The following is a 55,518-nucleotide window of genomic DNA, read 5'->3' as shown; positions in this document are numbered from 1 at the left end:
ACTGGAACAGATAGCATTGCAGATGCCCGCCATTGACGGATTCCTGAATCATTTCTCTCTGCTCATCGTCCCACATGGGATCGTCCAGCACATCCTCCAGCACACCCAGCGCCCGCAGTTCTCTGGCACCCACATGGCCCAGATAGGCGCAGTAGTCGCCGCAGTGGACGCGCCAATATTCCTGCTGCCAGCCGGAGTAGCCGGGGGTGCGGTGGATCAGCTCGTCCAGCTTCTCTGGATCGTCTACACCATCGTCCACAGAGAAATCATCTTGAAAACTACCGTCATATTTCCGGGCTGCTTCGCCGTTGGCGATGCACTCTGGGCACAGATATGCAATATCCTCCACAGCGTAAAAGGGGGCTGTATAGAAAATATGGGTCGTCTTGCCGCAGCAGTCGCAGACAACGCCGTCTGCGGATTCCTCAAAAGCCCCAGTTTCCAGAGGGTTTGGGTGATACCGGAAGGCGGGCAGGCCCAGCTGGGCCTGCCGCTCCTTCTCTTTCTGCTTCTCCTCCGGCGTTTTGGGCCTGGGGAGGGCATAATGATTGCCCCAGTTTTCCGCATAGTCCTTCAGCGTGCCCAGCCGCTTGAGTGTCTTTTTATCGGAACGATTTCCGATTTGGCAGAGCAGTTCGTAGGCATCCTTCTTGAAGTCCAGCAGATCATACACATCCACCAGTACCTCCTTGGCCTGTTTGTCTTCCGATAGCTCCAGTTTCTCCTTGAAGGTATAGAGAGCGCGGACACTGTCTGGATTTCCTTTTGTCTCTCGAAACTGCTTTTGGAGTTCAATATATTGCTTCAGGTATTCGTTCATAGTCAAAATCTCCCATCAATCCCACCAGAGATACCAGACAGTGGACTGCCGCAGCACATCAGCCAAAGCGCCCACGGTGGCGTCTTCCGGTCCCTGGTCGATGACATCGGGGCAGACGCCATACAGCTCCACCGCCACATCCATGGCCTTCTCCTTGGGGACGGGGGCCGGGAGCAGGAACTCCAGCTCATCGTGGCTCATGGCGGCTGGCACCGCGCCGTACTGCTCAAACCAGTATTTGGCCGCAGCCATCAGCTCCGGCGTGTCAGGGCACTCGTTCCAGTTTCCGAAGGGCAGGTATGCGAAGATCTCCCAGGGATTCTTCACCGGGATCTTGGCCAGGATGAGCGGATAGGTCATCTCCGTATCATCATCCCAGTAGCTGGAGAAGCGGTCGTTTGGTTCTCCGCCCTCCATCTCGCCCAGGATCTCCTCCTCCCAGTCCATATCATCGTCCTCGGCTTCTTCCTTGCGCTGGCCGGTCAATTCCTCCAAAACCGTCTTTCCGTCCTTGATGGGGGCGGAGAGCATCTTCTTCCGGTACTCCGTTACAGCTTTAAGGTCAAATTCGTAAATGTCCGCATCATTCTCCGGGTCGGCGTTCATCACCAGACACTCCAACAGCGTTTCATCATCCGCCTTGATGAGCAGCGGCACAAAGCCTTCCTGGGCGCTGTCCCGCTTGGCATAGTTGTAGGCTGCCATGATGGGGTCATCATCCTTCATGGAGGGGAAATAGGTACACTCGCAGTCCAGATACTCCATGATGGCCTGAGCCACCTCGGAAGGCTCCAGTGTGTCCTCGTCGAAGTCCTGTCCCTGCCAGTTGGTGAAGCGTTCTTCGATCACCTTTGCCATAGGTCAATGCTGTTTCAATTCACCCTCTAAGCGTTTCAGGTAGGTCGCAGGAACCACCTTTGTCAGCCAGACTCCATTGGCGGACAAATAAAAGCAATATCCGTCCCGGTGCATCTGGCCGGCATCCACCAGGTAGATCACAGGTTCTCCATGCCGGCGCCCAACTTTCTCCGCTGTTTCCTGATCCGGTGAAAGATGAACATACAGGCGGCTCTGGGGGAGCAGTCCCTGGGCCTCGACGGAGGCGGCAAACCGCTGGGCCGTTCCGTGGTACAGCGTCTCCGGCGGCTCGGTCAAGGTCAGTTCCACATCTACCTGGATGGAGTGCCCCTGATTGGCCCTAATTTTTGTTCCGTCCTCGCTGAAGGAATACCGCTGCTTTTCATCACTCCGCACGATTTCATCCAGAATGTCCCGGTTGATGGGGTATTTCCTGCTGATGCCCGCCAGCAGCGCATTGACATCCGCCCAGCCGTGGGCATCCAACTGGATTCCAATGACCTCCGGCTTGTGCCGAAGGATCAAACTGATATATTTGCTGATCCTTGTGAGATCGGGTGTTGTTTCTCTCATGTTGCCCTCCGTATTCTCAAATTGACTCCACTCGGATAATGGGCCGGTAGAAATCATAGTCGCCGTTCAGTTCCTTGTCCTCCTGCACTTCCGGCTTGCAGTGGGGCGAACAGGGCAGGAAACCGAGGAAAATTCCAAGTCCGCCGCAGATGCTGCGCCCGCCATCACCTCCGCAGGTGGTAAACTGCTCAGCCTTCACAACCTCCCGCATATAGGGGTCATAGGCGATGGACAGGCCGAAGAAGTTGGGTTCCTCCATATCGAAGGGCTTGTCCTCATCCTCCGGGCTTTCAAAGTGATGCAGGTGCATGGAGTAGTCCATTCCATCCCCCCAGGGAAACAGGGTGCGGCACCCGCCGCCGCATAGATAGGCCCACTCGTCTACCGTAGGCAGTGAGAGCCCCTGCTTTTCCAGCCCGGCAAGAAGTTCATCGTAATCAGTGCGGTTATAGATACAGATCTGAAAGCCCTTTTCCGTCCGCTCAATGCGGGCTGACTGGTGCATAGTAAGGCTGTCAAGGTCGCTCCAGGCAAAATCCCGGAACTTCTTCAGCCAGTCGGGGTGGGCAGTTAGTCTGGGATCATCCATCTTGACCGGCTCCCAACAGAGCTCCTCCAGCTCCCGGCCCACCAGCATGGGGCCAATGGCTGCCTGCCGAACAGGAGCCATGCTTTCCCGGATCATCTCCTCCGGGTCCTGTTCCATCTCCCATTCCTGGAACAGATCGTCCAGTTCCTCTCGGCTGTCCTGATCCAGCCCAACGGCGAACCGTTCCCAGCCCAGGGTGACGGTATCGCCGGGAACAAAGACAAACTCCCGGCCATCTTTCTTGAATATGCCGGTGGTGCTGCTCTGGCCCCAGCGGTCAAAGGTATGTAGACCAAGAAAAGTCATATTATAACGAGCCGCCAGGCGTTCCATCAGCACCTGCTTCTCGGTGGTTTCCATTTGATTGAATTGGGTGCGGAATAAATTTTCGTTCACAGTAGTCCTCCTTTGATCCTTTCTGCGTGTTCCAGCAGATAGCGCCGGCCATCCTGCTTGGCCTGCTCCAAGTATTGTGGAAGCAGGCTGGAATGGATGGCATCCAGCGAGACCAGAACAGCGATCCTCTGGTATTCCTGTAATTCGAGGGAATAACAGTTCCGCTCCCAGAACAGCGGAGCAAACTGTTCCACACAGTCAGGACGCAGAGCGGGCATCGCCAAAAGCGCCCGCCGGCTCACATATTCATTGGGGTCCTTTGCGAAGTCCAGGATCATGTCTTTGACTTCCTGGCTGCACGGACATTCTGACAGATATGCGGCAAACTGCCACTTGGCCTCACTCTCATTGGAGGCTGCGGCCCTGCGGCAGAGGCGCTCGAACCATTGGGGATGGGAAGTGGTCTCCTGTATAAACCCCTCCGCTTCGTTGTCCCTGGCGATCAGATAACAAGTTACAACTGCATGAGCCAAAACATACAGCACAAGGGCGCAAAGCAAAAGGCAATATTCCCCCTGCTTTTTGTATAAAAGAAAAACATTAAGTCTTTAAAATTCGATTGATTTCTTCTTCAGAATACCCAGTAATACCCGATACTTCCCGAATACTTGCATTGGCAAGCATTCTTTGTATCAATTGCCGAATCCCCTCCTCGCCCCTTCTTCACGGATATTGTAGCGTTCGATCTCCCATACTTTTTCCTGGTCAAACAGCGTTATCATGATGTCTACAACCTCCTGTGCATCAATGCTTATCAGTAATGAGACAAGCCAACTACTTATATCTAAAGAGGCGTGAATCGTCCGCAATTTCCAACTTATGTTCTTTTTAATCGCAGACTCAGTATAGCATTCTAAGGAAGCTTGCGTCAATGTGAGTACAACAATTGCAGCGATCCATATCACCAGTCGGTATCCAACCGTAGACCTTGGCCGCATCCACCTCGTGTCCAGTGCCCAACAAAAATCTGCAGCACATATAGCAGGAGTGTGACACACTAAAAGGTTACCTCTTTGATATAGTTATAAAAGCCCTGATGCAGGACACAGTGCCTGCCTCAGGGCTTCTCGGTTGCTTCAGAGATCTTAGGGATAGCCGTTTGGCACCAAAATAGTATCGCCGGATTGCTCGCTCTATCATCTGATTGCTTTTGCTGGCCTGCTGTGGCCGCTTTTGCGTGAGTCGTCCTGTGGCAAGATACCGGTAGTACAGCCGCAGGATGCGGCGTGTCGTAGTCTGGTGCTGCTGTGCCGCCTCTGCCGCCATCTTGTAGCGCAGGGTTTTGTCTGAGATGCAGTCGTCGCAGTCCATCATCGACTGGATCATCCTTAGGCGGACTTCTTGAGCCGGTGTTATAGTGTGCTCGTCCATCCAACTATTCGGTGCTGGTACTCGCTCATACCTGTCCAAGCTGACCTCAAAAAATGGTGGAGAGGGGCCGTTACAGTCAGTCAGCCAGCAACCGGCCGGAGTCTCAAGCAAAACTCGATAGATGGCGCCTAATCGTTTCACAAAGCGCAGTGCCTCAGACATCGACTAGCACCACCTTCCACTCGTCAATATCCCGTACTGCCCAATATCTTCTGGACAGCTCCAGACGCTCGACTATTGCGCGCTTTGTTAGATCCTCTTTGTGTACCAGTTCCCGGACCCCTTTTCTTCCGTCTACAAACCTAATAAGAAAATCGGTCGCCCACTCACTTTTAAAATAAAGTGAGCGGATATCAACGGGAGATACATGCTGCATGTAGTCGGGTTCCAATGATACTACAGCTTGATAGGACTGGACCCAGGGCTGCTGTTCCAGATATTTCGCGTAATCCCGTGCCCATTTTGAGTGGATACAAATGATCTGATCGTTCTTGTTGCTGAAAAATCGAATGTCCCTTGTTTTCATTCCCGCCTTATCCATTGCTGCCCCCAAAAGAATTATCTTGAGATTTTGATGATTCATATCGAATTAAGCTGAGATTTTGACTTTAGTTTTTGAATTAAACCGAGATTTTGCTGAAAAAGACCCGCAGAATCTCAATTTAATTCTTTTTTATCTGCAAAATCTCAGAATAATTTGCATTATCCTTAGATACCATGTGGTCGTCCCACTCTAACCTGGTCGTTTGTCCAACCATTTTGACCACAAGCTGCTCGACAATTCTTTTTCCGAAAAAGTTCGGTAAAAGTCAGAATCAAGATAAAACCGGGCTAAAAACAGAAAATAAATAAAAAAAGAGCCCGGGGAAACGAATTTCCTCGGACTCTTTTGTGAGTCATTATTTAGGGACAATGTGCTTGTTTGCGGGGGGACAAGTACACAATTACTTGCCCAGCTGCTTGGCGATCTCCTCAGCGAAGTTCTCCTGCTTCTTCTCGATGCCCTCGCCCTTCTCGAAACGCACAGCGTCCTTCAGGGTGATGGTGCCGCCCAGAGCCTTGGCGGAGGAAGCGATATACTGCTCCACGGTCATGGAGTTGTCCTTCACGAACTCCTGCTGCAGCAGGCAGTTCTCCTTGTAGAACTTGCCCAGCTTGCCGGCCACGATGCCCTCCTTCACCTTGTCGGGCTTGGAAGCCATCTTGGGATCGTTGGCCATCTGGACCAGGAGGATCTTCTTCTCCTCCTCCAGGGTAGCGTCGTCCACCTGGCTCTTGTCCCAGAAGCGGGGATTCAGAGCGGCGATCTGCATGGCCACGTCCTTACCAACGGTCTCCACCTGCTCGGCGGTCAGGTTGGTCTCCAGGTTGACCAGCACGCCGATCTTACCGCCAGCGTGGATATAGGGCACGGAGATACCCTCGGCAAAGAAGGCAAAGCGGCGGACCTTGATGTTCTCGCCGATGACCAGCACCATCTCCTGCTGCTCCTCCTGCACGGTGCGGCCGTTGCCGAAGGGCAGAGCCATCAGAGCGTCCAGGTCAGCGGGCTTGTTGGCGGCCACCACAGCGGCCACGCCCTTGACGAAGTCCACGAACTTCTCGTTCTTGCCCACGAAGTCGGTCTCGGCGTTGACCTCGACCACCACGCCCATGCCGTTGATGACGGCGGCGTAAGCCATGCCCTCGGCGGCGATGCGGCCGGCCTTCTTCTGGGAAGCAGCCAGACCCTTCTCACGCAGGATCTCAACAGCCTTGTCCATGTTGCCCTCGGCCTCGGTGAGAGCCTTCTTGCAGTCCATCATGCCCACGCCGGTCATCTCGCGCAGAGCCTGTACGTCTTTTGCAGTGATTGCCATGATCACATTACCTCCATCTCAATTATAAAAAGGAGCGTCCGCCCGCGCGGGCGGGCGCTCCTGTCCTTTGCTCCAGTAAATTACTCAGCAGCCTCGGTCTTCTCGGTCTCCTCAGCGGCGTCCTGGCCCTGCTTGCCCTCCTGGATGGCGTTGGCCATCACACCGGAGATCAGCTTGATGGCGCGGATGGCGTCATCGTTGCCGGGGATCACGTAGTCGATCTCGTCGGGGTCGCAGTTGGTGTCCACGATAGCCACGATGGGGATGTTCAGCTTGCGGGCCTCGTTGATAGCGTTGCGCTCCTTGCGGGGATCAACGACGAACAGAGCGCCGGGGAGCTTCTTCATCTCCACAACACCACCCAGGTACTTCTCCAGCTTGGCGATCTCGCCCAGGTGCTTCATGACTTCCTTCTTGGGCAGCATGTCGAAGGTGCCGTCCTCCTGCATCTTCTTCAGCTGGTTCAGGCGCTCCACGCGGCCGCGCATGGTCTTGAAGTTGGTGAGCATGCCGCCCAGCCAACGGGCGTTCACATAGTACATGCCAACACGCTCAGCCTCTTCCTTGATGGCCTCCTGAGCCTGCTTCTTGGTGCCCACGAACAGCAGGGTCTGGCCGGACTCGCCCAGAGAACGGACGAAGTTATAGGCCTCCTCCAGCTTCTTCACGGTCTTCTGCAGGTCGATGATATAGATGCCGTTGCGCTCAGTGTAGATATAGGTGGCCATCTTGGGGTTCCAGCGACGGGTCTGGTGACCGAAGTGGACGCCCGCCTCGAGAAGCTGCTTCATAGATACGACTGCCATGGTAAAAATTCCTCCTTTAATTGTTGATTCCTCCACCCGGTTCATTCGGAGCCGGCCAACCTCCAAGCGGAAGCACCTGGCCCCCCGTCCGCGGGTGTGCGTAATCATGCCCGGATATAATATCACAGTGTTTCCCAATTTGCAAGGTTTTTTTCAATTCTGCACAGAAAAAAGAGCCCGGATCCCTCCGGGCTCTTTTTTACAGAGTTACTGCTGCTTCCACTGACTGTTGACCGTATTCCAATAGGTCTCGTTGCGGAAGGCGTGGGGGCTGAACGCAAAGTAAATGACCGCGTCCTCCTTCCCCTCCTCATAGAGCTGGCTGTTGTCGCCCACAAAGACGATATCTTTGATCCGGGCCACGTCGATGGGAGATTCCAGCTCAAAGCGGACGTGATCGGCACGGAAGAAGGCGTTCCCCTCGGCGTCACAGAATGTATCCTGTACGCCGCTGCCCTTCTCAAACCGGGTCTGCACCTCAGTGCCGTCCTCCAGCAGTACATACATCCGCCAGGGCCCTTGCTGGGCAAAGGCCTCGTCATAGTCCTCCCCATCGGGGATCACCAGGTCCATGGCCACGCTCACCGGAGAGATCGTCAGGTTTTCCACCGTGGCCAAGGTCGTCCCGTTCAGAGCAACGCCGCAGCGCCCCTCAAAGGAATAGATCTCCGCCGTGGTCTCAATAGGGATGACCAGCTCAAAGTCCATCCCCTCCAGCACCCGGGTCTCCTCCCCGTTCTCCAGCACCCAGAGGTTGGCCAGATGGGTGACCCGAAGCCAGGCCGCCTCCTCCGGCAGAGTCTCATCTGAGGTGATCTGGAGCATCATGGGGATCACCCCATCGGTGGTGTCAGAGTCTTCCACCGCCCGGAAGCCCCAGCTCCAGCTGCGGGGGTCCACCCGCTGGGTGCAGTCCTCATCTCCATAAAAGGCGGCGGAGCAGTCTCCCTCTTCCTCCCCCAGCCAAAAGTTCCGGCCGTCCGCCGTCTCCTCCGGCACCGGGAGTACTGTCCCCTCCGGGGCGGTAAAGTCCATCAGAACATAGACCTTCTCCTGGTCCTTCACCACTTCCTTTACCGTGATGGAGGCACCCGAGCCTCTTTGATCGTCAAAGACCAGATCCAACTGCTGGGCACCCAGCTGCTCCGCCTGGACCTGGTCGGTAATGCCGAAGAAGGTCCGGAAGGCAGGAGACACTCCCGCCAGGGAGGCGGCTCCCGCCGCGCCCAGCAGCAGGGAGACCACCGCCACCCCGGCCACCAGGCCCCGGTAGGGCAGGCGCATCCGCCGCTCTCTTGTCTCTGCTCGCCCCGCTGCCATGCGGCGGGTCAGTTCCGTCTTTTCCTCTTGTGAAAATTTCAGTTCCTCCAGCTCATCCCGATAGCTTGCCATAGCCCTGTACCTCCAATCCCAATCTCAGCTTCTGTCTGGCCCGGCTCATCCGGGCCCGCACCGCGTCCGCCCGGATGCCCAGCATGTCCGCGATCTCGTTGCTGTCATAGCCCATATAGTAATAGAGCACCAGCACCTCCCGGCATTTGGCGGGCAGCTGTTGGATCTCCTCCAGCACGCCGCCCTCCCGGGGCTGGAAGGCCGGCTGCTCCGCCACCGTATCCAATCCCACCGTCCGGGTGCGCCAGGGACTGCGGCGCAGATTCTTGCACAGATTGACGGTCACCCGGATCAGCCAGGCCCGCTCGTGCTCCTGACTCTCAAATTGCCCGGAATGGTCCAGCGCTTTGAGCAATGCCTCCTGGCACACATCCTGGGCGTCAGGCACGGAATTCAGCAGCGAGTACGCCACCCGCAGCAGCTGGTCGGAGCAGGTCTCCACCAGCCGCCGGGCCAGCGCCTCCCTGTCTCCCCCCTCCATGGTCCTCCCTCCTTGCCTTGTGTTTTGGAACGCGTTCACCTGGAATACACCTGAGCCGGGCCAAACGTGACAAAAACCTCCGGCCGAAGCCGGAGGTTTTTCAGGTCAGTTTCCGTTCTGTTCCCGCCACCAGGCGGCGCTCTCCTCCCAGGCAGCGGCATTCTCCGCCGTTTGGGCCCGGGGGACCAGCCCCACCTCATCGGTCAGGAAGCGGCCCAGCCAGGCGGAAAAGACAGTCGCCCCTTCCCGATTCAGGTGGCCGCCGTCGTAGAGGTGCTCTGTGGGGATCAGGCCCATCTCTTCAAAGCTGTCCGTCCAGTTGTACACCAGTACTCCGCTGTCCAGCGCCAGAATGTCCGCTGCGTTGCGGCCATACTGCTCCTTGGTGCAGCGGGTATAGCTGGGATTGAAGGTGACGATGGGCTGAGCGCCGTGTTCCCGGCACAGGTCCAGGATCTTGTCCAGCCACTCCAGGCTGGCGGCATAGTCCTCCTCCGATACGACGCGGCCCTGCTCCGACGGAGTCTGGCCCACGCCCTCCAGCACCCCCTCCACCGGAGTATAGCCCTTGTAGTGGTCCTTCCGGATGGGTATGACCGCCTTTTTCAGATCGCTGCGCCCCACCTCCTGCCAACGGCCGTGGTACAGAGACAGGTCAAAGAGCAGGCCGGTGCGCAGTTCCGGCTCGGCGGCGGTAAAGATGGCCCCCAGCTTATTGGCCGAAAATGGCATCTGGCTCACATTCTGCTGGGTGTAATTCTGGTACCGCTTAAAATAGAGGGAGGTGCCCTCCAGCACAACGGCAGAGGGAGACTGGGTGCGGAAGATCTCCTTCAGATACCAGTAGGTGATGGACAGGGGCTGCTCACCCCCCGCCATGACGTAGCCGGTCAGGCCGGAGGCGTCATACACCAGCGAGGGATTGATATCACAGTAGGCAAAGGAGCTGCCCAGATAGATCACATCCAGGCTGTCCTTGGGCTCCGCCCGGAAGGCGCTCCAGGTGGAGCCGTAGGTGACCTGGGCGGGCCGCAGCACGTCGGAGACAAAGTTGACCAGCACCGCCGTCAACAGCAGGAAGAGAAGGACAAAGAAGCATTTCTTTCCCTTGCGCAGGCGTTTCATCTGTCCATCCCCCCCTTAAAAGCTGAATCCGTACATAAATGCCTGGGCGTCATAGCCCGCTCCGTAGCTGCCGAAGATAAGGCAGCCCAGCAGGAGGGCCCACAGGACGCACCACCGCACCAGCCGGGGCTGCTTCAGGTAGGCCTTGCGCAGGTTGTGCAGGCAGCTCAGCAGGTCCACCACCAGCAGAAGCAGCAGGCCGGCGGCGGCCGCCAGCAGCTCCCACCGGTCCAGCCCCATGCTCAGGCGGACCCACAGAGGCCCCCGGAACATCCCGCCCAGTACGTCAAAGGCATTGGACAGGGAGCTGGCCTTGAAAAACACCCAGGCCACCGTGGTCAGCAGGAAGGTGATCAGCACCTGTACCCCATGGCGGAAGGGCCCGTCCTCCCTGATGCGGAGCAGCCGGTATCCGCCCGCCCGCAGGGGCGCGGTGACTGCTCCCGCCACCTGATAGAGGCCGTTGAGCACGCCCCACACCACAAAGGTCATGGCCGCCCCGTGCCACAGGCCGCTGAGGGCAAAGACGATAAGCACGTTGAGGTACTTCCGGGCAGTCCCCCGACGGGAACCTCCCAATGGGATGTAGAGATAGTCCCGGAACCAGGTGGACAAAGACATATGCCACCGCCGCCAGAACTCCGCAATGGACCGGGAGAAATAGGGGGTGTCAAAGTTCTCCCGCAGGGTGAAGCCCATGCTGTCCGCCACCCCCAGGGCCATATCGGTGTAAGAGGAGAAGTCGCAGTAGATCTGGAAGGAGAAGGCCACCGCCGCCCCCATCACCTGCACCGCCCCGTAGGACTCCGGCGCCCCAAAGACGGTATTCACCAGTACCGCCAGCCGGTCAGCCAGCACCATTTTCTTGAACGCGCCCCACAGAAACCGCAGCAGCCCCTGCCGGAACCGGTCCCAGTTAAAGGGGTGGGGCTCCCGAAACTGAGGGGTCAGCTCCTCTGCCCGGCCGATGGGGCCGGATACCACCTGGGGAAAGAAGGAGAGGAAAAGGGCGTGGAGCAGAAAGCTCCGCTGGGCCTCCGTCCTGCCCCGCCACACATCAATGACATAACCCATGGCCTGGAACAGGTAGAAGGAGATCCCCACCGGCAGCACAATGTCCAGCACCGGCGCGTTCCAGGAGACCCCCACGCCCCGGAGTACCCCAGCCGCCAGGGAGAGAGCAAAGTTGACATATTTAAAGAGGAAGAGCAGCACCACATCGGTCAGCAGGCACAGAACCAGTACCGGGCGCTTTTTCTCTCTCCCCAGGGCGATACCCGCCCCATAGGAGGTCAGGATCACAAAGAGCAGCAGGGTGAGGTACACCGTCTTGGCACACAGGTAGAAAAACCAACTGGCCAGCAGCAGCCACACATTTCTCGCCTTCCGGGGCAGCAGAAAATAGCCCAGGGCCGTCACTGGGAAAAAGCAGAGAAAGGGCAGAGACAAAAAGGTCAAAAGGGTCACATCCTTTGCGCAAAAGCCCGCCGCAGGCCGGTCCGGAGGCTTCCCCCCCGGACCTCTGCGGCGGGCCCGATCTACCGTTTACTTGTTCATCTGGGCGCTCATGGCCTGGTCAAAGTGCTCGTTGATCTGCTTGGTGAACTCCAGAGCGGCATTATAGCCCATCTTCTTGTGGCGGTTGTTCATGGCCGCCACCTCGATGATGACCGCCAGATTCCGGCCCGGCTTCACCGGGATGGTCAGGGAGGGCACCTGCACGTCCAGAATGGTGGTGTACAGATTCTCCAGTCCCAGCCGGTCGTACATAGTCCCGTCCTTCCACTGCTCCAGGTTGATGACCATGTCGATCTCGCTCTCTTCCTTGACGGCGCTCATACCGAACAGGCGGCGCACATCGATGACGCCGATGCCACGCAGCTCGATATAGTGGCGGATAAGCTCAGGAGCGGTACCCACCAGACCGCCGGTGACGGTCTGCTTGATCTCCACCGCGTCGTCGGCGATGAGGCGGTGGCCGCGCTTCACCAGCTCAATGGCGGTCTCGCTCTTGCCCACACCGGACTCGCCCAGCAGCAGCACACCCTCGCCGTATACCTCCACCAGCACGCCGTGGCGGGTGATCCGGGGAGCCAGATAGGACTTCAGGGAGGCAATGATGGTACTCATGAGCACGCTGGTGGTGTCCTGGCTGCGGAGCACCGTCCGGTTGTACTTCTCGGCCATCTCCATGCATTCCGGGAAGGGCTCGATGCCCCGGGAGAGGATGAGAGCGGGAATGTCCTGACTCAGCAGCAGCTCAAAGCTCTCCCGCCGCTGATCCGGCGTCAGGCCGGAGAGGTAGGTGTCCTCTACCTTGCCGATGACCTGGAGCCGATGGGGATCAAAATAATCAAAAAAGCCGGTGAGCTGCAGACCGGGGCGGTTCACGTCCTCGGTGCGGATGGCCTGATCCTCATAGCCCGCCGCGCCCCGCAGCACCTCCAGTTTGAATTGCTTGATCAGCTCGCCCAGCTTGACGGTGTATAAGCTCTCCATGTCTCTACCTCCTGGCTGCTTTTCTCTGTTCCTGACCAATGTATTTTATGCTATTATACCATTTTCTCCAACTCATTTGCAACCGGCAGGAAAATTTCCCCGAAAAGGCTCCCGCCCCACTTGACAAAGTATTTCTATCTTTGTAGAATAATATTGTACTATAATTGTAGAGGAGTGAGCCTATGAAATCCATCCGACGTCTGCCCGACGCCGAGCTGGAGGTCATGCAGGCCCTGTGGTCCTGCACGCCGCCGGCCTCCCGCGCCGACATCGAGGCGGTACTCCAGAGCGTCCATCCCATGGCGGTCACCACCCTGCTGACGGTGCTCACCCGGCTGGGGGAGAAAGGCTTCCTTCAAATTGAAAAGCAGGGACGCAAAAGCTACTACACCCCCCTCATCGCTCAAAAGGACTATCTGGCCGCCCAGAGCCGCACCTTTGTCCAGAAGGTGTGCCGGGGCAGTCTGCCCGCCTTCGCCGCCGCCCTGTGCGACAGCGGCCTCACCCGGGAGGAGCTGGAAGAGCTCCGCAAGCTGCTGGAGGAGGACCGGCTATGAACGACTGGCTGGTCTGGCGGCTGAGCTTTGCCCTGATCTTCGGCGCTGCGGTCACCTGGGTACTCTACAGAACAGCAGATCCCCCCGACTTTCTCCGCCCCAAAAAGAATCAGACCAGATTCCGCCCGCTGTTTTTCTACGGCACTCTCCCCTTGTTCTTTCTGGTCCTTCTGCCCTTCCTCCCCTATACGCTGAGCCACGGCGGCTTCAACACCCTGCTGGGCACGCTGTCCCAGGTTTTTCTCCAGCTGGCGTTCTACGACGGCGCGATGCTCCTGCTGCTCCCCCTGCTCCGCCGGTATCTCCAGCCTCAGACCTGCGTGTTTCTGTGGATGCTGCCCAACTACCTCTATCTGGCCCTCAATGCATCCAGCCAGCCTCCCCGCCCCCTGGTGATCATCCCGGTCCCCCTGTCGGCCTGGGCCTTTCAGGCCGTCTGCTGGGTGTGGCTGGCGGGCTTTGTGGGCGTGCTGGGGTGGAAGATCTTCTCCCATCTGCGATTCCGGCGGCGCATCCTGAAGGACGCCCATACCATTACCGACTCCCAGACCGTCCTGCTGTGGCAGGAGCTGGCCCAGTGGGCGGGATATCCCGACCGCTGCCATGCACCGGTCCTCTCCCCTGCCGTCTCCGCGCCCCTGTCCATCGGCCTGTTTGCCTCCACCGTCCGTGTGGTGCTGCCTCAGCGGAGCTACACCCAGGAGGAACTGGCCCTCATCTTCCGCCATGAACTGATCCACATCGGCCGGGCGGACAGCTCTGCCAAATTCTTTCTTACCTTCTGCTCCGCCCTGTGCTGGTTCAACCCCCTGGTATGGAGCGCCATGGACCGGGGCGCGGAGGAGCTGGAGCTGAGCTGCGACCAGGAGGTACTGGACCACATCGGCCAGGCAGGCGGCGAGGGATACGCCCGGCTGCTGCTGTCCACCGCCGAGGAGCAGTCCGGCTTCACCACCTGCCTGTCCGCCTCCGCCTCTGCCCTGCGCTACCGCCTGCGCCATGTGCTCCACCCGGCCTATCGGGGAATCCACGGGTGGGTGGCAGGGCTGGCCATCGCCGCTCTGATGCTCACCTCCGGCTGGATCACCCTGTCCTATGGCAGAGGAAGCGGACGGGACCTTCTGCTCCCGCCCGCGGCCTCCAATCCCTGCCAGATCGAGAGCATTTACCGTTTTCAGGACAGAGAGGGGATGGAGTGCAAAATTGGGGATCAGGATGCCCTTCTGGACTACCTGGGCGGGCTGGAGCTGCGGACGGTGCTGGGTTCATATGACTATCCCCCCGACGGCAGGTGGCTGTCCATGACCTTTCTGGGCCCTGAAAACAAGGGGGTCCATTTGACCGTGCAGGAGGATATGGCCTACACCTACCTGGTCAATGCCCCCTCCTTCCACCAGGCCTACCAGGTGGCCGGCGGGATGGACTGGGACTACCTGGACAGCCTGCTGGTGCCGGTCTAACGAAAAAAGCGGAATATCTTGAAAAAAACACTTGCATTTTTTCAAAACATCTGCTATCATATCGTTCGATGCTTTTATAAGCGTATCCTGACGAGCGAGGAGGTATAAGCGAATGGCCAAATGTGAATTTTGCGACAAGGGCGTTGTCTTCGGCATCAAGGTGTCCCACTCTCACCGCCGTACCAACCGTCCCTGGAAGCCCAATGTGAAGCGCGTCAAGGCGATCGTCAACGGCACGCCCAAGCACGTTTATGTGTGCACCAGATGCCTCCGTTCGGGTAAGGTCACCCGCGCTGTGTGATTGACCAATAGAAAAAGGACTGCCCTGCAGGGCGGTCCTTTTTTCGTTTCCGGGACATGACAAGCCTCTCCTTCTGTGCTATACTGGACCCAGCTTGACAAATGAGGAGGTCCTGCTATGAGCGACTGTCTGTTCTGTAAGATCGCCGCCGGGGAGATCCCGTCCAACAAGGTCTACGAGGACGATCAGGTCTTTGCCTTCTATGACATCGATCCCCAGGCGCCCACCCATTTCCTGGTGATCCCCAAGGCTCACATCGGCTCCTGCGGGGAGATCACCCCCGACAATGCCGGTGTGGTGGCCCACATCTTTGAGGTCATCTCCAAGGTGACCAAGGAGCAGGGCATCACCGACTTCCGGGTGGTGTCCAACTGCGGAGAGCAGGCGGGCCAGTCGGTCCACCACCTGCACTTCCATGTGCTGGCGGGCCGGGATATGACCTGGCCTCCGGGCTGATCCCAACCAAAAAGCGGCCGCGCACAGCGCGGCCGCTTTTGTTATGCTCTCTTTCGCAGATGCCCCTCCAGCCAGGCCAGCACATCCTCATAGACCTGCTGGCGGTTGGTCTCATTGAGCATCTCGTGGCGGCCCTCCGGGTAGAGGCGTACCGTCACGTCCTTCACCCCGGCCTCCCGGAACCAGCGGGCCACCTTTTTAACCCCTTTGCCCTGCTGGCCCACCGGGTCCTTGTCTCCGGCGAAGAAGTATACCGGCGTGTCCGGGTCCAGCCGGGCCAGAGTGCTCTTCCGGGCCAGCAGGTTGAGCCCGTGCATCATATCGTGGAACATGCTGACGGTGGGCAGGAACCGGCACAGGGGGTCGGCACAGTAGGCGTCCACCACCGCCTCATCCCGGGAGATCCAATCGGCCCCGGTGCGGGTGGGCTTGAACTGCTGGTTATAGGCTCCCACCGACAAGCTGTCCAGCAGCTTGCTGTGGGCCCGGGGACCTTTGGTCTTCATCAGCAGCGAGGACAGGGCCAGCCCCGCATTCACCTTGGCAGGGGCCTCCTGCCCTGTGCCCGACAGGATAGCGCCGTCCACCGTCCCCGGCCAGAAACTGAGATAGCCCCGCACCACAAAGGAGCCCATGGAGTGGCCCATGATGATGTAGGGCGCCTCCGGGCAGGCCTCTCCCGCCAGACGTCTGAGGGTCTTGGTGTCCTTCAATACATACTTCCAGCCGTCCTTGTCGGCAAACCAGCCGTATTCCGAGGGGTCCGCCGCCGTACGGCCATGACCCAGGTGGTCGTGGCCCACCACCCAGTACCCGTGCTGGGCCAAAAAGCGGGCAAAGGCGTCGTAGCGGCCGATATACTCCGAGATGCCGTGGACCAGCTGTACCACCGCCCGGGGCTGCTCCGACTCATCTCTCCACCAGGTGGCCCCCACCAGATGGACCCCGTCGCTGGAGGGAAAGGTAAATTCCTGCGTTGTTACCATGGAAATCGCTCTCCTCTTGTGGTACAATGTTTGTTACGATTTCAGTGTATTCCATTGCCCGGTCCCCGTCAAGAGAAAGCGGCGGGTCCCGGCGGAAAGGACGTAGAAACATGAACGCTGTGGAACGCTTTTTGAAGTACGTGACCTATGATACCCAGTCCGACGAGCACAGCCAGACCGTCCCCTCCACCGAAAAGCAGAAGGTGCTGGGCGCCGCTCTGGCGGAGGAGCTGAGCGCCCTGGGCCTGCACAACGCCCACATGGATGAGTTTGGCTATGTCTACGGCTGGCTCCCCGCCACCCCCGGCTGTGAGGGCATCCCCTGCGTGGGCCTCATTGCCCACATGGACACCTCTCCCAGCGCCCCCGGCGCCGATGTGAAGCCCCGCATCGTCCACTACGAGGGGGGCGACATCGTCCTCAACGAGGAAAAGCAGATCCTGATGAAAGCCGCCGATTTTGAGAGCCTGGCCAAGTATGTAGGCCAGGACCTGATCGTCACTGACGGCACCACCCTGCTGGGCGCCGACGACAAGGCCGGCGTGGCCGAGATCATGTCTGCCGTGGAGTATCTCACCCTCCACCCCGAGATCCCCCATGGCCGCATCGCCGTGGGCTTTACCCCCGATGAGGAGGTGGGCAGCGGCGCCGACCACTTCGATGTGGCCGGTTTCGGCGCGGCGGTGGCCTACACCGTGGACGGCGGCGAGCTGGGCGAGCTGGAGTATGAGAACTTCAACGCCGCCGGCGCCCAGATCACCGTTCACGGCGTGAACATCCACCCCGGCTCCGCCAAAAACAAGATGAAGAGCGCCATCCTTATGGCCGTGGAGCTGGTGAACATGCTGCCTCCCGCCGAGACCCCCGCCCACACCGAGGGCTACGAGGGCTTCTATCATCTGTGCGAGATGTCGGGCGACGAGACCACCGCCACCCTCTCCTACATCATCCGCGACCACGACCGGACCAGCTTCGAGGCCCGCAAGGCCTGCCTGACCCGGGTAGTGGACTACCTGAACGCCAAATACGGTGCCGGCACGGTAGAGATGGACCTGAAGGACTCCTACTACAACATGCGGGCGCAGATCGAGCCCCATATGTACCTCATCCTCCGAGCCCGTGCCGCCATGGAGGCGGTGGGGGTCACGCCCCTGGAGGTACCCATCCGGGGCGGCACCGACGGCGCCCGGCTCAGCTATATGGGCCTTCCCTGTCCCAACCTGTGCACCGGCGGTGTAAACTTCCACGGCGTCCACGAGTACATCCCCACGGAGGCTCTGGAAAAGATGACCCAGGTGCTGGTCAACCTGGTACGCAATCAGTAAACAAAGCACAGAGGGGCCGCTCCCATTGGGAGCGGCCCCTCTGTTTCTTTACAGGACAATCTGGAAAAACTGCCAGATCAGCTTGCAGCCGTAGAAGATAATGACGATGCCGCACACCACGTTGATGACCCGCAGGATCTTATCGTTAAAGCGGGCAGAGAAGAGGGAGATCAGCACCGTGATGCCGAAGAACCACAGGAAGGAGGCGGTGGAGGAGCCCAGGATCAGCTGGGTGCTCACCCCGCCGGGGTTGCCCGCCCGGAAGCCGCCGAACAGCATGGTGCCGTCGATGATGGCCTGGGGATTGAACCAGGTGACCACGCAGGCCTTGGCCGCCACGCGGGGCAGGGAGATGTTCACATCCACGTTGTTGTCCATGGTGGGCTTATCCCGCAGCAGGCCAATGCCGATCCAGATGACGATGGCGCCGCCCACCAGCAGAATGACCATCTGCAGCCAGGTGAAGTGCTCCATCAGCGCGCCGATGCCGAAGAAGCAGGCCAGCGCCAGGGTCACGTCAAAGAAGATCACGATGAGGGCGGTCAGCAGCGCCTTATGCCGGGGCTGGGTCAGGGCGGAGTTGATGACGAACAGGTTCTGCATTCCGATGGGGGCCACATAGGCCAGGCCGATACCGAGGCCGGTCAGATAGGGCGGCATGGAAATTCCTCCTAAAAAACACTTTTCATTTTTACAACCTGGTAGTATTATAGTACCTATCTTCACCCAGTGCAAGAACGCAGAAATTTCGTACCAGGTAAGGAGGAACTGACCTGTGGAGCATGAAAACTGTCCCTGTATGGAGACCTGCCCCCTGAACCACGCCCTGTCCCTCATCGGCGGCAAATGGAAGATGCAGATCCTGTGCTCTCTGTACAACAACGGTCCCACCCGGTACAACCAGCTGAAAAAGACGCTGGACGGGGTGTCCAACACCGTGCTGGCCAACGCCCTGCGGGAGCTGGAGGAGGACAAGCTGGTCACCCGCATGGAGTATCTGGAGGTACCGGTGCGGGTGGAATACAGCATCACCGAGCCCTGCAAGCGGCTCATCCCCATTCTGGATCAGCTGGGCAACTGGAGCATCTCCCTGTAAGAAAAGCCGCAGGCAGAGCCTGCGGCAGCATATCAACTCAGTCTTTGTGGGTCATGTTGAACTTGACCCGGTTCCAGAAGGTGTCCTTTTCGTATCCCTTGGATACACGGAAGTTCCACTCGGCGTCCCTGGCCCGCCTGCGGCAGGCCCGCTCGGTGGCATCCATCCGGTCCTCGGGGGGGAGGTTCTGACTCAGTCTGGCCTGCATCATGGCAAAGGCACCATTCATTCCCAACGCACTCATGCTGTACTCCTTTCTCAGTCAGCACAACAACCGGGGCTTCCTTCTGGCTTAAAGATACCAGCCGGCTATGAAAAAGTCAACGGGAGAAAACCGCGAAAAACGCCGGTTTCCGGCGGTTAGGAGAAACAATATGTCTAAAACTTTGGTATTGGCGGAAAAGCCCTCGGTAGCGCGGGAATTGGCCCGTGTGCTGGGTTGTAAAAAATCCGGCGAGGGCTTTCTGGAGGGAGAGCGCTACATCGTCACCTGGGCCCTGGGCCATCTGGTAGAGCTGGCGCCCCCGGAGGACTACGACAAGGCCTGGGCCAAGTGGGATCTGCTCACCCTGCCCATGCTGCCCGACAGGATGAAAACGGTGGTCATCCCCCAGTCCGGCCGCCAGTTCCGGGCGGTGCAGTCCCTCATGCGCCGGGGAGATGTGTCCGATCTGGTCATCGCCACCGACGCCGGCCGGGAAGGCGAGCTGGTGGCCCGGTGGATCATGGAGAAGGCGGGCTGGAAGAAACCGGCCAAGCGGCTGTGGATCTCCTCCCAGACCGACAAGGCCATCAAAGAGGGCTTCGCCCACCTGCGCCCCGCTGCCGACTACGACAATCTGTACCACTCCGCCCGGGCCCGCAGCGTGGCCGACTGGGTAGTGGGCCTCAACGTCACCCGGGCCCTCACCTGCAAGTACAACGCCCAGCTCTCCGCCGGCCGGGTCCAGACCCCCACCCTGGCTCTCATCGTCGACCGGGAAGAGGAGATCCGCAAGTTCCAGCCCAAGGAATTCTTCACCGTATCCGTCAAGCTTCCAGGCTTTACGGCTACATGGCGGGATAAAGACGGACAGGCCCGTATTTTCAATATGGAGCAAGCAGAAGCACTTGTCGCCCGCTTGAGCGGCAAGACTGCTCTTGTCACCGAGATCAAGCGGACCTGGAAGCAGACTCCGCCTCCGGCTGCCTATGATCTCACCGAGCTGCAGCGGGACGCCAACAAGAAATACGCCTACTCCGCCAAGGAGACCCTGTCGGTGATGCAGAACCTGTATGAGGTCCACAAGATCCTTACCTATCCCCGCACCGACTCCCGCTATATCTCCGACGACGTGGTACCCACCCTGCCTGAGCGGCTGCGCAGCGTCATGATCGACGAGTACGCCCCCCTGGCCCGGCAGATCATGACCCGCCGTCCCCTCCAGACCCGCTACCTGGTGAACAACGCTAAGGTGAGCGACCACCACGCCATCATCCCCACCGAGGATCAGGTAGAGCTGTGGCGGCTCAGTGGTCCCGAGCGCAATATCTTTGATCTGGTGGCCCGCCGGTTTCTGGCGGTACTGCTGCCCCCCTTTGAGTATGAAGAGGTCTCCCTCAAGCTGACCATCGACGGCGAGAGTTTCTACGCCAAAGGTAAGCTTGTCAAGGAGTTGGGCTGGAAGGCTGCCTATGACCGCTCCTTCGACCTGGAGGAGGAAGACGGCGAGGAGGAGTGGGAGCAGTCTCTCCCCGACCTGAAACAGGGAGACAAGCTGACGGTCCAGTCTGTCCGGATCAACTCCGGCAAGACCGCACCCCCCAAGCGGTACACCGAAGCCACCCTTCTCACCGCCATGGAGCACCCCGCCGCCCAGGTGAAGGGCAGGGACCAGAGCAAGATCCTGGATGAGACCGGCGGCCTGGGTACTCCCGCTACCCGGGCGGACATCATCGAAAAGCTGTTCTCCGCCTTCTACATCGAGCGGCGGGGCAAGGAGCTGGTGCCCACCTCCAAGGGCATTCAGGTGGTGGGGCTGGCCCCCGCCGACCTGCGCTCGGCCTCCCTCACCGCCAAATGGGAAAAACGGCTGGGGGACATCGCCCAGGGCAAGGAGCAGGAGGACGCCTTCGTGGGAGAGATGAAGGGCTACGCCTCCCACCTGGTGGCCGAGGTCAAGGCCAGCGACGCCACCTACACCCACGACAATGTGACCCGGGAGAAGTGCCCCGACTGCGGCAAGTTCCTGCTCAGTGTCAAGGGCAAGCGGGGTAAGCTGCTGGTGTGCCCCGACCGGGAATGCGGCTACCGCCGCTCAGTGACCCAGACCACCAACGCCCGCTGCCCCAACTGCCACAAAAAGATGGAGCTGCGGGGCGAGGGGGACAAGCAGCTCTTCGCCTGTGTGTGCGGCTACCGGGAGCGGCTCAGCGACTTCAAGAAGCGGCGGGAGAGCAAGTCCGCCGGCAAGGGAGATGTGCGCCGCTACCTCCAGCAGCAGGAGCAGCGGCAGGATTCCGGCAATTCCGCCATGGCGGAACAGCTGAAAAAGTGGCTGGAACAGAACAAATAAGAGAGAAACAGAGAGAAAAGAGGGGTTTGTATGGACATGATCGTATCCTTCCTCAACTGGCTGGACGACTTTATCTGGGGCATTCCCATGATCGTCCTGCTGCTGGGCACCCACCTGTTTATGACGGTGCGTACCGGCTTCATCCAGCGCAAGACCTTCACCGGCGTTCGTCTGTCGGTGACCCGTGACCCGGACTCCCCCGGCGATGTGAGCCAGTTCCAGGCCCTCACCACCGCCCTGGCCTCCACCATCGGCACCGGCAATATTATCGGCGTGGGTACCGCCATCTTCCTGGGCGGCCCCGGCGCAGTGTTCTGGTGCTGGATCGCCGGCATCTTCGGCATCGCCACTAAGTATGCCGAGTCCCTCATCGCCGTCAAGTATCGGGTGCGCACTCCCGACGGCAAAATGCAGGGCGGCGCCATGTACGCTCTGGAGCGGGGCCTGGGTCTGAAATGGCTGGGCGTCCTCTTTGCCGCCCTGGCCGCCCTGGCCTCCTTCGGCATTGGCTGCGGCACCCAGATCAACGCCATCGCCGAGGTCATCCAGAACAACGTGCCCTTCTCCATCCCGCCCATCGTCATCGGCATTGTGGGCGGCCTGCTCACCGCCATTGTCATCATCGGCGGCATCAGTTCCATTGCCAGAGTGTGTGAGAAGCTGGTGCCCTTTATGGCCATCTTCTATGTGCTGGGCTGCATCATCATCCTGGGCTTCAACTACGACTTCATTCTCCCCGCCATCGGCGCCATCATCCGCCTGGCCTTTACCCCCGGCGCGGTAGCCGGCGGTCTGGTGGGTCAGGGCCTGATGATCGCCATGCGCTTCGGCGTGGCCCGGGGCCTGTTCTCCAACGAGTCCGGCATGGGCTCCGCCCCCCTGGTGGCCTCTGCCGCCCAGACCCGCAACCCGGTGCGACAGGCTCTGGTCTCCGCCACCGGCACCTTCTGGGACACCGTGGTGGTGTGCCTCATGACCGGTCTGGTGCTGGTTTCCACCATCATGAAAAATCCCTCCATCAACATGGCCGATGTCACCGACGGCGGCAAGCTGACCACCCTGGCCTTTGCCCAGATCCCCGTACTGGGCCCCGTTATTCTGGTCATCGGCATCATCACCTTCGCCTGGTCCACCATCCTGGGCTGGTCCTACTACGGTGAGCGCTGCGCCCAGTACCTGTGGGGCAAGAAGGCCATCCTGCCCTACAAGATCCTCTTCGTGGCGGTCGTGGTGGTGGGCCCGGTGCTGGCCCTGGATCTGGTGTGGACCATCGCCGACATTCTCAACGCCTTTATGGCCATTCCCAACCTGATTGCGGTGCTTCTCCTCTCCGGCGTCATCGCCAAAGAGACCAGGCATTATCTGAACCATCTGGACGAGGTGGACACCACCGAGATCCCCAGCGTGGATAAATAACCGGTTGACAGGTTTGCCATCCGGTGCTATGATAAGGCCAACAAGTTCATATGCAGTCTTCAGGGCAGGGTGAAATTCCCGATCGGCGGTAAAGTCCGCGAGCGCGCAAGCGCAGGATTTGGTGTGATTCCAAAACCGACAGTTAAAGTCTGGATGGAAGAAGACGCCGGCGGGAATGAATATATCCCTTTTCTTATGGTTTTTTACCCCGCCCCGCAGTTGCTTTCTCAGCGCCCCGAAGTTGCTTCGGGGCGCTTTTTTCGTCCCGAAAAAGGAGGGACAAGCCATCATGAACGATACCGACTGCATGGCGTTGGCCATCAAGCTGGCCCGCAATGGCACCGGCTGGACCAGCCCCAACCCTCTGGTGGGGGCGGTGCTGGTGAAGGAGGGCCGCATCATCGGTCAGGGCTGGCACCGCCGCTGCGGCGGTCTCCACGCCGAGCGGGAGGCCCTGGCCGCCTGCACGGAGGACCCGGCGGGGGCCACGCTGTACGTCACGCTGGAGCCCTGCTGCCATCAGGGCCGTCAGCCCCCCTGTACCCAGGCCATTCTGGAGGCGGGCATCCGCCGGGTGGTCATCGGCTCCCGGGACCCCAATCCCCTGGTCCACGGCAAGGGGGCTGCCCTGCTGCGGCAGGCTGGAGTCACGGTGGAAGAGGACTTCATGCGTAACCAATGCGACGCCCTCAACCCGGTGTTTTTCCACTACATCACCCACAAAACCCCCTACGTGGCCATGAAGTACGCCATGACCGCCGACGGCAAAATCGCCTGCCACACCGGCCTGTCCCAGTGGGTCACCGGCGAGACTGCCCGCTCCCACGTCCACACCCTGCGCCACCAGTACCGGGGTATTCTGGCTGGCATCGGCACGGTGCTTCAGGACGATCCCATGCTGACCTGCCGCATGGACGGCGGTCGGAACCCGGTGCGCATCGTCTGCGACTCCCACCTGCGTAACCCGTTGGACTCCAACCTGTGCCGCACCGCAAAAGAGGTACCCACCATCATAGCCTGCGCCTCCCCTGATCGGGACAAGCGAACGGCACTGGAGGAGTTGGGGATCACCGTGCTGGACCTGCCCGGCCCCGACGGCCGAGTGGACCTGCCCGCCCTGATGGCGGAGCTGGGGAAGCGGGAGATCGACGGTATTCTGCTGGAAGGGGGCGGCGGGCTCAACGAGTCCATGCTGCGGCAGGGCCTGGTCCACAAGGTATACTGCTATCTGGCCCCCAAGCTCTTCGGCGGGGCAGACGCCAAAAGCCCGGTGGAGGGCGTGGGAGTGGACTCCCCCGATCAGTGCTGGCGACTCTCTCCCCCCACCTGTACCCCCATGGGGGAGGATCTTCTGCTGGAATACGAGGTGATACAACATGTTCACAGGGATCATTGAGGAATTGGGCACCGTCCGCAAGCTGGGCCCCGGCAGTCTGGAGCTGGCCGCCCGCACGGTGCTGGAGGGCACCCGCCTGGGAGACTCCATCGCGGTGAACGGGGTGTGCCTCACGGTGACCGCCCTCTCTCCCGCCGGTTTCACCGCCGACGTGATGCCCGAGACCTTCCGCCGCACCGGACTGGGCGGACTCCGTCCCGGCTCCCAGGTCAATCTGGAGCGGGCCATGGCGGCCGACGGCCGCTTCGGCGGGCATATCGTCACCGGCCACATCGACGGCACCGGTACGGTAAGTTTCCTTCGGCGGGAGGGCAATGCGGTGTGGGTAACCATAGCCGCCGCCCCGGAGCTGCTGGCAGGCATTGTGGAGAAGGGCTCCATCGCCATCGACGGCATCAGCCTGACGGTGGCCGCTGTCACCGACCGGGACTTTTCTGTCTCCATCATTCCCCACACCGGAGCCCAGACCACCCTGCTGGACCGGCGTGCCGGGGACACCGTCAACCTGGAGACCGACATTTTGGGAAAATACGTGGCCAGACTGCTGGGCCGGGAGACTTCTAGGTCAACCGGCATCACTATGGAATTTCTGGCCCAGCACGGATTTTAAAGGAGGATACATACCATGGGATTTGCCACCATTGAGGAGGCCCTGGAGGAGCTGCGGGCCGGACACCTCATCATGTGCATCGACGACCCCGACCGGGAGAACGAGGGCGATTTGATCTGCGCCGCCCAGTTCGCCACCACCGAAAACGTCAACTTTATGGCGGTCCACGCCAAGGGCCTCATCTGCACCCCCATGTCGGAGGCGGTGGCCGCCCGGCTGGGGCTGGAGCAGATGGTGAAGGTGAACACCGACAACCACCAGACCGCCTTCACCGTGTCCATCGATCATATGGACACCACCACCGGCATCTCTGCCGAGGAACGGGGCTTTACCTGCCGCCGGTGCGCCGCCCCCGACTCCAAGCCGGAGGAGTTCCGCCGGCCCGGCCATGTGTTCCCCCTGGTGGCCCGCCGGGGCGGGGTACTGGCCCGCAACGGCCACACCGAGGCCACAGTGGACCTGTGCCGCCACGCGGGACTGGCCGAGTGCGGCCTGTGCTGCGAGATCATGCGGGAAGACGGCACCATGATGCGCACCACCGAGCTGCTGCAAAACGCCGAGACCTGGGGCGTGAAGGTCATCACCATCAAGGATCTGCAGGACTACTGCCGCCTCCACGACAAGCATGTGGTCCGGGAGGCGGTGGCCAAGATGCCCACCAAGTACGGCGACTTCACCATCTACGGCTACACCAACGATCTCACCGGTGAAAGTCATGTGGCCCTGGTGAAGGGGGAGATTGGGGACGGCATGGGTGTACTGTGCCGGGTCCACTCCGAGTGCCTCACCGGCGACGTGTTCGGCTCCCAGCGGTGCGACTGCGGCCAGCAGCTGGCCGCCGCCATGGAGCGCATCGAGCAGGAGGGCCGGGGCGTGGTGCTCTACATGCGCCAGGAGGGCCGGGGCATCGGCCTCATCAACAAGCTCAAGACCTACACCCTCCAGGAGCAGGGCTATGACACGGTGGAGGCCAACATCAAGCTGGGCTTCGCCCCCGACCTGCGGGAGTACTGGATCGGGGCTCAGATTTTGCGGGACCTTGGCGTCAAGCAGCTGCGGCTGCTCACCAACAATCCGGACAAGATCTACGGCCTGTCCGGCTTCGGCCTGGAGATCACCCAACGGGTACCCATCGAGGTGGCACCCCAGGAGCACGACCACTTCTATCTGTGGACCAAGCGTGAAAAAATGGGCCACCTGCTGGAGCAGGTGACCGACGACGACAAAATTCAGGGAGGTATTTGACATGAACATTCTGGAAGGTAAGCTGGTAGGCAGCGAGGGTCTGCACATCGCCATCGTGGCATCCCGATTCAACGAGTTCATCGTGAGCAAGCTGCTCTCCGGCGCGGAGGACGGCCTGGTGCGCCACGGTGTCCCCACGGAAAACATCGACATGGCCTGGGTGCCCGGCGCTTTTGAGATCCCGGTGGCCACCCTTCATCTGGCCCAGAGCGGCAAGTATGACGCGGTGATTTGCCTGGGCGCGGTGATCCGGGGCTCCACCTCTCACTACGACTATGTGTGCGCCGAGGTGTCCAAGGGGGTGGCCCAGGCCTCCCTCCAGACCGGCAAGCCGGTGCTCTTCGGGGTTCTCACCACCGACACCATCGAGCAGGCCATCGAGCGGGCCGGCACCAAGGCGGGCAACAAGGGCTATGACTGCGCCCTGTCGGCCATTGAGATGGTCAACCTCTTCCGCCAGCTGGCCTAAACCCACTGGCATTGACCGGGCTGTGATCCTCCGGTATAATACGCTCAGCAGCCCGGACAAAGGAGGACAAGCGCCATGCTCTTCACCAGGATCGACAAGAAAACCTGGCCCCGCAGCGCCTATTTTGACCACTACTTTACCCAGGTGCCCTGCACCTACAGCGCTGTGTTCAAGCTGGACATCACCAGGCTGAGGCAGCGGGGTCAGAAGCTCTACCCCGCCATGCTGTATGCCCTCTCCACAGCGGTGAACTGCCATCAGGAGTTCCGTATGGCTATCAACGAGGCAGGTGAACTGGGGTTTTATGACCAGGTCCATCCCTGCTACACCGTCTTTCACCGAGATACCGAGACCTTTTCCAATCTGTGGACCGCCTACACCCCGGACTATGCCGCTTTCTGCGCCGCCTTCGAGCATGATATGGCCGTCTATGGGGATCGGCAGGGCCTGATGTCCCGGACGGATACCCCCGAAAATACCTTTCCGGTATCCATGGTCCCCTGGGCCAGCTTTGAAGGGTTCAATCTGAACCTGCAGAAGGGCTACGACTACCTACCCCCCATTTTTACCATGGGGAAGTTTTATGAGGACGGCGGCAGGACCTTGCTGCCTCTGGCCGTACAGGTACACCACGCGGTATGTGACGGCTTCCATCTGTGCCGGTTGGTAAATGAGGTGCAGGAACTGGTGAATGACTTGGGGGCGCAGACCCACAGTATCAACAACTGATAAAAGACCCGGTCTCTCCGTAAACGGAGAGACCGGGTCTTCTGTGTGAAGGGGTCATTTGCCCGGAAGGAAGCACACTACAGCCAGAAGGAAAACACCACGCCGCTGCTTGTATTGCGCGCCGAGCATTTCCCTCCGTGGAGTTCCACGATGTTCTTTGCGATGGCCAGACCCAGGCCGGTGCCGCCGCCCGAGCGGGCCTGATCCCCCCGGTAAAAGGTGTCCCACACGTGGTCCAGCTCCTCCCGGGACAGTGGGGTACAGGTATTCTCAATGGAAAACCAGGTACCCTCCCGGCCCTTCCACACCTGCACCCAGATGGAACCTCCCTCCGGGGTGTACTTCACCGCGTTGCTGGCAAAGTTCTCCACCACCTGAGCCATACGGCTCTCGTCGGCATTGACGGTACACTCCTCCTTCAGGTCCAGGGTCAGCTTGAGCTCTTTTTCCTCCACCGCCCGCTCCAGCCGTTCAAAGACCGACCGTGTCAGTTCCGTCAGGGAGAAGGTGTCCCGGGCCAGCTTGACCTTGCCCGCCTCCAGCCGGGACAGATCCAGCATCTCCAGCACCATGGCGTCCACCCGGCCGGTTTCGGCCAGGATCACGTCCAGATATTTGTCCCGCTTCTCCTCGGCGATGTGCTCCTTCAGGCCCTCCGCATAGCTGTGGATCACCGCCAGAGGGGTCTTCAGCTCATGGGCAATGTTGGAGGTCATTTGCCGCCGGTTGGCCTCGGCTGTTTTGGCGTAGTCCAGAGCGGTGTTGAGTCTGGTCGTTTCGTTTCGGGCCAGCCGGAGCTGTTCCATCCGGTCATAATACCCCTGGCGCAGCTCTACCGGCTCCCGCCAGCCCCCGTTTCTATAGGGCGGCTCCGCCCGCGCCTGCGGATGGTTGAGTCCCCAGCTTACCTCCCGCACCGGGCAAATGAGCCGCCGGTTCAGGAAGGCCCGCACACAGAGCACCAGCAGGGCCGCCAGGCCAAAGGTAATCAGGTAGATGTTCCGCAGTTCCCCCATGGCGGTCTCCCAGGGGGAGCACCAGGCCGCGCTGACCACATAGAATTGCAGCTCCGGCACATCCTCTGTCTGATCGCCGCCATACCCCTTCTCCCCCTGGTAGTGAGCGGTCAGGTAGCTTTCTCCCTCATATTCCTCATAATAAGCGGTGCTGAGAATGAGCAGGTCCGGACCCTCGTACCGGCTGAGGTTCTGGCTGCCCTCCGCCAGCGTTGGCCCCACCTGCTCCACCATGTCGGCCACACTGTCATACCGGGTCCCCCGGTAGGAGAAGGAGGGGGACTTGTCCTGGCAGCACACATCCAGATAGTCGGCGTATAGGGTCACCTGCTCCGCTCCGGCGGACACGGCCTCCGGGTCCTCGTAGAGCGGGCGCCAGGTCAGCCCCGCCTCCTCCACCACATTGGACACCGTATAGGAGCCGTTCCGGGGTAGCACGTCCCAAAGATCTTCCTGGGCGATATACTCCGCCCGAACCAGGGTCATCTCCGTCCCGTCATAAACGCCCGTAAATCGCATGGCGGCCGCATCAAAGTGGAGGTTATGCTTGACCAGCTCCAGTCCGCCCTCCACCAGCTTTTCCCGCCGGAACGGGGCCCTGGCAGAGTGGCCGGACGTCTCCTCCCCTGCCTTCCACTGGTCCTCGGTCAAAACGGTAAAGTAGAAAAAATCCTCCCAGCTGCCGGCCAGGCAGTTGCCCTGAGCGTCATAAACGGCGTTGGCTACAAAGACCTGGTCACTGTAGCGCCGCTGGAGAAAGCCGCTGTTTCCGTTGGCGATGGGGGTGCCCCAGGCAAATTCCCCTGTAGCCACCGTCTCCCATACCGCTCGCTCCCAGAAATTCTGATAGAGGTCCGGGTCCCCCCAGGCCTGGGAGAGCCTGGCGTTTCCGGCCAAAAGCTCCGCCCGGTCCTCATTGTCTTCCAGGTAGCGATCGGCGGCCAGTTCCGCCGTCAGGGCAGTCAGCAGATACATGCCCACCAGCCACAGGAAGAGGGCCAGCCCGGCCAGCAGCAGGGTGACAGCGGTCAGGGATTTGATCCGAAACGGCTTTTTCATGCTCACCCCTCCAGTCGGTACCCCGCCTTGATGACGGTCTTGATCCGTCCGGCCTCCTCACCCAGCTTGTCCCGCAGGCGGCGGATGTGGGTGTCCACCGCCCGGGACTCCCCCTCATAGTCATAGCCCCAGCACTTCACCAGCAGCTGCTCCCGGCTCATGACCATATTTTTGTTCTGCATGAGACAGCGCAGTAGGGAAAACTCCTTGGGGGTCAGGGCCACTTGCTTGTGGTTAACATAAACCTTCTGGGCCGACAGTTCCAGCGCGATGCCCCCCACCTCCAGCCGGTCGCCGGAGCGCATAGTCCCCCGGCTGCGCCGGATGAGAGCCATGGTTTTGGCGTACAGCACCGACAGGGTAAAGGGCTTGGTGATGTAGTCGTCCGCCCCCAGCTCGTAGCCCAGCAGCTTGTCCTCTTCATCGGAGAGGGCGGTAAGGAAGAGGATGGGCACGTCGCTGGTCCTGCGCACCGCCCGGCACACCGACAGCCCGTCCAGCTCGGGCATCATAATGTCCATGAGCACCGCGTCAAAGGACTCCTCCTCCAGCCGGGCCAGGGCCTGTACCCCGTTTTCCGCCTCCACCGGAAGCTCCCCCTTGCTGGAGAAGTAGTCGCACAGCACCTCCCGCAGTCTGGCCTCATCCTCCACGATGAGCACTTTGCTGTTCATGGCCGCTCCCTCCCTTTCGCCCCTATCCTACCCCGGGCATGTGTACGTTCTGTGTCATTCCGAACTATTTTATCCAGTTTAGCATGGGCGGAAAGGGGCACGCCGCAGCTGCGGCGCGCCCCTTCCTGCGCTGTATGCTCTTACGCCTTGACGGCGGTGACGGCGATCTCGATCTTGCACTGGTCCGCCAGGCCCACGTTGCCGTAGCACAGCCGGGCAGGCATATGCTTGGGATCAAAGTGACGCACATACTCGGCGTTCATCTCGTCCCGCTCGGCAAAGTCCCGCAGCAGCACGTCGATGCGCACCACATGGTCCATGTCGGAGCCGTGGCGCTCCAGCAGGGCCTTCAGGTTGTCCAGCACCTGACAGGTCTCCTGGGTGATGGTGCCGCACACCAGATCGCCGGTGTTCAGGTCCTCCGACACCAGACCGGAGAGGAAGAGAAACTTCCCGTCCACCGTCACCAGGTCGGAATAGGGGGCGCTCATATCGTCGGTAAAGCGAATGTACTCGTTTGCCATTTGGTCCACCTCATCTGTTTTTCATTGGGGCAGCCTCCTGCCCATCTATGGAATCACCGCTATTATCTCATAAGGACGCCCCGGAATCAATCGGCACTTTATCCTCCTGACCTCTCTCCTTCGACAGGATTCGCCCGCTTTCTTGGACCGGGTGGGATACAATGGAAAAAACACCAAATTTGCACCCATCCGGTCGGCAGGAGGTCAGATCACATGAAACAAAAGCTATTGGCTCTGGGCCTGGCGCTGCTGCTGGCGCTGACCGCAGGCTGTGGAGCTGTCCCCGCCCCGCAGGCTACGCCCTCGCCCTCACTTTATGCCGTCCAGACCCCGCCGGAGAGGCCCTCCCCCTCCCCCACTGCCTCTCCCACACCTACGCCTACGCCGCTCCCAACTCCTACGTCCACACCCACGCCGGAGCCCAGCGTCCAGCCCGTGGTACAGGACATTGCGCTGAGTGACTACATTCTCAACACCAACACCCGGAAATTCCACAAGCCCGGCTGCTCCAGCGTGGATCAGATGAAGGAGTCCAACAAGCAGGCCTATACCGGCCTGCGGGAGGACGTGATCGCCCGGGGGTACTCCCCTTGCGGCCGGTGCAAGCCATAGAACGTGAAAACCCCGAGGAGATTCTCCTCGGGGTTTCTTTACAGCAGGGATATGGTCACCAGCACAATGCCGATGACAGTCAGAATCACGCCGGTCAGACGGTTGAGCCGTTCCGGGGACGCCTGGGTGGCAATGCGGGCAGCGATCTGGGCCCAAATCAGGGTAAAGACCACACAGAGCAGCAGCAGGTCCAGGCTGGGCATGTTGCCCAAGGCAAAGTGGCTGGCCGCTCCGGTGAGGGCGGAGAAGGTCATCACAAACACGCTGGTACCCACGGCAGTCTTCAATTCGTAGCCCAGCACCATGGTGAGTACCATCAGCATCATCATACCGCCGCCGGCCCCGAAAAAGCCGCAGATCAAACCGATGCAGCAGCCTCCTGCCGCACCCTTGACAATCTGCATCACCCGGCTGCTGTCCTGCATGGTGTGCCTGGGCTTCACCGACGGAAGCAGAAGGAACTTCAGGCCCAGCACCAGGGTCATGAACACCGAAAAGCCTCCCAACGTGCCGTCCGGTACAAAGGAGGACAGCCAGCTGCCCACCAGGGTCATGCTCAGGACACCGCACATCATGACAAAACCGTTTTTCAGGTCAATGGCCCCGCTTTTGGCGTAGGTACGGGCGCTGACGGCGCTGGCCAGCACATCGCTGGCCAGTGCGATCCCGATGGCGTCATAGGCGGGCAGGTCCAAAAAAGTCACCAGCATGGGGCTGATTACGGTGGCGGCGCTCATCCCGGCAAAGCCGGTGCCGATGCCCGCCCCTGCGCTGGCCAGAAAACAAATCAAAATCCGAAAGGCTACTTCTTCCAACAGGGTGCACCTCCATGCTGCCCATTATATAACATTTGGCGCTTGGAGGGTACCTTTTTTCGCTTTTGTCCTGCCTTACTCTGTCTTGGAGATGGCCGTGATCACCGGCATGGAACCCTCCACGCCCAGCTCTCCGGTATAGGTGATGCTGACCTTGTCGCCCTCGGCAAAGTCGTCGGCATTGACGCCCTTGCCGTAGTTCATGACCTGATACTCGCCCTCATCGGTCAACAGCACCAGATAATCGCCCTTCTGGTTGATGATACCCTGGACCGTCTTCCCTTCAGCTTGAGCCGATGTGCTGGAGCCGGGCTTACTGTTCCCCTTACCGTCCCCGACCGTCCCGCAGGCCGTCAGACACAGGGCCGCCAGCATCACGGCCATCACAAGGCAGATCATACGTTTCATAGTCATTCTTCCTTTCTATACAGCGGGCTTGCCGCCCTTGCTGTATAGAAGACTCACGACTGATCCAGATAGTTGTAAACATTTATAAATCTTAAGATAGAGCGTTCTTTACCTGCTTATGGCAAAACGGCCGTAATAGTCAGAGATTTTTCGTCCGTGCTCTCCGCCCGGATCTTGCCCTTGTGTGCCGCCACCACGCTTCTGGCAATGGACAGCCCCAGGCCGTACCCGCCGGTCTGGGTACTGCGGGACTGGTCCACCCGGTAGAAGCGGTCAAACAGATGCTCCAGCTGATCCTTTTCCACAGGCTGGGCCGTGGTGTTGGACACGGTCAGCTGCAAACTCCGTCCCCGCCGCTCCAGCCCCACAGACAGCTTCCCGCCCGGGGGCGCATATTTCAGGGCGTTGTCCATCAGGATGGAAACCAGCTGGCGGATGGCCTTCTCATCCCCCGTATAGGACAGCATGGGCTGGATCGAGACCGTCAGCTCCTTCTCCTGGCTTCTGGCCGGTGCCTGGAAGGACTGGACCATCTCCTCCACCACATCAGAGATGGGGAACTCAATGGTCTGCAATGTGGGGTTCTCCTCCTCCATGCGGGAGAGATAGATGAGATCATTGGTCAGTCCGGTCAGCCGCTGGGCCTGGCGGCGGATATCGGTCAGCCACTGGTTTTCTCCGCACTCCAGCTCCACCAGGTCGGCGTCGGCGCTGATGATGGTCAGGGGGGTCTTCAGCTCATGGCCTGCATCGGTAATGAAGCGCTTCTGCTTCTCATAGCTCTCCGCCACCGGCCGGACGATCCGCCGGGAGAGGAGGAGCAGCAGGAGCAGCACAGAGGCCAGCCCCAGCAGGGCCAAAGCCACACTGGCGGCCAGGGTGGTGTAAAAGCTGGACAGACCGCGACTGCAGTCCAGGAAGATGATACGGGTCCCCTCCGTTTCCTCACAGCGGAGATAGCGATAGCTCCCCAGAAAGCCCTTTTCGCGCCCCCCTTCCCACACCTGCATGGCATATTCTTCCGCATCCGTCCCGTCAACGGCCGCAATCTGGCCTGTATCGGCCTGGAGCACCTGGCCGTTGTCATCCACCAGCACAGAGAAATAGCGGGACTCATAGGGGGTCTCCGGGGACAGGCCGGGCATGTGCTTTCCCCGGTCCTCCTGAGGCTTCACCGGCTGGAATCCGTCAGGGGGCTCCCGCATGGGAAAGCCGCCGTCGTTGGCTCCCAGCACCGCCAGAATGGCGTCGGCGTCGGTCACCACCTTATGGTAGCTCATCAGATTGACGCCCCCCAGGATCAGAAAGAGCACCACCGCCAGGGAAAACATGGACGCCGCAATCAGTTTGCGCCGCAGAGACCGGATCATGACTGTCCCTCCAGAGAGTAGCCCGCGTTGCGGGTCACCTTGATCTGGATATCGGCGTGGAGGGCGGTCAGCTTTTTCCGCAGGTAGGAGATGTACACCCACACCACATTGAGCTCCACGTCACTGTCATAGCCCCAGATCCGTTCCAGGAACCGTTCAGTGGGGATGAGCTGACGGGGATTGCACATCAGCAGCTCCATCATCTGATACTCCTTGTTGGCCAGCCGGAAGCTGCCGGTGGGGGAACTGAGCTCAAAGGTGGCCTGATCCAGGGTGATATTGCCGAAGGTGATCCGGCTGCTGACCTGGCCGGTCTGGGTGCGGGTCATGGCCCGGATGCGGGCCATCAGTTCCTGGGTGGAGAAGGGCTTGGTCAGGTAGTCGTTGGCCCCGGTGTCCAGGCCCAGCACCTTGTCGCTCACCTCCGACTTGGCGGTAAGCAGCAGCACTGGAATGGGATTGCCCTGCTCCCGCAGCCGCCGCAGCACCGTAAGGCCGTCCACCTTGGGCATCATGATATCCAGGATCAGTGCGTCGTAACTGCCCCCCTCCAGGTAGGCCAGCGCCTCCTCCCCGTCATAAACCGCGTCCGCGGAATAGTTGCTGCGCTCCAGAAGAGCCACCAGGGCCCGGGACAGGGAGCGTTCATCCTCGGCAAGCAAAATGCGCAAGGCTACCCTCTCCTTTCGATCCAATGTGAGTTCCATTTTGCAGTCGCTACCTTAATTCTAATTAAAAGAATACCACGTCGCCGACCGGTTGTCAGCCGCCCATATGAAATTGCCGGAATTCTGCCGGGCTTTTAACTACAATTATGTTTGAGCCTTTACAGTATCCTTACATTCCCTACAAGGAGGCTCAGCACCGTGAACGCTCAAATGGTGTTTCAACGCTATGAAATCAAATACCTGATGACCCGCCGGCAGCAGGACGCCGTTCTGCGGGCCATGGAGCCCTATATGGTGGCCGACGACTACAGCCACAGCTCCATCCGCAACCTCTATCTGGATACCCCTCAGTTTTTGCTTATCCGCCGGAGTCTGGACAAACCGGTCTATAAGGAGAAGGTACGCATACGCAGCTACGGCCGGGCCGGTATGGACAGTCCGGTCTTTGCGGAGCTGAAAAAGAAGTACCGCTCGGTAGTCTACAAGCGCCGTCTGTCCCTGCCTCAGCGCCAGGTTTTGGACTGCATATCCGGCAAACAGCCCTGGCCGGACACCCAGATCGGCAAAGAACTGGCCTATGCCACAGCCTACTACGGCTCCCTGTCCCCTGCCGTCTTTCTCTCCTATGAGCGGGATGCCTTCCACGACAGGCAGACCGGCAGCTTCCGGATGACCTTTGACACGGAGATCCGGTTCCGCCGGGACCGCCTTACCCTGGATTCCGACACCAGCGGCATTCCTCTGCTGGGCCCGGACCAGGTGCTCATGGAGCTGAAGGTCTCCGGCGCCCTCCCTCTCTGGATGGTCCAGGTGCTGTCGGAGCAGAAGCTGTTCAAAACCTCCTTCTCCAAATATGGCAGCGCCTATCAAACCATGCTGACCACACCCCAAGGAGGTATGCTTCGCTATGCTTGACGCACTGTTCAGCGGTATTTTTGACACCGCACTCACCACTACCATTACCCCCGGGGCCTTTGTGCTGTGCGTGGGGGTCTCCCTGCTCATCGGCCTGATACTGTGCACCATGACCCTGTGGCGCTCCAACTGCACCAGAAGCTTTGCCATCACCCTGGCCATCCTGCCCGCCGTGGTGTGCGTGGTCATCCTGATGGTCAACGGCAACGTGGGCACCGGCGTGGCGGTGGCGGGAGCCTTTAATCTGGTTCGCTTCCGCTCCGCCCCCGGCTCCGCCCGGGAGATCGGCGCCATTTTCGTAGCCATGGGCACTGGCCTCATGGCCGGCATGGGCTATCTGGCCTACGCCCTTCTCTTTGCCCTCATCCTGGGGGGCGTCATGATGCTCTACACCGCCCTGCGGCTGGGCGGCGGTCGCCGGTCCGCCCGGTTCCGCACCCTGCACATCACCATTCCGGAGGACCTGGACTACGCTGGGGTCTTTGACCCCGTGTTGGAGGGCTACACCACTCAGTATTCCCTCACCCAGGTCAAAACCACCAATATGGGCAGCCTGTTCAAGCTGACCTATGACCTGACTCTGAAGGCCTCCGCTGAGGAAAAGGCCCTCATCGACGCGCTGCGGCTCCGAAACGGAAACCTGGAAATCTCCCTCTGCTACCAGGATACCACCGCAGCCACACTGTAAAGGAGAATCTCTATGAACCATATCCGCACATCGGGCTCATTCGCACTACTGCTCTGCGGTCTGCTTCTGCTCAGCGGCTGCACTGCCAGCCCTGACAGCACCCCTTCCGCCAGTTCCACACCGACGCAGACAAATGCCGCTGTTACTCAGACCAACTCCTCCTGGTTCAGCGACCGGGACCTGGATGGCAGCTATGATGAAAGCCAGGCCATCGACATCACACTCAGCGGCAGCTCCGCCTCCTGTTCCGCCGACGGGGTGACTGTCAACGGCAGTCAGGTGGTGATCTCCGCCGAAGGGATCTACCGGCTCTCCGGCACTCTGGAGGATGGTCAGATCGTCATCAACGCCGCCGATACGGACAAGGTCCGGCTGGTACTGGACGGCGTCACCATCCACAGCGCCACCTCCGCCGCCATTTATGCGCTGGAGGCCGACAAGGTCTTTGTCACCCTGGCGGATGGATCTGAAAACACCCTGTCCAACGGCGGGTCCTATGTGGCCATTGACGACAACAACATCGACGCCGTCATCTTCTCCAAAACCGACCTGACCCTCAACGGCTCGGGCAGTCTGACCATCCAGGCCCAGGCGGGGCACGGGGTGGTTTCCAAGGACGAGCTGGTAGTCACCGGCGGCAGCTACACCGTCACTTCTGCCAGCCACGGCATGACCGGCAAGGACAGCGTGGCCATCGCCGGCGGAGTCTTCACCATCACCTCCGGCAAGGATGGCATCCACGCAGAAAACACGGAGGACACTACCCTGGGCGCCCTCTACATCGCCGGCGGCTCTTACACCATCCATGCCCAGGGGGACGCCATCAGCGCCAGCGGCACCCTCCAGATCGACGGCGGCGCCTTTGAGCTGACCACCGGGGAAGGAAGTGCCAGCGTGGAGATGTCCACCGACGACAGCTTTGCCCCCGGACGGCCCGGTACCGCCGTCCCCCAGGAGACCAGCTCCACTGAGGAGGACACCGTCAGCCAGAAGGGCATCAAGGGCGAAAGCACCTACACCATCAACGGCGGCACCTTTACCATCAACAGCGCCGACGACTGTCTCCACGCCGGAGGCGCCATGGTGATTGCCGCAGGCGAATTTAACCTGAGCAGCGGAGACGACGCCGTTCACTGTGACGACGCCCTCACCATCCAGAGCGGCACCTTCACCATCCCCTACTGCTATGAGGGCATCGAGGGTCTGACCATCACCGTCGAGGGCGGCACCTTTGACATCACCTCCCACGACGACGGTCTCAACGCCGCCGGCGGAGCTGACAGCTCCGGCTTTGGGGGCTTCGGCGGCCGTCCCCAGGACACCTTTGCCTCCAGTTCGGACAGCTTTATTACCATCAACGGCGGTACCTTCACCATCGTATCCGGAGGCGACAGCGTCGACTCCAACGGCGACCTGACCATCAATGGCGGCACTCTGGATCTGACCTGCAACGGCAGCGGCGACACCGCCCTGGACTGCGACGGCACCTACACCAACATCGGCGGCGATGTCACCACCAACGACGGCTCCGAGTCCAACCCCGGCGGCATGACAGGTGGCGGCGGTATGGGTGGTCAACGCCCCGACCGCGGCGGCGGGCAGCCTCCATCCATGCCGGAGGAGACCGCTCCCACAGCCTGAACGGCCCACCCCCATATGCAGAAAACGGGAGCACAGTTCCGCACCATCGGCGGACTGTGCTCCCGCTTTTGCATTCAAATCTTCTTACAGATCGCCGTAAGGCGTCTTCCAGCCGCCGGTGGGCGCGCCGGGGAAGGTCCCGTACACCACCCAGTGGTAGAAGTTGGCATCAGCTGCCCCCATGTAGGGATTGAGCCAAAGACCCAGGATGCCCAGGGTGAAGACGGAGAGCAGCGCCCAGCCCAGGAAGGACAGATCCTGGACAAATAACGTCATGCGGTTGCCCTTCATGGCAGCCTTGCTGTGGCCAATGGCCTCCAGGGCTCCCATCTCCGGGTGGTCCAGCAGGAAGTAGACCGACAGCCGGTACCGGTAGGACACGCCGATGGTCCAAACCATCATAAAGATCGCGCCAATGAGGATCAGCAGTGTAAGTCCGCTGATCACCGCCAGGAACACCGCAGCTATATAGACCACAATGCCGATGAGACCCCACAGAAGGGTAAACAGGCTCACCAGGAAGTTTACCGCCAGCGCCCGGCCGATGTTATAAAAGCCATCCAGCAGGTTGCGGTAGCCGGGGCCCTCCCGCCGGGCCAGCCGCAGGCAGTAGGAGGTATAGCCGTAGTTCACAACCCAGTAATAGAGGTTGATCAGCAGCTCCATCAATAGAACAATCATGATCTGGGAGGGGGTAAAAATGGCGCTCAGGATCTCCTCCACCTCGTAGCTGGTCTGAGTCAGGTAGTAATAAGCCACCTGAAAGGGATCTGCTACATAATTCATAATGATGGTGCTGAGTACGCTGGTCATCAGAATGTATACCAGCGACACCAGCATGGGGTGGGGATAGGCCCCACGCATGGCATCCCGGGCCAGCCATTTGGCCTCCGGACGATTATATCTCATAACATTCCCTCACAATCGTTTACACGTTGAGGAAATCATACCACATCACTTTGTGGATTGCAAGCCGGGCAGCTGTACCGTGAAGGTCACACCACCCGGGCGGTTTTCCGCCCAGCAGCCGCCCCCGTGGGCTTCCGCCACCGCCCGGACCACAGCCAGTCCCAGACCCGCACCGCCGTCCGCCCGGCTGCGGCCCTGGTCCCCCCGGTAGAAGGGCTCCCAGATATGAAGCAGGTGCTCTGGCGGGATGGGGTGGCCGTCATTGTCCACCGTCAGTGCGACCTGCTTCCCCACCTGCTCCAGGGCAATGGTCACCCTGCCGCCCGGGGTACAGTGACGCAGCGCGTTGTCCGCCAGATTGTCCACCAGTTCCTCCAGCCGCAGTTTGTCCCCCCAAACGGCCGCCGGAGCCAGCTGTGTGGTCAGCCCAATCCCCTTTTGCTGTGCCAGTAGCTCGAGCCGTGCCGCGCTGCCTTCCACCAGAGCGGTCAGATCCAGGGGCTCTCCTTCCGTTTTGACGCCGCTCTCCAACTGGGCAAGGTCCATCAGACTGCCCACCAGCGCCGCCATCCGGTCGCTCTCCTCCACCACCACGCCCAGGTATTCCTGTCGTCTGGCGGGGTCGATGTCCTCCCGCAGGGCTTCGGCGTGGGTTCGCAGCACCGCCAGCGGGGTTTTCAGCTCATGGGCCGCCGCCCGGGTGAAGGCCCGCTCCCGCTGCAGGGCCTGCCGTTGCCGTCTGTCAGTAAAGACCGCCAGAACTATCGCCGCCAGCAGGGTGAGCACCGCCGTGGGCCCCAGGCCCATCAGGGCCGTGGGCAGCGGAGCATAGGCATAGGCGGAGGCCAAAATCGCGTCCTCCCCCATGGGGGCGCAGGTGCTGCCGCTGCTGCTGACGGATACGCTGCTCATGCTGGGAGTGCCCGAGGGCAAGAGCTTCTCCAGGTTCTCCTCGGCCTGCCGGTAGCAGCGCAGCAGCTCCCTGGGGGAGGCCTTGATCCCTTCCAGGGCAGAGGCCAGCCAAACCGCGTCAAACCGGAGGGTGGTCAATTCCTTATCTGCGAAGAAGTCGCTGGTGCTGTCGATCAGAGTCACCGCGTGGTCCTGGTAAACATAAGTCAGCTTTTGGGGATAGATCACCTGCCGCTGCTCATCCGCCACCCCGGTCACCTCGCAATAGAGCCCCTCCCCGGCCTGGTCCTCAAACAGCCCGCCTGCCGTGCCATAGAACCAGGACAGGCTCCGTTCCTTGCTCAGCCGCTGGGCCAGGGCCACCTGCTCCTCCTCCGTCAGCACCGGGTCGGGCAGGATGGTCCAGCTGTAGGTGGCCGTTCCATAAGGGCAGGCCACCCCTTTGGACATCTGGCTGCGGGCCAGCTCCTTCCCGTCACTGTCATAGACCCGGAACAGGGCCACGCCGTGGTACTCCCACAGGCTCTGAGAGAGCCGCCAGGTCAGGATCACCGGCTTGTGTTCCTCTTCCGCTCCGCCGGCCCAGATCTCCTCATAGCTGCGCTCCACATCCCGCCGGGCACTCTCCACCGTCTGCTTGATCCGGACCGTCTGGGCCTGCAGGTTCAGCCAGCCCAGAATCAGCATCATCAGCAGCCAGAAGGCCAGAAACAGGGGCAGGGTGCTCTTTCTCATCTGCCGGAACCGCTTCACGTTCACCCCTCCTCCAGCTTATAGCCCGCCTTGAATACCGTCCTGATCTGCTTCCCGGCGCTTCCCAGAGCAGCGCGCAGGCTTTTGATGCGCACGTCCACCGCCCGTTGGCCCCCCTCGAAGTCGATGCCCCACACCTTGTCCAGCAGCTGATCCCGGCTGAGCACCTGGCCCCTGTTGCGGATGAGGCAGAGGAGCAGCTCGTACTCCCGGGGCGTCAGATCCACCGGCCTTCCCGCCACGGCGCAGGTGCGCCCCGCCGTATCCAGGGCAATGGCTCCGCAGGTCAGGGTGTCGCCGCCGCTCTCCCCCCGGCTGCGGCGGATCACTGCTCTGGTCTTGGCCAGCAGCACCGCCAGGGAGAAGGGCTTTGTAATATAATCGTCCGCCCCCAGGGCGTAGCCCTGGAGCACGTCCTCCTCGCTGCCCAGAGCGGTGAGGAAGAGGATGGGCACCCGGCTTTTGGCCCGCACCGCCCGGCACACCGAAAAGCCGTCCAGCCCGGGCATGAGCACATCCAGCAGAATGGCGTCGTAGTCGTGGTCCCGCAGCAGGTCCAAGGCCTCCTCCCCGTCCCGGGCCAGGTCGCAGTCCAGGCCGTGGGCGGTCAGATAATCCCGGACAATATTGCGGATGCGGTACTCGTCCTCCACCACCAGAATGCTCTCCGCCATGGTATCCCCTCCTTTCCTCCACAGCATAGCAGAAAGTTGTGTCCGTCTCATGTCAAAAAGGGCGCTGCAATGACATTGCAGCGCCCCTCGGCTTTTCTTGATCAGCCCCGCAGCTCCATCAGCTTCTGCTTCAGCTCGCCCTCGATGCGGCCGAGCTCCACTTCGGCCTCCCGGCGCTTCTGGGCGCCCTCCTGCTGGATTTGCATGACCTCATCCAGGGTGGAAATGAGCTGCTGGTTGGTGTGCTGGAGGGTCTCCAGGTCCACCACGGAGCGCTCGGCCTCCCGGGCGGTCTCCACCGTGCCCATCTTCAGCATGTCGGCATTCTTCTGCAGCAGCTCGTTGGTCATGTTGGTCACCGCGTTCTGGGCGGCGGTGGCCTGACGGGAGTGCTCCAGACCCAGGGCCAGCACCATCTGGCTCTTCCACAGGGGGATGGTATTCACCAGAGAGGACTGGATCTTCTCCAGCATCAGGGAGTCGTTGTTCTGGATCATCCGGGTCTGGGGGCCCATCTGGATGGAGATCACCCGGGTCAGCTCCAGGTCGTGGATCTTCTTCTCAAAGCGGGTACACATGTTGGCCAGGTCGTTGTAGGCCTGGGCGTCCTCCTGGGTGCCGCTCTGGGCGGCCTTCTGCCGCAGCTGTTCCAGTTCCCCGGTGCGCGCCTGGTGCAGGCGCTTCTTGCCCGCCAGGATATACATGGTCAGTTCCTTATAATACTTGGTGTTGAGGTCGTACATCTGGTCCAGCATGGCGATGTCCTTCATCAGGGTCACCTGGTGGGCCTCCAGCACCTCCACGATCTTGTTCACATTGGTCTCGGCCTTGGCATAGGAGGTCTTCATGGCCTCCAACTGATTGCGCTTCTTCTTGAAGAAGCCGAAGAGGCCCTTCTCCTCCTCTTCACCGCCAAAGCCCTTCAACTCCACCACCAGGGCGGACAGGGCGTCTCCCACCTCACCCAGATCCTTGGTGCGCACGGAGTTCAGGGTGCTCTCGGAGAAGCCGGCAATGTTCTTCTGGGCCGCCGCGCCGTACTGGAGCACCAGATTGGTATCGGTCAGATCGATCTTCTGGGCAAAGTCGTCCACCATCTTGCGCTCGGCCTCGGTGAGCTTGCTCTCGTCCAGCTGGATGGCCTTGGCCTCCTCACTGACGGCGGGGTCGGCGCTGGGCTGAGGCGCGGCGGGCGCCTCTGCTGCGGCGGCACCCAGATCCGGGGTCAGGGTCAGCTCCGGCGTAAAGTCCATGTTGTCAGCCATACCTGCATTCCTCCATATTCCACACCGGCAGTGCCGGAGCATTCTTTCCAGGTCATTGTACCGCCCCCCTCCTTCCCCTGTCAAGAACACGTTGACTTTAGCCCGAAAACTCATTATGATAATAAAGTATGTATCCCAGAAAAGAGAGGAAGTCTGTTCCATGCTCACCCTGAAAGAGTTTAAGGAGGCCCGCAGCGTGCTGTCCGGCGTCCTTCGCAACACCAATCTGGTCTACAGCTCCGCCTTTTCCAAGGCCACTGGCAACCATGTGTACATCAAGCCGGAAAATATGCAGGTAACCGGCGCCTACAAGATCCGGGGCGCTTACTATAAGATCAGCACTCTGTCTGAGGAGGAGAAGGCCAAGGGTCTGGTCACCGCCTCTGCCGGCAACCATGCTCAGGGCGTGGCCTACGCCGCCCAGCAGGCCGGCGTGGCGGCCACCATCGTCATGCCCACCACCACCCCCCTGGTGAAGGTGAACAACACCAAGGATTACGGCGCCCGTGTGGTGCTCCACGGCGAGACCTTTGATGATGCCGCCGAGCTGGCCTCCAAGCTCTCCCAGGAGGAGGGACTGACCTACGTCCATCCCTTCAACGACCCCGCCATCGCCACCGGCCAGGGCACCATCTCCTATGAGATCTTCCAGGACCTGCCCGACGTGGACGTGATCCTGGTGCCCATCGGCGGCGGCGGACTGGCCACCGGCGTGTCCACCCTGGCCAAGCTGCTCAACCCCAATGTCACCGTCATCGGCGTGGAGCCCACCGGCGCCGCCTCCATGAAGGCCAGTCTGGAGGCCGGGCACGTGGTCACTCTGGACAAGGTGGAGACCATCGCAGACGGCGTGGCGGTCAAGACCCCCGGCGATCAGATCTTCCCCTACATCCAGCAGAATATCGACGACATCATCACTATTGAAGATGATGAGCTGGTGGATGCCTTCCTGGATATGATGGAAAAGCACAAGATGATCGTGGAAAATGCCGGTCTGCTGCCCATTGCCGCTCTCAGCCACCTGAAGTGCAAGGGCAAGAACGTGGTGCCTGTCCTCTCCGGCGGCAACATGGACGTAATCACCGTGGCCAGCCTGGTGCAGCACGGCCTCATCAACCGTGGCCGGGTATTCACCTTCTCGGTGCAGCTGCCCGACCGCCCCGGCGAGCTGCTGCGGGTGGCCCAGATCGTGGCCGAGGCCAACGGCAACATCATCAAGCTGGAGCACAACCAGTTCATCAACATCAACCGTCAGAGCGGCGTGGAGCTGCGGGTCACCCTGGAGGCCTTCGGCCACACCCACAAGCGTGCCATCCTGGACGCTATGTGCTCCGCCGGCTACCAGGCCCGGGAGTGCCATACCAACGACTTCTATAACTAAGCGGACAAGCCCCCATAAACCAGCTGTGTCCGGGGGAGAAGCTCTCCCCCGGACACTATATGATGCGGCACGCGATTTCAGGGCATGGACCGCCGGGCCGGCAGCCCGTGGGCGCGTTGGGGGAGCGGCGGGGCCCCGGGCGACATCCGCTTGCTGTATCTTATGTGCCCACCGTCCCCTTTGCCCCGGCTCCCTTTTGCCTGCGGACAGGCCCTTGTACCGGTCCGCCCCATCTTTTTGACTATGGAGTGGTAAATGATGATCAAAATCGCCCCCTCTATCCTCTCTGCTGATTTTGTAAACCTGGAGCGGGACATCAAGCGGGTATCCTCCGCCGACTGGCTCCACGTAGACGTGATGGACGGCTGCTTTGTGCCCAACATCACCATCGGCGTGCCTGTGGTGCAGTCCATCCGCAAGTGTACCGATATGTTCCTAGACGTCCACCTGATGATCGACAAGCCGGTGCGCTACGTGGAGGCCTTTGCCAAGGCAGGAGCCGACTTGCTGAGCGTCCACCTGGAGGCCGACCATCCTACCCGCATCGCCGAGGCCCTCCGCCTGATGGGTGAGTGCGGCGTACAGAAGGCGGTGGCCCTGCGGCCCATCACTTCGGCCAACGCCGTCCTGCCCTATATTGAGGATCTGGACATGGTGCTGGTGATGACGGTGGAGCCCGGCTTCGGCGGTCAGGCTTTTATGGAATCCCAGTTGGATACCATCCGTCAGGTCCGGGCCATCATCGAGAAGTATAACCCCGCCTGCCGGCTGGAGGTGGACGGCGGCGTCAGCCCCAAAACGGTAAGCAAGGTCATTGCCGCCGGCGCCGACACCCTGGTGGCCGGCTCGGCGGTGTACGGCGCGGCCGATCCCGCCGCAGCCATCGCCGCCCTGCGGGAGGGCTGACCATGCCCGCGCCCCTCACCGACGGACAGGCCAAAGAGCTGGGCGTTACCACCCGCCACGAGCGGATGGACAACGGCGAGCTGCGGTTCCGCCTGTGCGCCTCCGACGGAAGCTCCTACATCCGCACCGAGGCCAGCACCCAGAGCGGCTGGCAGAACAGCCACCTCCACCGGTATGTCCATGAGTTGAACGTCATCCAGCAGGGTATTATGCTGGTGGTGGAGGAGCGGGACGGCGCCCTGGTCCCCCGGGTACTCCGCACCGGCGACTTCTACCTCTGCCCGCTGAACGTGCCCCACAATTCCTACATGCTGCCGGGTACGGTGGCCCACACGGTGAAATACGGCCAGGCGCTCCCCGACGTGGACTGGGTGGCCTGTCCGGAACTGGACCCGCGCTGCCGCGCCCTGGATGTGGACGCACTGATCCAGGCGGCACCCTCCCCCCGTACCCAGGGGATCGATCTCCAAGAAGGGATGTTTTAATCTATGCAGTACTTTCCCCCCGCGCTGGAGCAACTGGTGGAGCAGTTCGCCCGGCTGCCCGGTATCGGCCGGAAGAGCGCCCAGCGTCTGGCCTTCTATGTTCTCTCCCTGACCGAGGAGGATGCCGCCGCCTTTGCCCAGGCCATCACCGAGGCCAAGGCTGCTATCCACTGCTGCCCCGTGTGCCAGAACTTCTCCCAGGGGGACGGGCTGTGCCCCATCTGCCAGGACCCCAAGCGGGACCAGTCGGTGATCTGTGTTGTAGCTGACCCCAAGGATGTGGCGGCTATGGAGCGCTCCCGGGAATATCCCGGGGTGTATCACGTCCTCCACGGCGTCATCTCCCCCATGAACCATGTGGGCCCCGACGAGCTGCGGGTGAAGGAGCTGGTGAGCCGTGTGGCCGCCGGTGACATTCAGGAGGTCATCATGGCCACCAACCCGGATACCGAGGGTGAGGCCACCGCCATGTATCTCTCCCGCATCCTGCGCCCCTTCGGGGTGAAGGTGACCCGGCTGGCCTACGGCATCCCGGTGGGCAGCCACCTGGAGTACGCCGACGACGCCACCCTCATGCGGGCCCTGGAGGGCCGCCGGGAGATCTGAGCACAATGAGTGTCTGCTGCAAATGTACAAATGGTATACGTTATTCCAAGAAAAACGGCCGCCCGATGGGCGGCCGTTTTTTGTAATCGGTGAAACAATTTTGATCATTCAATGATATTATAAGTGAAAAGCTTTTCAGGGAGAACAACCTATGTTGAATGATGAACAATTTAACCATCTTGCAAAACTGTATATGGATATGGTATTTCGATTGGCGTTCAACTACACAAAAAGCCGATCAGAGGCAGACGACATCACCCAGGATGTGCTCATTAAGCTCTATCGCGCGGATAAAGTCTTTGACAGCGAGGCGCATATCAAGCATTGGCTGATTCGTGTTACCATCAACGAATGTAAAAAAGCATTTTTATCTCCGTGGAAACGAACGGAGCCCATCGAGGAGTATGCATCGACGCTCTCGTTTCCATCCCCGGAGCATAGCGAGCTGTTCTATGCGGTCATGGAACTGCCTCAGAAGTACCGTGTTCCAATCTTTTTGCACTACTACGAGGACTACTCCTGCGAGGAAATCTCCAAGCTCCTCAAAATTCCCAACGCAACTGTCCGCACCAGATTGAGGCGCGGACGGGAGATTCTTAAATCCAATCTTCAGGAGGCAGACAGTCATGTTTGATAAAAAAACCTATCAGGAGACCTTTTCCTCCCTTCATGCCTCCGAAGACGTGCTTGTGGAGGTAATGAATATGACACACAAGAGCAGAAAACGCGCAAAATGGTCCAGAACCGTTGCCGTAGCAGCCGCTGTTTTGTGCGGCATCGTCACAGCCGCCGCCGCGGTAGGCTTTCTCCGGTATGAAAACCCGGCATCTATGATCCATGCGCTGTTCGGCGAGAATGTCAGCTCCGGAAATGGTATTGTGGAGTATAACGAGTATGGAAAGCTGGTGACAAACCTCCCCGCCTGGGAGCGGGTGCCGGTGGATGAGACCCTGGCCCAGGAATTGATCGCACCGTACATTTTTGCCGTAGGGGAAAGCGCAGTGTGCGGTGACTACACGTTAAATGTGGAAGCACTCTTATATGACGCCGCAACGCGGGCAGGGATGCTCTATTACACGGTGGAAAACAGCAATGGGGTCATCGGCTATGAAGTATTCTCCGATGGGGAGCTGTGGTGGCCTGCGGAGGCACCTATTTTTACAAGAGTGCGGGGCTCCAGCCGCGACTATCTGGATACGGCCATGAGCAGTGAAACAAAGCTATACATCTGCACCTATTTTATTGTCGACCCGTTCATTGCACACCCGTCTCAGAAAACCATCTGTGTAGGGATCGGCTCAGGGGATGACTGGACCAAAAGGAATGACATTTCCATAGAATTGCCCGGCGACGTAGGCATCGCAGGCGTGGAGCTGGCCGACGGCGCGGTTTACATCTCCCCCGTCAGCATTCAAATGGATCTGGCTTCCCTTGGAGTGGACGGTGATTCCATTGACAGCGTCACGCTGTATTATACGGACGGCTCCAAATATGTGGTGAAAAACGAGGCTGACTTTGTTTCGAACCAAACCTACGGCTTGCTCGACCTGGAAGGCAGCACCCTCACCTATACCTTCAACCGGATCGTGGATACAAACAGCATTGCGTCCGCAGAGATCAACGGCGTGATGTATGAGTGAGTCGAAGTGGTCAGAACCTGACCGGCTTCTGAAGCTGATAAGGGACAAATCGTCACAAAAAATGGCCGCCCGTTGGGCGGCCATTTAAACTTATTTCTCTGTTACAACAGGTCTTTGGCCTTGGCCAGGTCGCTCTGGCTCAGAGCTCCGAAACCGGCGTTGGTCACCAGGGTCTGCCCCTCCTGGGTAAGCAGGAAGGCGGCCAGCCTGCGGGCGGGAGAATCCGCCGGCTCGTCGGAGCGGAACACCAGGTAGTTGTATCCCGCCAGGGGGTAGCTTCCGTCGGCGATGGTCTCCTCCGACGGCACCACGCCGTCCACCGCCAGCAGCTTCAGGTCCCCGCCGGAAGAGTCAAACAGCAGCCAGTAGCTGTTTACATAATAGTAGTACACGCTGTAGCCCATGGCATAGGCCAGAGGATTAGTGGTCATGGCTTCCGCCACGTCAGTGAGGGCGGAGGACATGGCGTAGGAGGTGAGCACATTGTTCACATCGGGGCTGAGGGTCAGCTTGCCCCCCTCCAGGAAGTATTGCTCCATCAGGGCGTGGGAGCCGCTGTCCGCGTTGCGGCGGTAGGGCAGCAGCCCGGCGTCCGGTCCCCCCACCTGGCTCCAGTTATCGTACTTGCCCCACACATAGATATCCTGGATCTGCTGCATGGTCAGGCCGGTAATGCTGTTCTCCGCGTTGGTGAAGAACACCATGGCGTCATAGGCAATGGGAATGCACGTCAGCTCCACCCCCGCCTCTTTGGCCAGATCCTTCAGATCCTCCGAGGGCAGCGTCGCGGCAAAGAGGGCGTCCACTTCCCCGCTGATGAGCCGCTCATAGGACTCGTGGCTCTTGGAGTGGCTCTCCGGGAACTGAGGATGGCGCTCATAGTTGGTGAACAGGGCCCCATACAAGGCGGTGGTGTAGGGATAGGTGGAGGTGGAACCGTCCACCACCGGCATCTCCTGGTCAAAGCCCAGGTCGATGGCGGTCTGTTTCGGGTACCAGGTGATCCACTGGCGCACGTTGTCCATGAAGGTGATGACCTCCCCCCGGGTGGCCCCCAGATCCCACTGGGCCAGCCGCTGGGTGATCTCCTCGCCGTACACCTCATCGATCTCCCCGGTGCTCTGGATGGTATAGATGCCCATAGAATAGTCATCCTCAAAGGCCAGATAGCCCCCCAGGGCCCAGTCCGGGATCTGGTCCGCATCCCCCAAAGTCAGCCGGGACCGGTCCCCGTCCTCCGGAATGGTGACCCAGCCCACATACTCCATGGCCCGGGCCAGCATGACGGTGAACTCCCCCCGGGTCACCGTACGGGTGGGATTAAAGTTGGTGTCCGCCGCGGCCAGACCGGCCGCCCGGGCGGCGGAAGCGGCTTCATAGTACCAGTCATCCGGGGATACATCCTCATAACCGGGGTCGCCGGCGCTCTCCAGGCTCAGCAGCCGACAGACCATGGCAAAGGCCTCCGCCCGGGTAATGGTCTGGTCCGGGTTCAGGTTGCCGGCTCCGTCCCCCCTGACCACACCCCGCAGATAGAGCTCCTCTGTGCCGCCGGGGGGATAATAGTAGGCATGGTCCTGCCAGACCTCAACGCAGTCGGGGAACTGGTGCTCCTCCCCCAGAAAGACCTCCAGGGGCCGGTCCGCATCCTCCGCAGGCACTGTGGCAAAGAGCTCCTCTCCCCAGGCCAGGTCGCTGCTGAGGGGCACCGGCTCCTTGGTGTCGGCGTCCCGCACGCCCACTCTGCGGAGCATGCTCCAGTCCATATCCTCATCCCGGGAATAGTCCAGGCGGATGGTCACATAATTTCCGCCCGGCTCGGTCCGCTGCCACAGCTCCTCTCCCTCTGCCGCCAGGGCGGCGGGACAGAGCAGTGCCAGACAGAGGGTCAGCGCAAGCAATCGCTTCATTTGCTCCACTTCCTTTCCATAGCTCCATGATAGCACATGTATTCAAAAAAGAAGTGACAGTTTTATCACAAAACAGTTCCAAAGGTAACAAAAACTCCGGGAGAAGTCCATCTCCCGGAGCTTTTCTGTGTATTTTACGGACCGGTGACCGCTACCTTGATCACCCCGTCCCGCCGGTACTCAAAAAGGTCGTAGGCCTCCTCAATCCGGTCGAGGGAATAAGTGTGGGTGATGAGGGCGGTGGTATCCAGCTTTCCCTGGGCAATGAGCTCCAGGGTGCGGGCACAGTTGCAGCCGTCCACACCGCCGGTCTTGAAGGTCAGGTTCTTGCCGTACATCTGGGGCAGGGGCAGCACCTGGTCGGTATCGTACAGGGCCACCACCGCCACCACGGCGTTGGGCCGGGCGCACTGCCAGGCCAGGCGGAAGGTATCTGGTCCGCCCGCCACCTCCAGCACCACATCGGCGCCGCCATGGTCGCTGTGGGCCAGCACGAAGGACTCCGCCTCCTCCGGTCCCACCGTCAGCACACCGGGGTAGTGGGCTTCCACAAAGGCCCGGCGCAGGGGGTCCCGCTCGCACAGGATGATCCGCCGGGGGTTCTGAAGCCGGACACACTGGAGGGTGCACAGGCCGGTTGGCCCGCCGCCGATGATGAGCACCGTGTCTTCCGACGTGATGTGGGAGATATCCGCCGCCCAATAGCCGGTGGCCAGAATATCCCCCACGAAAAGGGCCTGCCGGTCGGACACGCCATCGGGGATCTTGTCCAGCCCCTGGTCGGCGTAAGGCACCCGGACATACTCGGCCTGACCGCCGTCAATGCGGCAGCCCAGGGCCCAGCCCCCGTTGGGATCGGTACAGTTGTTCACCCAGCCGTGCTGACAGAAGAAGCAGTGGCCGCAGAAGGTCTCCACGTTGACGGTCACACGGTCGCCGGGCTGTACCGTGGACACCCCGGCCCCCACTTCCTCCACCACACCCACCATCTCATGGCCCACCGTAATACCGGGCACCGCCCGGGGCACCGAGCCGTGCTTGATGTGCAGGTCGCTGGTACAGATGCTGGACAGGGTGACCCGGACGATGGCGTCCCCGTCGTCCAGCAGCTGAGGCTTGGGCTTGTTCAGCAGGGCAAACTTACCCCGCTCCACATAGGTATAGGCCAGCATGGCCCTCCCTCCTTACTCTTGTTCCGGCCAGGGCAGGTCCACAATGACGGGCTGATGGCCCACCGCAGGCAGGAAACGGTCCAGAAAATCGGACCGGGTCAGCTTCAGGGTGGTGGTGGAGAAGCAGGGGTGTCCGCTGATGAACTCCCCCGCCAGCAGCTCCCTGTCCATCACCAGCTGTACCCTGCCCTCTTTGTCGTGGATCAGCTCAAAGGCACTGGCCGAGCCGGGAGCGGCCCCCAGCAGGTCCATCATGTGCTCCGGCGTGGCGAAGGACAACCGGGCGCAGCCCAGCTGGGCGGTGACGTCTTTGGTCTTGAAGGGCTTGTCCCCCGGCATCATCAGCAGATAAAAGTCGGTCTGCTTCCGGTTGGTCAGCAGCAGATTTTTGCAGATGGGGGCGCCCAGCACCTGCTCTACCGCCTTGCAGTCCTCCATGGTGTTGGCATATTCATGGTCGCACCGCTGGTAGGAGATGCCCAGCTGATCCAGGAAGGCATAGACCGCCATCTCATTGGGATGACGCGCCTCCGCCGGCGGGCCGCTGTATACGTTGGGATCCACAACCATGGCTTACACCTGCTCCAGGGCGTGGGCCACGTCCTCCAGAATGTCCTGCACGTCCTCAATGCCCACGCTGAGGCGCACCAGGTCGGGGGAGACGCCGGCGGCGGCCAGCTCCTCATCGGTCATCTGGCGGTGGGTGGTGGAGGCGGGATGGAGGGTGCAGGTCTTGGCGTCGGCCACATGGGTGGCGATGGAGGCCAGCTCCAGGCCGGCCATGAACTTGGAGGCCGCCTCACGGCCGCCCTTTACGCCGAAGGACACCACGCCGCAGGTGCCGTCCGGCATGTACTTCTGAGCCCGCTCATAGTAGGGGTCCCCCTCCAGGCCGGGGTAGCGCACCCAGGCCACCTTGGGGTGATCCTTCAGGAACTTGGCCACCGCCAGGGCGTTCTCGCAGTGCCGGGCCACCCGCAGGGGCAGGGTCTCCAGGCCGATGTTCAGGTAATAGCAGTTCTGGGGAGAGGGGATGGAGCCCAGGTCCCGCATGAGCTGGACGGTGGCCTTGGTGATGTAGGCTCCCTCCAGGCCGAAGCGCTCGGTGTAGGTGACGCCGTGGTAGCTCTCATCGGGAGTGGTGAGGCCGGGGAACTTGTCGGCGTGGGCGTTCCAGTCGAACTTGCCGGAGTCCACAATGGCGCCTCCCACCGCGTTGGCGTGGCCGTCCATGTACTTGGTGGTGGAGTGGGTGACAATGTCAGCCCCCCACTCAAAGGGGCGGCAGTTCACCGGGGTGGCAAAGGTATTGTCCACAATGAGGGGCACACCGTGGGCGTGGGCCGCCTTGGCAAACTTCTCGATATCCAGCACGGTGAGGGCGGGATTGGCGATGGTCTCTCCGAAGACGGCCCGGGTCTCAGGCCGGAAGGCGGCATTCAGCTCCTCCTCGGTGCAGTCGGGGTCCACGAAGGTGAAGTCGATGCCCATGCGCTTCATGGTGACGGCAAACAGATTGTAGGTGCCGCCGTAGATGGAGGAGGAGCACACCACATGCTCCCCGCAGGAGACGATATTGAAAATGGCATAGAAGGAAGCCGCCTGACCGGAGGAGGTGAGCATAGCCGCGGTGCCCCCCTCCAGGGCGCAGATCTTGGCGGCTACATAGTCGTTGGTGGGATTTTGCAGGCGGGTATAGAAGTAGCCGCTGGCCTCCAGATCAAAGAGGGCCCCCATCTGCTCGCCGGTGGCATACCGGAAGGTGGTGGACTGAACGATGGGGATGTTCCGGGGCTCCCCGTTGCCGGGAGTATAACCGGCGTGGATACACTGGGTACTGATGCGGTGCTGGCTCATGGCGTGATTCTTCCTTTCTTTGCGAGGGGTCGGCAGGGATGCCTGTATCGCGGTAATGTTATAAAGCGTCAAATAATATTTGGTATGTTACACCCGACCGGTCCGGTTGTCAAGAACCGGCCTCCGTCAGGGAGGTGTCCGGGATGAGGGCCCGGTCCAGCGGCAGATCGCCCACGGCCGGGGCTGGCTCCCCGTCGATGTAGAGCTGTACCGCCTCCACCCCGTCCAGTTCGCACAAAGTGTTCACCATGGCGTATACGGTAAGGGCGGCGGTCTGTTCCGACCGGGGCAGGCCGTCGATGTACTCCTGGGACAGATCCACCACGCAGACGCCGTCCTGTACCTCCACCGAACGGATCTGGCTGCCCTGGGGCAGACAGGAGACCAGTTCCCCCTCCGGGCCGTCGGCCCAGGCGGCCAAAACCGCCTGTACCAGGGTCTGGTCCACCGTCTTGACGATCTGCCGCCGCTCCACACCCAGGGCGCGGCCGCCGGGCCTCAGGTACCAGAGGTCCACCCCCAGCGACATGGGCTCGTCCGCGCCGCCGGCCAGCAGAATATTTTCCATGGACAGCTGCTGGGCAGCCCGGTAGGGCAGCTCGTGGCCCTCCACGGTCACATAGACCGAGTCCACCTCCTCCAGCTGGCAGAAGGTCAGGGCCAGGCAGGCGTCGGCCAGAGTGAGGTCCACGCCGGACAGACTGTAATAGTGGTCGGACAGATCAAGGTGGAGCCGTCCCTCCTCCAGCTGCCAGTCCAGCAGCCGGAGGCCACTGGGAAAGGGGGAGGTCAGACCGGCAGACTCCGGCTGGGACAGCAGCAGGGACATCAGGGCGGGCACGGTTTCCTGTCCGGCGGACAGGGCGCGATGTTCCCCTGCCACCGCCGACTCGCTCTCCCGGTTGGAGAGGGCGGAGTAATAGATCAGATACTCCTGTCCCTTGCCTGACCCGCTCTCCCGGTGGGCGCACCCCCCTGCCGCCAGCAGGGCCGCGCACAGCAGCAGCACAGCGCTTCGCTTACTCATGGTCCGTCCCCCCTTCCTCCGTCCAAAGCGGGAATGTGACGGTAAAGCAGGTCCCTCCCTGCTCCCGCCGCCTGGCATCCACGGAGCCGTTGTGCTGGCGTACCGTGTCCCGCACGATGGACAGGCCCAGACCGGTGCCGCCGGCAGCCCGGGAACGGGCCTTGTCTACCCGATAGAAGCGATCGAAGATCTTGGGCAGGTCGTCCTCCGGGATGCCCACGCCGGTGTCCTCCACCAGCAGAATAACCTGCTCCGCCGTCCGCTTCAGGGTGACGGTCACCGTTCCGCCGGGCAGGTTGTACTTCACCGCGTTCTCCATCAGGTTGAAGGCCACCTGGTACAGGTCATCCTCGGTAGCCAGAATCACGCAGCCGGGCTGCAGGGACATCTCCAGGGACACATTGGCCGCCCGGGCCAGGGGGGAGAGCATGTGCTCCACCCGCTCCACCACCGTCTTTACGTCCACCGGGGCCCTGTGGATCTCGTGGGCAGTGTCCAGCCGGGTGAGGGTAAGCAGCTTCTCGGTGATACGGGTGAGCCGCTCGGCCTCATCCCCAATGTCGGTCAAAAACTCCCGGGCAGTCTCACCGTCCATATGGTCGGCCTGAAGGATGGAGTCGGTGAGCAGGCGGATGGACGCCAGAGGCGTTTTCAGCTCATGGGAGGCGTCGGACACAAAGCGGCGGCGCACCTCCTCCGTGGTCTGGAGCCGGCCGGTGAGCTCGTTAAACTCGTCGGCCAGACGGCTGAGCTCGTCCCCGCCCTTGACAGTGACCCGGTGGCTGTACTCGCCCTGGCGCACCGTGTGGATGCCTCGCAGCAGCTGGGCGATCCGCCGGGTCAGCGCCTTGGAAAACACCACGCCCATGGCCGCCGTCACCAGACAGATGACGATGGAGATGGTGCGCAGATTGGTCTGGATGCCCTGGAGCAGCGCCCCCTGCTCGGCGTCGTACTCATAGAGATAGACCGCCCCCTGGGTCATGGAGCGGTAGGTGACGGGCACCGCCGCCCGGCTGCACAGGGCGCCGCCGGCATACTCTGACCGGAACACGTTGTTGCCCCGCAGGGCAGTGACGATCTCCCAGATCATGGCGTATTGGCCCACGGTATCGCTGCGCTGGCTGCCCTCCTGAAAATCGCACAGCACCATGCCGTTGGTATCGGTGACCACCACCCGGGTGACCCCCAGGCTGCCCAACAGCAGGCTCACCGTGCGGGTGGCTCCCTCCTGGGTCAGGGCATCCGGCCCGGTGGCCAGAGCGGAGGCCAGCACCGATGCCTGGTTTTGCAGAGAGGTCTGCTTGGACTGGTAGGCCAAGGTTTGGGATACCTTCAGGGGATAGGTATTGAGCAGCACTACTACCGCCGCCACGATCACCAGATAGGTCAGAGCATATTTGGTCTGCAAAGACCGCCAGAAGGGCACCCGTCTGGCGGTCTCGCTCTCCTGATGCTTACGTTCCATGCTTCAGATAATAGCCCACGCCCCATTTGGTGAGGATATACTGGGGGTTGGCAGGGTCCAGCTCCAGCTTCTCCCGCAGACGGCGGACGTGGACGTCCACCGTCCGGTAGTCGCCGGCATACTCATAGCCCCACACCACGTTGAGCAGATTCTCCCGGCTGTACACCCGCCCGGGGTTGCGCATGAGCAGCTCCATCAGGTCAAACTCCTTGGCGGTCAGGTCCACGCTCTTGCCGTCCTTCCAGGCCGCCCGGGCGTCCGGGTCCAGGGTGATGTGGCCCATGACCAGCTTGCCGCCGCCCCCCTTCTGCTGGGCCGCCATGCCCGCCCGGCGGAGCAGGGCCCGCACACGGGCTTTCAGCTCCAGAATATTAAAGGGCTTGGTGATATAGTCGTCGGCGCCGCACTCAAAGCCGATGATCTTGTCGGTGTCCTCGCTGCGGGCGGTGAGCATGATGATGGGCACATTGGAGAACTCCCGGATGCGCATGCAGGCCTGAAGTCCGTCGATCTTGGGCATCATCAGATCCAGAATGATGAGGTCGAAGCTGCCGCTGCGGGCCAGCTCCACCGCCTCCTCCCCGTCATAGCCGGCCTCCACCTGGTAGCCCTCGCTCTCCAGGTTGAACTTGATGCCCTTGACCAGCACTTTCTCGTCGTCTACAACCAGTATTTTCAAGGTAATCCTCCTATTACAATATATTTACGGTTTAAGGCACGGCAGCCAGCCGTGTCTTTTCCGTATCGTTGCCTAAGCTGTTAGAATGAGAGTGTCTTGGCCTGATGCAATCCT

The 55,518-nt window shown here is 60.8% G+C and carries 56 protein-coding genes, 1 pseudogene and 1 riboswitch (1 of these 58 only partly in view); of the genes and pseudogenes, 23 read left to right on the top strand and 34 right to left on the bottom strand.

Going from position 1 to position 55,518, the window contains the following annotated elements; translation table 11 throughout:
* From B5G34_RS08315 to hprK, 13 genes and pseudogenes are all read right to left on the bottom strand, one after another.
* Positions 1-820, bottom strand: the 5' portion of a protein-coding gene (locus tag B5G34_RS08315; RefSeq protein ID WP_087336019.1) for a CbrC family protein. The gene continues 44 nt to the left of window position 1, outside the view; the window shows 820 of its 864 coding nt (coding positions 1-820); it begins with the start codon at positions 818-820; the stop codon falls past the left edge of the window.
* Between the two features lie 15 nt (positions 821-835).
* Positions 836-1,678: pseudogene (locus B5G34_RS08310) on the bottom strand (DUF4253 domain-containing protein); the annotation flags it as partial.
* A 3-nt stretch (positions 1,679-1,681) separates the two neighbouring features.
* Complete coding sequence (locus tag B5G34_RS08305) at positions 1,682-2,251, bottom strand: RNA 2'-phosphotransferase (RefSeq protein WP_087336017.1); 570 nt, start codon at positions 2,249-2,251, stop codon at positions 1,682-1,684.
* 16 nt (positions 2,252-2,267) lie between these two features.
* Entirely contained in the window at positions 2,268-3,236 is a 969-nt protein-coding gene (locus B5G34_RS08300) for a hypothetical protein (RefSeq protein ID WP_087336016.1), read from the bottom strand.
* Positions 3,233-3,514, bottom strand: coding sequence for a hypothetical protein (locus B5G34_RS18425; RefSeq protein ID WP_140397220.1), 282 nt, complete (start codon positions 3,512-3,514; stop codon positions 3,233-3,235). The genes B5G34_RS08300 and B5G34_RS18425 overlap by 4 nt, the downstream gene beginning before the upstream one ends.
* Before the next feature lie 1,247 nt (positions 3,515-4,761).
* Positions 4,762-5,148, bottom strand: coding sequence for a hypothetical protein (locus tag B5G34_RS08285; RefSeq protein WP_242956932.1), 387 nt, complete (start codon positions 5,146-5,148; stop codon positions 4,762-4,764).
* A gap of 403 nt (positions 5,149-5,551) precedes the next feature.
* The gene (gene tsf, locus B5G34_RS08280; RefSeq protein ID WP_087336009.1) at positions 5,552-6,466 is read right to left on the bottom strand and encodes a translation elongation factor Ts; all 915 of its coding nucleotides are present in this window, start codon (positions 6,464-6,466) and stop codon (positions 5,552-5,554) included.
* An 80-nt stretch (positions 6,467-6,546) separates the two neighbouring features.
* Entirely contained in the window at positions 6,547-7,272 is a 726-nt protein-coding gene (gene rpsB, locus B5G34_RS08275; RefSeq protein ID WP_087188242.1) for a 30S ribosomal protein S2, read from the bottom strand.
* A 207-nt stretch (positions 7,273-7,479) separates the two neighbouring features.
* Entirely contained in the window at positions 7,480-8,664 is a 1,185-nt protein-coding gene (locus B5G34_RS08270) for a hypothetical protein (protein WP_087336007.1), read from the bottom strand.
* Entirely contained in the window at positions 8,645-9,145 is a 501-nt protein-coding gene (locus tag B5G34_RS08265) for an RNA polymerase sigma factor (RefSeq protein ID WP_087336004.1), read from the bottom strand. Before B5G34_RS08265 ends, B5G34_RS08270 begins: the two co-directional genes overlap by 20 nt.
* 105 nt (positions 9,146-9,250) lie before the next feature.
* On the bottom strand, positions 9,251-10,270 hold the full coding sequence (locus B5G34_RS08260) for a hypothetical protein (RefSeq protein WP_087336002.1): 1,020 nt from the start codon (positions 10,268-10,270) through the stop codon (positions 9,251-9,253).
* Between the two features lie 15 nt (positions 10,271-10,285).
* Positions 10,286-11,728, bottom strand: a complete 1,443-nt coding sequence (locus B5G34_RS08255; RefSeq protein ID WP_087336000.1) for an MBOAT family O-acyltransferase — start codon at positions 11,726-11,728, stop codon at positions 10,286-10,288.
* A gap of 87 nt (positions 11,729-11,815) precedes the next feature.
* Entirely contained in the window at positions 11,816-12,769 is a 954-nt protein-coding gene (gene hprK / locus B5G34_RS08250; protein ID WP_087335998.1) for an HPr(Ser) kinase/phosphatase, read from the bottom strand.
* 182 nt (positions 12,770-12,951) lie between these two features.
* Between hprK and B5G34_RS08245 the strand changes: the two genes are divergently transcribed.
* From B5G34_RS08245 to B5G34_RS08230, 4 genes are all read left to right on the top strand, one after another.
* Positions 12,952-13,326 (top strand): BlaI/MecI/CopY family transcriptional regulator, encoded by a 375-nt coding sequence (locus B5G34_RS08245; RefSeq protein WP_087335997.1) that lies wholly within the window; start codon positions 12,952-12,954, stop codon positions 13,324-13,326.
* On the top strand, positions 13,323-14,786 hold the full coding sequence (locus B5G34_RS08240) for a M56 family metallopeptidase (protein ID WP_087335995.1): 1,464 nt from the start codon (positions 13,323-13,325) through the stop codon (positions 14,784-14,786). The genes B5G34_RS08245 and B5G34_RS08240 overlap by 4 nt, the downstream gene beginning before the upstream one ends.
* A gap of 112 nt (positions 14,787-14,898) precedes the next feature.
* Positions 14,899-15,087 (top strand): 50S ribosomal protein L28, encoded by a 189-nt coding sequence (gene rpmB / locus B5G34_RS08235; protein WP_087188236.1) that lies wholly within the window; start codon positions 14,899-14,901, stop codon positions 15,085-15,087.
* Positions 15,088-15,204: 117 nt separating this feature from the next.
* On the top strand, positions 15,205-15,543 hold the full coding sequence (locus B5G34_RS08230) for a histidine triad nucleotide-binding protein (RefSeq protein WP_087335993.1): 339 nt from the start codon (positions 15,205-15,207) through the stop codon (positions 15,541-15,543).
* 41 nt (positions 15,544-15,584) lie between these two features.
* On the opposite strand, the gene B5G34_RS08225 is transcribed toward B5G34_RS08230, so the two are convergent.
* Entirely contained in the window at positions 15,585-16,529 is a 945-nt protein-coding gene (locus B5G34_RS08225; protein WP_087335991.1) for an alpha/beta hydrolase, read from the bottom strand.
* A gap of 110 nt (positions 16,530-16,639) precedes the next feature.
* Here B5G34_RS08225 and pepT point away from each other — a divergent pair, with 110 nt between their 5' ends.
* A complete protein-coding gene (gene pepT, locus B5G34_RS08220; protein WP_087335988.1) occupies positions 16,640-17,854 on the top strand; it encodes a peptidase T in 1,215 nt (404 codons plus the stop codon).
* 48 nt (positions 17,855-17,902) lie between these two features.
* Here pepT and B5G34_RS08215 read toward each other — a convergent pair whose 3' ends face one another.
* Entirely contained in the window at positions 17,903-18,514 is a 612-nt protein-coding gene (locus tag B5G34_RS08215) for a LysE family transporter (RefSeq protein WP_087335986.1), read from the bottom strand.
* A 139-nt stretch (positions 18,515-18,653) separates the two neighbouring features.
* Here B5G34_RS08215 and B5G34_RS08210 point away from each other — a divergent pair, with 139 nt between their 5' ends.
* Entirely contained in the window at positions 18,654-18,950 is a 297-nt protein-coding gene (locus tag B5G34_RS08210) for a helix-turn-helix domain-containing protein (RefSeq protein ID WP_087336229.1), read from the top strand.
* A gap of 37 nt (positions 18,951-18,987) precedes the next feature.
* Here the strand turns inward: B5G34_RS08210 and B5G34_RS08205 are convergent, their stop codons facing one another.
* Positions 18,988-19,194 (bottom strand): hypothetical protein, encoded by a 207-nt coding sequence (locus B5G34_RS08205; RefSeq protein ID WP_242956930.1) that lies wholly within the window; start codon positions 19,192-19,194, stop codon positions 18,988-18,990.
* A 130-nt stretch (positions 19,195-19,324) separates the two neighbouring features.
* Between B5G34_RS08205 and B5G34_RS08200 the strand changes: the two genes are divergently transcribed.
* The 7 genes from B5G34_RS08200 (at position 19,325) to catA (ending at position 27,370) form a co-directional block, all read left to right on the top strand.
* Positions 19,325-21,505, top strand: a complete 2,181-nt coding sequence (locus B5G34_RS08200) for a DNA topoisomerase III (RefSeq protein ID WP_087335983.1) — start codon at positions 19,325-19,327, stop codon at positions 21,503-21,505.
* A 30-nt stretch (positions 21,506-21,535) separates the two neighbouring features.
* Complete coding sequence (locus tag B5G34_RS08195) at positions 21,536-22,921, top strand: sodium:alanine symporter family protein (protein WP_087335981.1); 1,386 nt, start codon at positions 21,536-21,538, stop codon at positions 22,919-22,921.
* 51 nt (positions 22,922-22,972) lie between these two features.
* A riboswitch (FMN riboswitch) is annotated at positions 22,973-23,090 on the top strand.
* A 120-nt stretch (positions 23,091-23,210) separates the two neighbouring features.
* Positions 23,211-24,317, top strand: coding sequence for a bifunctional diaminohydroxyphosphoribosylaminopyrimidine deaminase/5-amino-6-(5-phosphoribosylamino)uracil reductase RibD (ribD, locus tag B5G34_RS08190; RefSeq protein WP_087335979.1), 1,107 nt, complete (start codon positions 23,211-23,213; stop codon positions 24,315-24,317).
* On the top strand, positions 24,298-24,927 hold the full coding sequence (locus tag B5G34_RS08185; RefSeq protein WP_087335977.1) for a riboflavin synthase: 630 nt from the start codon (positions 24,298-24,300) through the stop codon (positions 24,925-24,927). The genes ribD and B5G34_RS08185 overlap by 20 nt, the downstream gene beginning before the upstream one ends.
* Before the next feature lie 15 nt (positions 24,928-24,942).
* The gene (locus B5G34_RS08180; RefSeq protein ID WP_087335975.1) at positions 24,943-26,172 is read left to right on the top strand and encodes a bifunctional 3,4-dihydroxy-2-butanone-4-phosphate synthase/GTP cyclohydrolase II; all 1,230 of its coding nucleotides are present in this window, start codon (positions 24,943-24,945) and stop codon (positions 26,170-26,172) included.
* Between the two features lies 1 nt (position 26,173).
* Positions 26,174-26,641 (top strand): 6,7-dimethyl-8-ribityllumazine synthase, encoded by a 468-nt coding sequence (gene ribE / locus B5G34_RS08175; protein ID WP_087335974.1) that lies wholly within the window; start codon positions 26,174-26,176, stop codon positions 26,639-26,641.
* Positions 26,642-26,716: 75 nt separating this feature from the next.
* On the top strand, positions 26,717-27,370 hold the full coding sequence (gene catA, locus B5G34_RS08170; RefSeq protein WP_087335973.1) for a type A chloramphenicol O-acetyltransferase: 654 nt from the start codon (positions 26,717-26,719) through the stop codon (positions 27,368-27,370).
* A 77-nt stretch (positions 27,371-27,447) separates the two neighbouring features.
* Here the strand turns inward: catA and B5G34_RS08165 are convergent, their stop codons facing one another.
* The 3 genes from B5G34_RS08165 to B5G34_RS08155 all read right to left on the bottom strand — a co-directional run bounded on the left by B5G34_RS08165 (position 27,448) and on the right by B5G34_RS08155 (position 30,643).
* The gene (locus tag B5G34_RS08165; RefSeq protein WP_087335971.1) at positions 27,448-29,445 is read right to left on the bottom strand and encodes a HAMP domain-containing sensor histidine kinase; all 1,998 of its coding nucleotides are present in this window, start codon (positions 29,443-29,445) and stop codon (positions 27,448-27,450) included.
* A gap of 2 nt (positions 29,446-29,447) precedes the next feature.
* A complete protein-coding gene (locus B5G34_RS08160) occupies positions 29,448-30,119 on the bottom strand; it encodes a response regulator transcription factor (RefSeq protein WP_087335969.1) in 672 nt (223 codons plus the stop codon).
* A gap of 140 nt (positions 30,120-30,259) precedes the next feature.
* On the bottom strand, positions 30,260-30,643 hold the full coding sequence (locus tag B5G34_RS08155; RefSeq protein ID WP_087335968.1) for a Rid family hydrolase: 384 nt from the start codon (positions 30,641-30,643) through the stop codon (positions 30,260-30,262).
* A 213-nt stretch (positions 30,644-30,856) separates the two neighbouring features.
* Here B5G34_RS08155 and B5G34_RS18420 point away from each other — a divergent pair, with 213 nt between their 5' ends.
* Positions 30,857-31,255 carry a hypothetical protein gene (locus B5G34_RS18420; RefSeq protein WP_140397219.1) on the top strand — a complete coding sequence of 133 codons (399 nt, stop codon included), beginning with the start codon at positions 30,857-30,859 and terminating at the stop codon, positions 31,253-31,255.
* A gap of 38 nt (positions 31,256-31,293) precedes the next feature.
* Here B5G34_RS18420 and B5G34_RS08150 read toward each other — a convergent pair whose 3' ends face one another.
* The 4 genes from B5G34_RS08150 to B5G34_RS08135 form a co-directional block, all read right to left on the bottom strand.
* Entirely contained in the window at positions 31,294-32,070 is a 777-nt protein-coding gene (locus tag B5G34_RS08150) for a sulfite exporter TauE/SafE family protein (protein ID WP_087335966.1), read from the bottom strand.
* A gap of 75 nt (positions 32,071-32,145) precedes the next feature.
* Positions 32,146-32,478 carry a hypothetical protein gene (locus B5G34_RS08145; RefSeq protein ID WP_087335965.1) on the bottom strand — a complete coding sequence of 111 codons (333 nt, stop codon included), beginning with the start codon at positions 32,476-32,478 and terminating at the stop codon, positions 32,146-32,148.
* A gap of 116 nt (positions 32,479-32,594) precedes the next feature.
* Positions 32,595-33,848, bottom strand: coding sequence for a HAMP domain-containing sensor histidine kinase (locus tag B5G34_RS08140; RefSeq protein WP_087335963.1), 1,254 nt, complete (start codon positions 33,846-33,848; stop codon positions 32,595-32,597).
* Positions 33,845-34,519: a response regulator transcription factor gene (locus tag B5G34_RS08135; RefSeq protein WP_087335961.1), complete on the bottom strand. Its 675-nt coding sequence runs from the start codon at positions 34,517-34,519 to the stop codon at positions 33,845-33,847. Before B5G34_RS08135 ends, B5G34_RS08140 begins: the two co-directional genes overlap by 4 nt.
* A 195-nt stretch (positions 34,520-34,714) precedes the next feature.
* On the opposite strand from B5G34_RS08135, the gene B5G34_RS08130 reads away from it, so the two are divergent.
* The 3 genes from B5G34_RS08130 to B5G34_RS08120 are packed head-to-tail and all read left to right on the top strand — an operon-like array spanning position 34,715 to position 37,760.
* Positions 34,715-35,431 carry a polyphosphate polymerase domain-containing protein gene (locus tag B5G34_RS08130; RefSeq protein ID WP_204245927.1) on the top strand — a complete coding sequence of 239 codons (717 nt, stop codon included), beginning with the start codon at positions 34,715-34,717 and terminating at the stop codon, positions 35,429-35,431.
* Positions 35,424-36,119 (top strand): DUF4956 domain-containing protein, encoded by a 696-nt coding sequence (locus tag B5G34_RS08125; RefSeq protein WP_087335956.1) that lies wholly within the window; start codon positions 35,424-35,426, stop codon positions 36,117-36,119. The genes B5G34_RS08130 and B5G34_RS08125 overlap by 8 nt, the downstream gene beginning before the upstream one ends.
* 12 nt (positions 36,120-36,131) lie before the next feature.
* The gene (locus B5G34_RS08120; protein WP_087335955.1) at positions 36,132-37,760 is read left to right on the top strand and encodes a carbohydrate-binding domain-containing protein; all 1,629 of its coding nucleotides are present in this window, start codon (positions 36,132-36,134) and stop codon (positions 37,758-37,760) included.
* An 84-nt stretch (positions 37,761-37,844) separates the two neighbouring features.
* On the opposite strand, the gene B5G34_RS08115 is transcribed toward B5G34_RS08120, so the two are convergent.
* The 4 genes from B5G34_RS08115 to B5G34_RS08100 all read right to left on the bottom strand — a co-directional run bounded on the left by B5G34_RS08115 (position 37,845) and on the right by B5G34_RS08100 (position 42,273).
* Complete coding sequence (locus tag B5G34_RS08115; protein WP_087335953.1) at positions 37,845-38,669, bottom strand: DUF975 family protein; 825 nt, start codon at positions 38,667-38,669, stop codon at positions 37,845-37,847.
* 45 nt (positions 38,670-38,714) lie between these two features.
* Complete coding sequence (locus B5G34_RS08110; protein WP_087335952.1) at positions 38,715-40,334, bottom strand: HAMP domain-containing sensor histidine kinase; 1,620 nt, start codon at positions 40,332-40,334, stop codon at positions 38,715-38,717.
* Positions 40,335-40,336: 2 nt separating this feature from the next.
* The gene (locus tag B5G34_RS08105) at positions 40,337-41,008 is read right to left on the bottom strand and encodes a response regulator transcription factor (RefSeq protein ID WP_204245926.1); all 672 of its coding nucleotides are present in this window, start codon (positions 41,006-41,008) and stop codon (positions 40,337-40,339) included.
* 101 nt (positions 41,009-41,109) lie between these two features.
* A complete protein-coding gene (locus B5G34_RS08100) occupies positions 41,110-42,273 on the bottom strand; it encodes a toxic anion resistance protein (protein ID WP_087335948.1) in 1,164 nt (387 codons plus the stop codon).
* Between the two features lie 160 nt (positions 42,274-42,433).
* On the opposite strand from B5G34_RS08100, the gene ilvA reads away from it, so the two are divergent.
* The 6 genes from ilvA (at position 42,434) to B5G34_RS08070 (ending at position 47,291) form a co-directional block, all read left to right on the top strand.
* Positions 42,434-43,654: a threonine ammonia-lyase gene (gene ilvA / locus B5G34_RS08095; protein ID WP_087335946.1), complete on the top strand. Its 1,221-nt coding sequence runs from the start codon at positions 42,434-42,436 to the stop codon at positions 43,652-43,654.
* A gap of 258 nt (positions 43,655-43,912) precedes the next feature.
* Positions 43,913-44,560 (top strand): ribulose-phosphate 3-epimerase, encoded by a 648-nt coding sequence (rpe, locus tag B5G34_RS08090; RefSeq protein WP_087335944.1) that lies wholly within the window; start codon positions 43,913-43,915, stop codon positions 44,558-44,560.
* A 2-nt stretch (positions 44,561-44,562) separates the two neighbouring features.
* A complete protein-coding gene (locus B5G34_RS08085; RefSeq protein ID WP_087335943.1) occupies positions 44,563-45,045 on the top strand; it encodes a cupin domain-containing protein in 483 nt (160 codons plus the stop codon).
* Positions 45,046-45,048: 3 nt separating this feature from the next.
* The gene (gene recR / locus B5G34_RS08080; RefSeq protein WP_087335941.1) at positions 45,049-45,651 is read left to right on the top strand and encodes a recombination mediator RecR; all 603 of its coding nucleotides are present in this window, start codon (positions 45,049-45,051) and stop codon (positions 45,649-45,651) included.
* Positions 45,652-45,802: 151 nt separating this feature from the next.
* On the top strand, positions 45,803-46,285 hold the full coding sequence (locus tag B5G34_RS08075) for a sigma-70 family RNA polymerase sigma factor (protein ID WP_087335939.1): 483 nt from the start codon (positions 45,803-45,805) through the stop codon (positions 46,283-46,285).
* On the top strand, positions 46,278-47,291 hold the full coding sequence (locus B5G34_RS08070) for a hypothetical protein (RefSeq protein WP_087335937.1): 1,014 nt from the start codon (positions 46,278-46,280) through the stop codon (positions 47,289-47,291). The genes B5G34_RS08075 and B5G34_RS08070 overlap by 8 nt, the downstream gene beginning before the upstream one ends.
* A 101-nt stretch (positions 47,292-47,392) precedes the next feature.
* Here the strand turns inward: B5G34_RS08070 and B5G34_RS08065 are convergent, their stop codons facing one another.
* The 7 genes from B5G34_RS08065 to B5G34_RS08035 all read right to left on the bottom strand — a co-directional run bounded on the left by B5G34_RS08065 (position 47,393) and on the right by B5G34_RS08035 (position 55,404).
* Positions 47,393-49,201, bottom strand: a complete 1,809-nt coding sequence (locus B5G34_RS08065) for a substrate-binding domain-containing protein (protein WP_087335936.1) — start codon at positions 49,199-49,201, stop codon at positions 47,393-47,395.
* A 134-nt stretch (positions 49,202-49,335) separates the two neighbouring features.
* Positions 49,336-50,373 (bottom strand): alcohol dehydrogenase, encoded by a 1,038-nt coding sequence (locus tag B5G34_RS08060; protein WP_087335934.1) that lies wholly within the window; start codon positions 50,371-50,373, stop codon positions 49,336-49,338.
* 12 nt (positions 50,374-50,385) lie between these two features.
* Positions 50,386-50,943 (bottom strand): prolyl-tRNA synthetase associated domain-containing protein, encoded by a 558-nt coding sequence (locus B5G34_RS08055; protein WP_087335931.1) that lies wholly within the window; start codon positions 50,941-50,943, stop codon positions 50,386-50,388.
* Between the two features lie 3 nt (positions 50,944-50,946).
* A complete protein-coding gene (locus tag B5G34_RS08050) occupies positions 50,947-52,230 on the bottom strand; it encodes an O-acetylhomoserine aminocarboxypropyltransferase/cysteine synthase family protein (RefSeq protein ID WP_087335929.1) in 1,284 nt (427 codons plus the stop codon).
* A gap of 109 nt (positions 52,231-52,339) precedes the next feature.
* The gene (locus tag B5G34_RS08045; RefSeq protein ID WP_162609451.1) at positions 52,340-53,257 is read right to left on the bottom strand and encodes a GerMN domain-containing protein; all 918 of its coding nucleotides are present in this window, start codon (positions 53,255-53,257) and stop codon (positions 52,340-52,342) included.
* Positions 53,250-54,725, bottom strand: a complete 1,476-nt coding sequence (locus B5G34_RS08040) for a HAMP domain-containing sensor histidine kinase (protein WP_087335925.1) — start codon at positions 54,723-54,725, stop codon at positions 53,250-53,252. Before B5G34_RS08040 ends, B5G34_RS08045 begins: the two co-directional genes overlap by 8 nt.
* Complete coding sequence (locus B5G34_RS08035) at positions 54,715-55,404, bottom strand: response regulator transcription factor (RefSeq protein WP_204245925.1); 690 nt, start codon at positions 55,402-55,404, stop codon at positions 54,715-54,717. The genes B5G34_RS08040 and B5G34_RS08035 overlap by 11 nt, the downstream gene beginning before the upstream one ends.
* Between the last annotated feature and the right edge of the window lie 114 nt (positions 55,405-55,518).

The sequence above is a fragment of the Flavonifractor sp. An82 genome, assembly GCF_002159265.1.
Classification (GTDB): Bacteria; Bacillota; Clostridia; order Oscillospirales; family Oscillospiraceae; genus Flavonifractor.
Note: the sequence above shows the minus strand (reverse complement) of the source record. Positions and strands in the feature narration are given on the sequence as shown.

What these genes read in the sequence shown, in the direction of transcription:
- tsf (WP_087336009.1), bottom strand. Translation starts at nt 6,466, where the DNA reads ATGGCAATCACTGCAAAAGACGTACAGGCTCTGCGCGAGATGACCGGC.
- B5G34_RS08045 (WP_162609451.1), bottom strand. Translation starts at nt 53,257, where the DNA reads ATGAGTAAGCGAAGCGCTGTGCTGCTGCTGTGCGCGGCCCTGCTGGCG.
- ribD (WP_087335979.1), top strand. Translation starts at nt 23,211, where the DNA reads ATGAACGATACCGACTGCATGGCGTTGGCCATCAAGCTGGCCCGCAAT.
- B5G34_RS08160 (WP_087335969.1), bottom strand. Translation starts at nt 30,119, where the DNA reads ATGAACAGCAAAGTGCTCATCGTGGAGGATGAGGCCAGACTGCGGGAG.
- rpsB (WP_087188242.1), bottom strand. Translation starts at nt 7,272, where the DNA reads ATGGCAGTCGTATCTATGAAGCAGCTTCTCGAGGCGGGCGTCCACTTC.
- recR (WP_087335941.1), top strand. Translation starts at nt 45,049, where the DNA reads ATGCAGTACTTTCCCCCCGCGCTGGAGCAACTGGTGGAGCAGTTCGCC.
- B5G34_RS08215 (WP_087335986.1), bottom strand. Translation starts at nt 18,514, where the DNA reads ATGCCGCCCTATCTGACCGGCCTCGGTATCGGCCTGGCCTATGTGGCC.
- B5G34_RS08305 (WP_087336017.1), bottom strand. Translation starts at nt 2,251, where the DNA reads ATGAGAGAAACAACACCCGATCTCACAAGGATCAGCAAATATATCAGT.
- B5G34_RS08145 (WP_087335965.1), bottom strand. Translation starts at nt 32,478, where the DNA reads ATGAAACGTATGATCTGCCTTGTGATGGCCGTGATGCTGGCGGCCCTG.
- B5G34_RS08180 (WP_087335975.1), top strand. Translation starts at nt 24,943, where the DNA reads ATGGGATTTGCCACCATTGAGGAGGCCCTGGAGGAGCTGCGGGCCGGA.
- catA (WP_087335973.1), top strand. Translation starts at nt 26,717, where the DNA reads ATGCTCTTCACCAGGATCGACAAGAAAACCTGGCCCCGCAGCGCCTAT.
- B5G34_RS08260 (WP_087336002.1), bottom strand. Translation starts at nt 10,270, where the DNA reads ATGAAACGCCTGCGCAAGGGAAAGAAATGCTTCTTTGTCCTTCTCTTC.
- B5G34_RS08285 (WP_242956932.1), bottom strand. Translation starts at nt 5,148, where the DNA reads ATGGATAAGGCGGGAATGAAAACAAGGGACATTCGATTTTTCAGCAAC.
- B5G34_RS08075 (WP_087335939.1), top strand. Translation starts at nt 45,803, where the DNA reads ATGTTGAATGATGAACAATTTAACCATCTTGCAAAACTGTATATGGAT.
- B5G34_RS08050 (WP_087335929.1), bottom strand. Translation starts at nt 52,230, where the DNA reads ATGAGCCAGCACCGCATCAGTACCCAGTGTATCCACGCCGGTTATACT.
- B5G34_RS08140 (WP_087335963.1), bottom strand. Translation starts at nt 33,848, where the DNA reads ATGATCCGGTCTCTGCGGCGCAAACTGATTGCGGCGTCCATGTTTTCC.
- B5G34_RS08125 (WP_087335956.1), top strand. Translation starts at nt 35,424, where the DNA reads ATGCTTGACGCACTGTTCAGCGGTATTTTTGACACCGCACTCACCACT.
- B5G34_RS08155 (WP_087335968.1), bottom strand. Translation starts at nt 30,643, where the DNA reads ATGGCAAACGAGTACATTCGCTTTACCGACGATATGAGCGCCCCCTAT.
- hprK (WP_087335998.1), bottom strand. Translation starts at nt 12,769, where the DNA reads ATGGAGAGCTTATACACCGTCAAGCTGGGCGAGCTGATCAAGCAATTC.
- B5G34_RS08115 (WP_087335953.1), bottom strand. Translation starts at nt 38,669, where the DNA reads ATGAGATATAATCGTCCGGAGGCCAAATGGCTGGCCCGGGATGCCATG.
- B5G34_RS08230 (WP_087335993.1), top strand. Translation starts at nt 15,205, where the DNA reads ATGAGCGACTGTCTGTTCTGTAAGATCGCCGCCGGGGAGATCCCGTCC.
- B5G34_RS08210 (WP_087336229.1), top strand. Translation starts at nt 18,654, where the DNA reads ATGGAGACCTGCCCCCTGAACCACGCCCTGTCCCTCATCGGCGGCAAA.
- B5G34_RS18425 (WP_140397220.1), bottom strand. Translation starts at nt 3,514, where the DNA reads ATGATCCTGGACTTCGCAAAGGACCCCAATGAATATGTGAGCCGGCGG.
- B5G34_RS08265 (WP_087336004.1), bottom strand. Translation starts at nt 9,145, where the DNA reads ATGGAGGGGGGAGACAGGGAGGCGCTGGCCCGGCGGCTGGTGGAGACC.
- B5G34_RS08040 (WP_087335925.1), bottom strand. Translation starts at nt 54,725, where the DNA reads ATGGAACGTAAGCATCAGGAGAGCGAGACCGCCAGACGGGTGCCCTTC.
- B5G34_RS08185 (WP_087335977.1), top strand. Translation starts at nt 24,298, where the DNA reads ATGTTCACAGGGATCATTGAGGAATTGGGCACCGTCCGCAAGCTGGGC.
- ilvA (WP_087335946.1), top strand. Translation starts at nt 42,434, where the DNA reads ATGCTCACCCTGAAAGAGTTTAAGGAGGCCCGCAGCGTGCTGTCCGGC.
- rpe (WP_087335944.1), top strand. Translation starts at nt 43,913, where the DNA reads ATGATCAAAATCGCCCCCTCTATCCTCTCTGCTGATTTTGTAAACCTG.
- ribE (WP_087335974.1), top strand. Translation starts at nt 26,174, where the DNA reads ATGAACATTCTGGAAGGTAAGCTGGTAGGCAGCGAGGGTCTGCACATC.
- B5G34_RS08225 (WP_087335991.1), bottom strand. Translation starts at nt 16,529, where the DNA reads ATGGTAACAACGCAGGAATTTACCTTTCCCTCCAGCGACGGGGTCCAT.
- B5G34_RS08085 (WP_087335943.1), top strand. Translation starts at nt 44,563, where the DNA reads ATGCCCGCGCCCCTCACCGACGGACAGGCCAAAGAGCTGGGCGTTACC.
- B5G34_RS08195 (WP_087335981.1), top strand. Translation starts at nt 21,536, where the DNA reads ATGGACATGATCGTATCCTTCCTCAACTGGCTGGACGACTTTATCTGG.
- B5G34_RS08200 (WP_087335983.1), top strand. Translation starts at nt 19,325, where the DNA reads ATGTCTAAAACTTTGGTATTGGCGGAAAAGCCCTCGGTAGCGCGGGAA.
- B5G34_RS08165 (WP_087335971.1), bottom strand. Translation starts at nt 29,445, where the DNA reads ATGAAAAAGCCGTTTCGGATCAAATCCCTGACCGCTGTCACCCTGCTG.
- B5G34_RS08055 (WP_087335931.1), bottom strand. Translation starts at nt 50,943, where the DNA reads ATGGTTGTGGATCCCAACGTATACAGCGGCCCGCCGGCGGAGGCGCGT.
- B5G34_RS08065 (WP_087335936.1), bottom strand. Translation starts at nt 49,201, where the DNA reads ATGAAGCGATTGCTTGCGCTGACCCTCTGTCTGGCACTGCTCTGTCCC.
- B5G34_RS18420 (WP_140397219.1), top strand. Translation starts at nt 30,857, where the DNA reads ATGAAACAAAAGCTATTGGCTCTGGGCCTGGCGCTGCTGCTGGCGCTG.
- pepT (WP_087335988.1), top strand. Translation starts at nt 16,640, where the DNA reads ATGAACGCTGTGGAACGCTTTTTGAAGTACGTGACCTATGATACCCAG.
- B5G34_RS08100 (WP_087335948.1), bottom strand. Translation starts at nt 42,273, where the DNA reads ATGGCTGACAACATGGACTTTACGCCGGAGCTGACCCTGACCCCGGAT.
- B5G34_RS08240 (WP_087335995.1), top strand. Translation starts at nt 13,323, where the DNA reads ATGAACGACTGGCTGGTCTGGCGGCTGAGCTTTGCCCTGATCTTCGGC.
- B5G34_RS08205 (WP_242956930.1), bottom strand. Translation starts at nt 19,194, where the DNA reads ATGAGTGCGTTGGGAATGAATGGTGCCTTTGCCATGATGCAGGCCAGA.
- B5G34_RS08245 (WP_087335997.1), top strand. Translation starts at nt 12,952, where the DNA reads ATGAAATCCATCCGACGTCTGCCCGACGCCGAGCTGGAGGTCATGCAG.
- B5G34_RS08120 (WP_087335955.1), top strand. Translation starts at nt 36,132, where the DNA reads ATGAACCATATCCGCACATCGGGCTCATTCGCACTACTGCTCTGCGGT.
- B5G34_RS08060 (WP_087335934.1), bottom strand. Translation starts at nt 50,373, where the DNA reads ATGCTGGCCTATACCTATGTGGAGCGGGGTAAGTTTGCCCTGCTGAAC.
- B5G34_RS08105 (WP_204245926.1), bottom strand. Translation starts at nt 41,008, where the DNA reads ATGGCGGAGAGCATTCTGGTGGTGGAGGACGAGTACCGCATCCGCAAT.
- B5G34_RS08070 (WP_087335937.1), top strand. Translation starts at nt 46,278, where the DNA reads ATGTTTGATAAAAAAACCTATCAGGAGACCTTTTCCTCCCTTCATGCC.
- B5G34_RS08270 (WP_087336007.1), bottom strand. Translation starts at nt 8,664, where the DNA reads ATGGCAAGCTATCGGGATGAGCTGGAGGAACTGAAATTTTCACAAGAG.
- rpmB (WP_087188236.1), top strand. Translation starts at nt 14,899, where the DNA reads ATGGCCAAATGTGAATTTTGCGACAAGGGCGTTGTCTTCGGCATCAAG.